The sequence below is a fragment of the Noviherbaspirillum humi genome (genome assembly GCF_900188095.1).
GTDB lineage: Bacteria > Pseudomonadota > Gammaproteobacteria > Burkholderiales > Burkholderiaceae_D > Noviherbaspirillum > Noviherbaspirillum humi.
This window is the reverse complement of record NZ_FZOT01000014.1, coordinates 115,344-156,320: the sequence shown is the minus strand read 5'-3', so window position 1 is coordinate 156,320 and position 40,977 is coordinate 115,344. Positions and strand designations below refer to the sequence as shown.

Here is a 40,977-nt window from a genome sequence, read left to right as displayed (position 1 = left end):
GCCAGGGGCGCTGCGACGCTTGCTTCGATGGATTCGACCCGGAGACATTGGCGATGGTATGCATGGCGGTTCCGTATTGCGGATGAAGTGACGATCAGAAAGCCCAGGTGATGGCCAGGTAAGGATTGAAGCGCCGGGATTTGAAGCCTTGCGGCCGGTAGAGCGGCGTGCCGAGCGCCGCATCGAACTGCAGTTGCTGCCAGCGTCCGCGCACACCAAAAGCGGCGCCGGCGAGGCGGTCGCCGACGAGGTTGGCGGTGTTCGTCCCCCAGACGCGGCCGACGTCCACCGCGGCGAAGGCCACGCTGTCCAGGCCATCTGCCAGACGCAGCGGCGTGGACCACTCGTTGCGCAGGGTATAGCCGCTTTCGGCCAGCAGCACGGCCTCGCCGTCGAAGCCGCGCACGCTGTACTGGCTGCCGATGGCGAACTGGTCGACGGACAGCGTCAGGTCGCGCGTATGCTGCACGCGCAGCGCGGTGGTGTGCAGCATCGGCCGTCCTGCGAGCGTGAACGGCAGGCTGAGGCCGGCGGAGGCGACGGTGATCGTCGGCCGCACCGTCAACCCGCCCTCGGCTGCGGTAGGCAGATCATCCTGGGCGCCGCGCCAGGACACGCCGCGGCGATAGCCCAGTTCCAGGTCGATGCTGGCGTCGCCGAGCAACTGCTTGTGGGTGAGGCCGGTTTCCAGCGTGGTGGTGCGGCGCCGCTGCACCACCAGTTCCACATCGTCGAGGAAGCTGCTGGCACGCCGCGTGCCCAGCGACGCATAGAGACCGGACTTGGCGCTGCTGGTGCGCAGCAGGATACGATGCCAGCGCAGGTCCGTGTTGTCGCTGCTGCCGCTGGAGAGAAAACGCGCCGTCGTGCCCTGCACGATCTGGGCGAAGCGGCTATGGCTGCGGCCGAGCGTGAACGTGTTGTAGCCCCAGGGAATGCTGTACTGCAGGCTCAGGTTCTGGCTGCGATGGTCGGTGCGCAGCCGTTCCAGGTTGCTGCTGGCCGAGAGCGACAGGATGTCGTTCAGGCCGAGCGGATTGTCGAGCGAGGCATAGGATGAAAGCTGCGGCCTGCCGAGCGCTGGCGTGCCGGCATTGTCGAGGGTGACGCCGCCGCGAAAGCGCTCCCGCAAGCTGCCCGGCTGGCGCAGGATGCGCAGGCGGCTGGTGTCGGGTTCTTCGCCGGGTTCGAGTTCGGTGGCCACCGCCTGGCTGGGCAGGCGTTTCATCTGCTCCACGCCCTGCTCCAGGTCGCGCACATTGAGGATGTCGCCACCGCTCACCGGAAAGGCGTTGCGCCAGGTGCCCCAGGAATCGTCGGGCGCCTTGGGGTTGGCTGCCTGGTTCAGGCTGATGCCGGCGATGCGGCCGACATGCAGGCGTATCGTGAGGATGCCTTCCTTCAGGTTTTGCTGCGGCAGGCTGACGCGGGAAGTGACGTAGCCCTGCTCGATCAGCCTGGCGTCCAGCGCGGAAGCGATCTGCCGCAGGCCCGCCGCGCCGGCGCACTGGCGCAGGTAAGGGAGCGCCGCATCGGCCAGCCAGGCGAACCGGGTGGCATCCGGACCGGTCAACTCGACGCCCTGAATCGGGAAGCAGGGCGATTCTTCCGGCAGCTTGTCGGAGATTGTGGTTGGCCTGGCTGGTTGCAGCAGGTCCGCATCCGGCTTCAAATGCTGCTGCTGTTCGCGGGCGCGCTCCTCTTGCCGGCGCAAGCCTTCCTGCGCGATGTCGGCGGGCGATGCCGGCACGGTTTGGGCATGGATAGGCAGTGCGCAGAATGCCAGCAGCGATGCACTCACCACACCGCCGATGAGGCGACGGGCGGACATTAAATGATGCGGATCTCGCGGGCAAAGCGCTGCCCGGCAAATAATGAATTGCCTGAAAAATGTCAGCACGATTTTTTCTGAAATAGCGCCCGAGACTTAACTACGCAAAGCGGCGACGAGCGCGATGAATAAGCGGACGATTGATGGAACCTGAAAAGTCGCTGGCATCGGTCGATTCGCGACTAGTACTCTTCAAAAGTCCTCCCGCAGCAGAATTAACTATTTATAAATATTAACCTTTTGTTAATTTCTTACTGAAGGATTACCTGCAAGTGGTGTCGCGTTTTTGCAGCGTAATTAGCGGTTGAATCGTAATGGGAGATAAACGTCAATGTATTCGCATGAAGCATCCAATTCATCGCTTTAGTCATGCACCCCTGCTTTAGCTGGTTGCGTTCACCTGATAATCCCACTTCCCTGCGTGAAGCCGCATCACCAAAACAAAACGGGCGCAGCGTGATAGCGCTGCGCCCGTTCTTCATGCGGCATTGAATCGCCGCGGTTTCAACTATTAAATCAGGAATTCTCGAACTTGATGTTCTGCCGCTTCACAATCGCCTTCGCCTTATCCAGTTCGTATTTGATTTCCGCCGCATGCTGGGCCGGCGTGTTGCCCACCGGCTCGGCGCCGTTCTGCTTCATCTTGTCGCGGATGTCCGGCATGTTGAGCACCTTGACCGCCGCCGCGTTGATCTTCTTGACGATGTCGTCCGGCGTCTTGGCCGGCGCGACCAGGCCGTACCAGGCCGGGTCGTTCACCTGCGGCAGGCCGAGTTCGGCGAAGGTCGGGATGTTTGGCAAGCCCTCCACCCGCTTCGGCGCGGCGACGGCGATGGCGCGGATCTTCCCGCTCTGGATATGGCCCATGGAGGAAGGCAGGTTGTCGAACATCATTTCGATCTGGCCGCCGAGCAGGTCGATGATGGCCGGGCCGGAACCGCGGTAGGGGATGTGGGTGATGAAGGTGCCGGTCGAAACCTTGAACTGCTCGCCCATCATGTGCAGCACGCTGCAGACACCGGAGGAGGCGTAGCTGAACTTGCCGGGGTTCTTCTTCACGACATCGATGAACTGCTTGTAGTCCTGTGCCGGGAATTTCAGGCTGACGGTCAGCACGTTCGGCGTGCGGGCGAGATTGGTGATCGGCGCGAAGTCGGTCTGCGGGTTGTAGTTGAGGTTGGGATTGCAGGCGGCGTTCACCGCGTGAGTCGAAATCGTGGAGACGCCGAGGGTATAGCCGTCCGGTTCCGCCTTGGCGACCACGGCGGCGCCAACGCTGCCGCCCCCGCCGCTGCGGTTCTCCACGATAACGGGCTGGCCCAGCTCCTTGCCGAGGCGGTCGGCGACGATGCGGCCAACGATATCGGTAGTGCCGCCCGGCGCAAACGGGATGATCAAGCGGATCGGCTTGCTGGGGAAGTTATCCGCATGTGCGTTGAAGGCAAGGGCCAATGCGCCGGCCAGTAACAGTTTTGCAATTTTCATTATCGTTCTCTTGTGTTGTCCATCTGGTCTCAATTCGCCTTGATCAAGGCAAGGCAATACGATAACGCATTGCCGCATAATAGGCTTGCGCAACACCATGCAGGACGGATGCAGACAGGACGCCAAGGCTGCCACTGAAGAAAGCATTTGCGGCGCTGCTGAACCGAAGGAAAGCCGGATGGCGTCCGGAAACGGCCTACTTCAATCGAAGAGGTACCGGATTCCTTAGGACAAGCAACTACGAAAGCATATGGCGCAAGGCTGCAGCATCGGCCGCGGAGGCTTTTGACGCTTAGCCCGCTTTTCATATCATCAGCATGCTGTTAATATGTGTACCTCCATTACTTCCAGAGCGATGCCCCTTGCGGTCATCATAGCCGTTTCCCTTAGCCCATAACCCGAAACGACACCACCATGAAAAACTTGAACGTGATCATCGCAGGCGCCGGACTCGGCGGCCTCACTGCCGCCGCCTGCCTCATGAAGCGGGGATTCAAGGTCCACATCTATGAACAGGCCGCCGCCCTCGGCGAGGTCGGTGCCGGCGTGCAATCCAGCGCCAATGCCGTCAATGTGCTGTACGACCTTGGCCTGCGGGATGAACTGGAACAGGTGGCGGTGCGCCCCAAGGCCTTCGAATTCCGGCGCTTCGACACGGCGGAACTGCTGCACCGCATTCCGCTCGGCGAGAACCACGAGCAAGCCTTCGGCGCGCCCTACTATCACATTCACCGCGCCGACCTGCACGACATCCTGGCGCGCAAGGTGCTGGCGATGGACCCGAACTGCATCACGCTGAACGCCCGGGTGGAAAGCTTCGAAGAGAACGCCGACGGCGTCACGCTCAACCTCGCCGATGGCCGCAAGGCGCATGGCGATGTGCTGATCGGCGCGGACGGCATCAAGTCCGCCATCCGCGCCCAGATCCTGGGGCCGACGCCCGCCACCTATACCGGCGACATCGCCTGGCGCGCCACCATCCCGACCGAGCGTCTGCCGGCCGGCATCATGGATGTGGTGTCCACCGTCTGGTGCGGACCGAAGAAGCACGCGACGATCTATTATCTGCGCGCCGGCAAGTTGGTGAATTTCGTCGGCCTGGTCGAATATCCGAATCAGACCGAAGTCGAATCCTGGACCCAGAAGCGGCCCTGGGAGGAATTGAAGGCAGACTATGCCGGCTGGCATCCGACCATCCAGACCATCATCGATGCCATCGACAAGGACAGCTGCTACCGCTGGGCGCTGAACAACCGGGAGCCGGTCTCCAACTGGAGCACCAGCCGCGCGACGCTGATGGGCGATGCTGCCCATCCGACGCTGCCCTACATGGCCTCGGGCGCCGCGATGGCGATCGAGGATGGCGCGGTGCTGTCCCGGGCGCTGGAGATGAGCGACTCGGTGCCCGACGCGCTGCAGCTCTATCAGCGCAACCGGCTCGATCGCACCGCCCGCATCGTGCGCGGGTCCACCGACAGCCGGGCGCTCTATCGCATCGAGGATGAGGAAGAAATGCGGCGCGCCTTCAAGGAGCAGAACCTGACGAAATCGCGCTCGGAGTGGCTGTATTCCTACAATCCGATCACGGTGCCGCTGGTTTGATTCTGGTGCCGGCAGCTTGATGCGGCGGGAAGCGCTTCCCGCCCGATCGAAGGTAGAGTCAGGCGGCTTCCGACAAGCCGCTTTCGCCGATCGCCTCATGGGCGTCGACCAGAGTCTTGACCATGGTCAGGAAGGCTTCCCGCTGCGGAGCGGGAAGCGGCTCCAGCACGCTTTCGCGGGCCTTTATCGCATGCGGGATGAGCTGATCGAGCAGCTTCTCGCCTTCCTCGGTCAGCGTCAGCAGGCGCACCCGGCGATCGCTCGGGGAGGCGTTGCGCCGGATCAGTCCGCGGCGTTCCAGCCGGTCGATGACGCCGCCGATGGTGGAGGTGTCGAAGCGCACCATCTGCGCCAGGGTGCGCTGATCGATCTCGGGATGCTCGCGGGCGGTCATCATCACGCCGAACTGGATGGGCGTCACGCCAAAGTCGGCGGTGTGCTCCATGAACAGGGCCGCGGCGATCTGGTGCAGGCGGCGGATATAGAAGCCGGATTGCCCCTCGAGAAACGAGGTTTCGGGGTCGGCAGCGGCGCTGGAGGATTTCGCTTTCATGGGCCGGATTCTAGCACTTCACACATTATAAGCATGCTGTTAATATGCACGCCTTAGTTTTTCCTGACAAGGGCGCGGCAGGTCGGCCCCTGCTTCGCTTTCCCGTCGAGGCCGTCCTGCGATAGGGCTACGGCCCGTTCAGTTTTTCATCCACCCACGGAGACCACGCATGTCGATTCCATTCACCAGGCGCCGCACGGTTCTGCTGCTTGCGGGCTTGCTGGCATCCGCCGCTTCTCTTCCCGGCGCCGCCCTCGCGCAGGGCAGCTACCCCGCCAAACCGATCACCATCATCGTGCCGTTCACGCCAGGCACCGGCATCGACGTGCTGGCGCGAGCCATCGGCCCGAAGCTGTCGCAGCGCCTCGGGCAGCCGGTCATCGTCGACAACCGGCCGGGCGCCAGCGGCAATATCGGTTCCGGCTTCGTCGCCAATGCGGCGCCCGACGGCTACACCCTGTTGATGACGGTGAACACGCTGGTCATGAACGCCACGCTGTACAAGAGCGTGCCCTACGATCCGGTGAAGAGCTTCGTGCCGATCGCGCCGACCGCCGTCGGCGCCCTCACCTTCGCCGTCAACCCGGATTTCCCGGCGAAGACGCTGAAAGAGGCGATCAAGCAGATCAAGGACCATCCGGGCAAATTCAGCTACTCCTCGCCCGGCAACGGCACGCCGCAGCATCTGGCGATGGAGCTGTTCAAGCTCAACACCGGCACCGATCTGCTGCATGTGCCTTATAAAGGTTCCGCCGGCGCCATCACCGATCTGATCGGCGGCCAGGTGCAGGCGATGATCCTGCCGGTGCATTCGGCGCTGACGCATGCCAAGAGCGGCAAGCTGCGCATGCTGGCGGTGGCGCAGGACAAGCGGGTGCCGAGCGCGCCGGACGTGCCGACCTTCGCCGAGCAAGGCGTGCAGAACTCCAACGTCGACCTGTGGTACGGCCTGATGGCGCCCGCCGGCACGCCTGCCGACATCGTCAACAGGCTCAACGGCGAGATCAACCAGATCCTCGCCATGCCGGAGATGCGCGAGACGCTGGACAAGCAGGGCATGGTGCCGACGCCGGGCAAGCCGGAAGTGCTGGGCAACCTGGTGAAGCAGGATTACGTGCGCTGGGCGGATGTGATCAAGCGGGCGAAGATCACCGCTGACTGACGCAGCCACGGAGCAGGCAATTGTGCTGCGCCACCGTTGGCGTACCGCCGGAAGGAGCCGTCACGCAAGTGGCGGCTCCTTTTCGCTTTCATGAATGGCTTGCTGCCGGCGGAGCAGCGCCTTTCGCGAAGCAAGCAGACGGCGCAGGGAAACAAGGCATTTCGACAAGCGCCCCGGATGTCGCCGGTGGTCAACCCGGATCGCTATCGCACAGCGCGCGTATCTCCTGCGGCACAGGGACCGCCCGGATACGGGCCGGATCCGCCGGATGCCGGGTGGCGAACACCCGCACATCGCGCCCTTCCGCCAGCAGCTGGCCGTCGCGCCGCAGTTCATGCTTCATGACGAAGCCCTTTTCGCGCCATTCCTCGATCCAGGTATGCACCTCGAGATCGTCGCCATAGCTGGTGGGGCGGTGATATCTGGCGCCGGTTTCCACCACCGGCGTGCCGATGATGCCGTGGGTCTTTTCATACTCCCGCCACGGCGCCACGCCGCAGTTCTCGAAATAGTGGCGCGAGGCGGCATCGAACCAGCGGAAGAAATTCGGATAGAAGGCGATCTGCGCCGGATCGCAGTCGCCGAATTCGACGTGGATGCGATGGATGCTTTTTCGTGTCATGGATATCCTTGGCGTCGGGCAGTGGCGTTGCCGGCTGGCCGCGACGAAAACATGTGGGTGTATGCCGAAGCGATTGTACGGGGAAGCGCCGCGTCATGAAGCCGACGGCCCGAGGGAAACTGGATCGAATGCGCCGACACGGTTCACCCGTTGCCACGCATCGCACTCAACGCGATGCATCCCGCCGCGCCAGTCCGAGATAGGTCTCGATCACCTTCGGATCTTCCGCCAGTTCGCGCGCCGGTCCCTGCAGCACCACATCGCCGGTCTCCAGCACATAGGCATGATCGGCCGCCTGCAGCGCGGCGCGGGCATTCTGCTCCACCAGCAGGATGCCGACGCCGGTCTGCTTCAGGCCGACGATGATGCGGAAGATTTCCTTCACGATCAGCGGCGCCAGGCCCAGGCTGGGCTCGTCCAGCAGCAGCAATTTCGGCCTGGCCATCAGCGCCCGTCCCAGCGCCAGCATCTGGCGCTCGCCGCCCGACAGCGTGCCGGCCGCCTGCCTGCGCCGCTCCCGCAAGCGGGGAAACAGCGCATATACCTGGTTCATCTGCTCCGCAGGGCTGCCATCGCCCGCGCGGCGACGGACATAGCCGCCCAGCAGAAGGTTGTCTTCCACGCTCATGCTGGCGAACAGCTCGCGCCGCTCCGGCACCAGCGACATGCCCTGCGCCACCCGGCTTTCGATGGCGGCAGCGCTGACGTCGATGCAGTCCAGCCGAACCGTGCCGCGCACCTGGCCGCTGCCGTCCAGCGCCCCGGCGATGGCATTGAGCATGGTGGACTTGCCGGCGCCGTTCGGACCGATGACGGTGACGATCTGCCCCGGCGCCACCGACAGGCTGGCGCCATGCAGGGCTTCCACCTTGCCGTAGGCCACATGCAGGTCGTCGACTTCAAGAATGGGGTTGGCGGACATCACGTGTAAACGAGCCTTTTCGGTAAATGGCACCGGGCGTGTCGGCCCGAGAGCTTCGTTTCGCTGCATCACAGTCCTTGTTCCGACCGGTCTCGATTCAACCTATGTTGCCCGATTGCTGCCGAAAGATAAATCCGGCCTGACAGCGCAAATGATCACTTGCCATCCGGTGGTTTCCGGTATCAAGTCCGTGTCAAGCAATTGGAGATCTAGGCACCGGGCGACGTTCAGCGGGTAATGTGAAAGGGTTCGTAAGGCAGGCTTTCAATATCCAACCCTGCTGCCACTTCGTTGATCAGAGATTGATACTCCGGACGCCAACACGGAAAGACCTCTTTCTCCACCGGGCACCAGAAACCGATACTCCAGCTCTTCAAGAAAGCGGTGTAATACATGTGGCCGTTCGATGTTATCTGCCTGTCGCACCCTGGACATGCCATTGACAGTCCAAGCAAGCGATCGCTGGTGGCCATTTTTCTTCTGCCCGATTCCATCGTCATCTGGTCATGCCTCTCAAGTCACATGCGCCGGCTCGTCCGGCAGGCTGTCGAACTCCAATCCATTCGATACCTCGTCGATCAAGGGCTGGTACTCCGGACGCCAACATGAGGACACTTCTTTTTCGACCGGACACCAGAAACCGATGTACCAATCGTGTGTTACAAAATCAAAATACATTTGTCCGTTTGACTGTATCTGCCTGCCGCATTCCGGGCACTCCCTAGTCAGCCCAAGGAGGCGATCACTGGTCGCCATTTTTCGATTTCTTGCCATATTCGTATAGCTCCGTTAGCACAACGGTTACGCAAAGACGCGCTTTAATCATCGAGCTACCAGAAATATCAAGGTCTGCCGAAGTTGTCCAGAGACTTTATCTTTCGCAATTGGCGGCGAGTTATCGGCTAGGGCAATATCGAGTATGTTAACTCGACGTTCAGCTGGCAATGCCGCCCAGGTACGCCTCCAGCACCGCCTCATTCCGCTGCACATCTTGCGGCAAGCCTTCGGCGATCTTGGTGCCGAATTCCATCACCACCAGCCTGTCGGTCAAGTTCATCACGAAGTCCATGTCATGCTCCACCAGCAGGATGCTGACGCCCTCCCCCTTCAACCGCCGGAGCAGGTCGGCCAGCGCCTGCTTTTCCTGGTAGCGCAGGCCGGCGGCCGGTTCGTCCAGGAGCAGCAGCACCGGGTCGCAGCACAGGGCCCGGGCGATCTCCAGGATGCGCTGCTGTCCCAGCGCCAGGCTGCCGGCTTCTTCATGCATGAGCCGCCCCAGGCCGACGCGCTCCAGCTGCCGCCGCGCTTCCTGCAGTAGCATGCGTTCTTCCGCGCGGTTCAGCCCCGCCAGGCTGCTCGGGATGCCGCGCCGGCCGCGCAGGTGCGCGCCGATGGCCACGTTCTCCAGCACGCTCATCGCCGGCAGCAGCTGCACATGCTGGAAGCTGCGGGCGATGCCGAGGCTGGCGATGCGGCGCGAGGCCAGGCCGTCGATGCGCCTCATGCCGTCGCCGGCGCGGAAACGGATCTCGCCGCCGGTGAGCGGCACCACACCGGTGACGAGGTTGAACATGGTCGACTTGCCGGCGCCGTTGGGGCCGATCAATCCGACGATCTCGCCGGCCTGCAGCTCGAAGCTGACATCGTTCACCGCCACCAGGCCGCCGAACTGCTTGCGCGCCTTCTCCACCCGCAGCAGCGGCTCGCCGGCGGGTGGACGCGCACGCTGCGGCAGCGCCGGCGCGTTCTCCGGCATGACGGTGTCCTTGCGGCGCGGCAGGCGGCGCTGCAGATAGGGCCACAGTCCTTCTCGCGCGCGCTGCAGCAAGACCACCAGCATGATGCCGAAGACGATGACCTCGTAATTGCCATTGCCGCCGAACAGCAGCGGCAGGACGGCCTGCAGCTGATCCTTCAGGACGGTGAGCAGCGCCGCGCCGAGGATGGCGCCCCACAGGTAGCCGGCGCCGCCGACCACCGCCATGAACAGATACTCGATGCCCGCGTTCAGGCCGAAGGGGGACGGATTCACCGCCCGCTGCAGATGCGCATACAGCCAGCCCGAAAGCCCCGCCAGCAGCGCCGCGATGACGAAGATGGCGATCTTCATCCAGGCGGTGTCGACGCCCATCGCCTCGGCCATCATGCCGCGTCCCTTCAGCGCGCGGATAGCGCGGCCGGAACGGGAGTCGAGCAGGTTGCCCAGGCAAAGCACCGCGCCGAGCACGCAGGCCCAAATGAGGAAGTACATCGACCGCCCGCTGACGAGCGGCAGGCCGAACAGGCCGATTACCGGCACCCCGGTGATGCCGTCGTACTTGTTGAGGAATTCCAGATTCCCGAACAGGAAGAAGAGCGACAACCCCCAGGCGATGGTGCCGAGCGGCAGGTAGTGCCCGGACAGGCGCATGGTGATGAGGCCGATGAGGAAGGCCGCCAGCGCGGTGATGGCGAGGCCGGCCGCCAGCCCGATCCAGGGCGAGGCGCCGTAGGCGGTGGAGAGATAGGCGGTGGCATAGGCGCCGAGGCCGACGAAGGCGGCCTGGCCGAAGGAAGTCAGCCCGGCCACGCCGGTCAGCAGCACCAGCCCGAGCGCGACAAGCGAATACAGCCCGATGTAGTTGGCCAGCGTGATCCAGTAAGGCGGCAGGGGCAGCATGCCGATCAATAACAGGATTGCGGTGAATGCCAGCAATCCGGCGGCGCGCGCCCTCATTCCTCGTCCTCCACATGCGGGCTGGCGATTGAACGCCACAGCAGCACCGGGATGATGAGGGTGAAGACGATGGCTTCCTTGAAGGCGCTGGCCCAGAAGGAGGAGAAGGCTTCCAGCAAGCCGACCAGCAGCGCACCGACCGCCGCCAGGGGGTAGCTGGCCAGGCCGCCGATGATGGCGGCGACGAAGCCCTTCAGGCCGATCAGGAAGCCGCTGTCGTAGTAGATGGTGGTCAGCGGCGCGATCAGCACGCCGCATAGCCCGCCCAGCGCCGAGGCGAAGGTGAACGCCAGCCGCCCGGCGCTGGCGGTGCCGATGCCGACCAGCTGGGCGCCGAGCCGGTTGACGGCGGTGGCGCGCAGCGCCTTGCCGGACAGGGTGCGGTCGAAATAAAAGTACAGCGCCGCGATCATCATTAGCGCGGTGGCGAGCACCGCAATGCTTTGCCCGGTGATGGCCAGCGCGCCCAGCGCGAAGCGGGCATCCGAGAAAGGCGCCGTGCGCGATCCTTCGGCGCCGAACAGAACCAGGCCGATGCCGAGCATGGCGAAATGGGTGCCGACCGACACGATGAGCAGCACCAGCACGCTGGCTTCGGCCAGCGGCTGGAAGGCGACGCGGTACAGCATCGGCCCGAGTGGCGTGACGATGGCCAGCGTGAGCGCCATTTGCAGCAGCATCGGCGCCTTCTGCAGATCGACGCTCCAAGCGGCCGCCAGCAGCGCGAGCGGGAAGAAAATGAACTTGCCGAGCGCCATGGCGAACGACCGTCCGGAGGGCCGCCGGGCATCACGCCTGGCGGAATTCGCCAGGCCGAAGGTTTCCTGCAGAAAGGCGATCACACCCACGCCCAGCAGCAGAAGTGCCGCTGCCGGAAATTTCCCGGCCTGCATCGCCGCCAGGGTCAAGGCGCTGTAGGAAACGAATTCGCCCAGCGGGATGAAAATGACCCGCGTTACTGAAAACACCAGTACTAGGCCCAGCGCCAGCAGCGCGTACACCGCGCCGCTGGTGATGCCATCCTGCACCAGGATGGCGAAGATCGACGCATCCATGCTTCAGCTCCGTGCCGCGCTTTGCGGGAAGATGTGATTCCTTTCAACGGCACGGATTGCTGCTCGGGTACTCAAGTCATGACTCCTGATTCTTTTCGTTATGGTCCGGCATGCAGCAGTCATTGCAGCAGTCATTGCAGCAGGATGACGGCGGGATCGGGCGGATCGGCATACAGCCGCTCCACCAGCGCGGCCCGATGCCTGAGCACGGCAGCCTGGTTGATGTAGCCTTTGTCGGTGATTTCGCCCGCGTCCACCGAGGCGGGCTCGGCCATCAGCAGCGCCCGGGTGGCATAGGTCGAGGTGCCGGTGCCGTGCTCCCGCAGCTGCTCCATGCCTTCGCGCAGGCGTGCCAGCACCGCCGGATGCGCCAGTGCCTGCGCCGCCGGCGCGTCCTCGGTTAATTCCGCCAGCTTGCGGCAGGCCGGCAGATTGGCGAACACCAGCATGCCGACATCGTTGCGGTCGTGGCCGGCGATGGCGATGTCCTGCGCTACCGGCGCCATCAGTTCGATCGCCTTCACCCGCATGGCGCCGACGCTCACCCAAGTGCCGCTGCTGAGCTTGAAGTCTTCCGCCACCCTGCCGTCGAACAGCAGGCCGAGCTCCGGCTGCTGCGGATCGACGAAGCGCACCGCATCCCCGATCAGGTAGAAGCCTTCCTCGTCGAAAGCCTTGGCGCTGAGCGACGGCTGGCGGAAATAACCGGGCGTGACATTCGGCCCCTTCACCCGCACTTCCAGCTTCTCGCCGTTGGGCACCAGCTTGAGCGTGACACCGGGAATCGGCAGGCCGATCACGCCGGAGCGGCTGGCTTGGTAGTTGCAATCGCTCGCCAGCGGCGCGGTCTCGGTCGAACCCCAGGCCGTCACCATCGGTACCGCATGGCCCAGCTCCTGTATCGACAGCTCGATCAGCGCATCCCAGAGGTGCTGCGGCAAGGCCGCGGCGGCGTAGAAAATCACCTGGATGCGGGAGAAGAACTTGCGCCGCAGCTGCGCGTCGACGCGCAGCGCCGGCACCAGCATGTCGAAGCCGCGCGGCACGTTGAGATAGAGCGTGGGCGCGACCTCGCGCAGGTTGGCGATGCTCGCCTCGAACAGGCCGGGCATCGGCTTGCCGCCGTCGATGTAAAGCGTGCCGCCATTGGCCAGCACCATGTTGAAGTTATGGTTGCCGCCGAAGGTGTGATTCCACGGCAGCCAGTCGAGCAGCACCGGCGGCGTCTGGCGCAGGAAAGGCCAGAGCTGCAGCTTGGCTTGCTGGTTGGAGCAGAGCATGCGCTGGGTATTCAGCACGCCCTTGGGTTCGCTGGTGGAGCCCGAGGTGAAGAGGATCTTCGCGATGGTATCCGGGCCGACGGCGGAAAAGGCCTGCGCCACCGCTTCCTCGTCCGGCGATGCGAGCAGGCTGGAAAAGCGCAGTGCGCCGGCCGGCAGGCGGCTGCAGCCATCGGACACCACCAGCGGCGCCTGGTGCAGGCCGCTGATCGCCTCCAGTGCCGCGCTGTAGCGCGCCGGGTCCAACACATAGAGCATGCTCGGCTCCAGGCGCTGGATCAACCCCTTCAGCTTCGCATGGTCCCGGGACATCAGCGAGTAGGCCGGCGAAATGGCCGAGTAAGGCTGGCCGATATGCATGCACGCCAGCATCAGCAGCGCATGCTCGATGCTGTTGTCGGAGAGGACCACTACCGGCCGCTGCCGATCGAGATCGCTTTCCAGCAGCCAGGTGGCGATGCGCACCACCTTCTGCAGCGCCTGCGCGTAGCTGACACCCTGCCACTGGCCGCCGATGCCGCGCTCCTGCAGGAAAGGCCTGTCCGGCGTCTCGCGCGCCCACCGCTCCAGGTATTCGCCCATGCAGCGCGCATACGGTTCCAGCGGCGTGCGCGGCTCCAGCATGAAGCTGCCATCGGCGCGGCGGGTGAGCTGCACCCCTGGCGCCGCGAACAGCGCGGCATCCCGGATCATGTCTCCCATGATGGCCTCACATTCGCTTGGCTTACTTGGACTGGATCAGCTTCCAGTCGCCGTTCTCGACCCGCACCAGCACGCGGGCGCGCGCATCATGGCCCGAATGATCGTCCGGCTTCATGTTGAACACGCCGTGCGCCCCGACCACTTCCTTGCTGCCTTCCAGGGCATCGCGCAGCGCCTGGCGGAATTCCGGCGTGCCCGGCTTGGCCTTTTGCATGGCAGCAGGCGCCGCAGCGGCCAGCAGGCGATAGGCGTCGTACATGTGGGCGCCGAAGGAAGACAACGATCCGGCGCCATACTTTTCCTCGTATTGTTTCGCGTACTCGGTGGCCACTTTCTTCGACGGATGGCTGTCCGGCAGCTGGTTCGCGACCACGATCGGCCCGGCCGGCAGGATGGTGCCCTCCACCGCCTTGCCGCCGACGCGGATGTACTCCTTGGTGGCGGTGCCATGGGTCTGGTAGATCTGCTTCTTGTAGCCGCGCTCCACCAGGGACAGCTGCGGCAGCGCCGACGGCGTGCCGGAAGCGGCGACCAGGATGGCATCCGGGTTGGCCGACACCAGCTTCAATGCCTGGCCGGTCACGCTGGTATCGGTGCGGTTGAAGCGCTCCACCGCGCTGATCTTGATGCCGTTGGCCTCCGCCGCCTTGGTCATCTCGCGCAGCCAGTTCTCGCCATAGGCATCGGTATAGCCGATGAAGCCCAGGGTCTTCACATTGTGCGCCTTCATGTGCTCGGCCAGCGCCGAGGCCATCACCGAGTTGTGCTGCGGCGCCCGGAACACCCAGGTATTCTTCGGCCCGACGATATCGAGCGGCGACATGGAAATCTGCGGAGTCTTCGTCTCGTTGGCGACCTCGGCGATGGCCAGCCCCGGCGGCGTGGCGGACGAGCCGATGATCACATCGACATGGTTTTCGGACACCAGCTTGCGGGCATTCTTGGTGGCCTGGGTCGCATCGGTGGCGTCGTCCAGGATGATGTAGTTCACCTTCTCGCCATTGATGGTGGTGGGAAGAAGCGCCGCCGTGTTCTTCTCGGGGATGCCCAGCGCGGCGGCCGGCCCGGTCGCCGACAGGGAAATGCCGACGTTGATGTCAGCCAGCGCGGAATTGGAGAAGGCGCCGAGCGCGCAGAGCGCGGCCACGGCCGCGAGCTTGAATCCGAAGGTCATGGTTGTCTCCTGCCTCAGTGACTGCTCTGTTGGATGAATTGCCGCTTGTTAATGTTGGCGTGCGGCGTCGCTGACTTGCGAAATGAACTATACGCAAGTTTGGGAGGGGGTGCAATTTGTGACCATCAGACGGTGCGCAGTAGAAGCTGGGTTCGGAGGCTCAACGGACGACCAACCCATGCAACAGATTCGTCGGTCGCGGACACTCGCCAGGTTTGTCGCATCGAATCACCGCGCCCGTTTCAATTCTTGGAGCGCCGCATTGAATTGATCATACAAACGATGGTAAGCGGCATTGAGGTTACTCAAGGCTGCTTGGCTTGGAGTTTGACTTAGCCAGAGGTGAAAAAAGCGCTTCCAGTAGCAGCCGGACGCCGATGGTCTACTGCAAATAATTCAAGGCACTCGCGTAGTCATCCAAGAAGTAATAAGCCTCGCCTATTGCGACAATCAACCACATTGCAGCCTCCAAATCCTCGATGGGTTTTGGTGCGAGGCTGAATGCAGCACGGTATTTTTCTATTGCTCCCTAAACCCTCCGGCGTCTACCAAGTCGCCGCCTTTCCCGGATAGCCAGTCGATTTGAGCACTAATTGCTTCATCCGGATCCATATATGCCCGTCGACTTCCTATAAACACCTAACGAAAGACCAATTCAGGTTAGCCTTACTAAAGCAGCTTGCAAAAGTCAAAATGCCCTTCCCCAATTTGGGTCTGCATGGTGAACCAGAAATGTGAACCGCCCAAACTTCTTGATGTTTTAAGCAGCTAAGGAAATAGTTTTCTTCACACGGTAGCAATATCGCCTTCTGTTCAACGTTGAATCGAAAGAAGTTGCCCAATGAGTTTCAATTCGCTTCATGTCAAAAACATTTCTGTGGGAAGCATGTCGGCGATACGTCGCCCGATTCACAATGCGCACAGCATATAATCTTCTTCGTTGTCACTATCTACAACTGCGCAAACTTTAATCACGAGCATCCGATAACCCGTTCACCACTTCGGAGAGAAATATGGCAATGGACGAAATCGACTACGAAATCTTCGGCAGCGACATGCAGTATGTCGAAGTGGAGCTGGATCCGGGCGAGGCTGCGGTGGGTGAGGCCGGCATGATGATGTACATGCAGCAGGGTATCGAGCTGGACACGGTGTTCGGCGATGGTTCGCAGCAAGGCGGCGTCTTCGGCAAGCTGCTGGGCGCGGGCAAGCGGCTGTTGACCGGCGAGTCGCTGTTCACCACGGTGTTCCACAACGAGGGGCGGGGCAAGGCGCGGGTGGCGTTCGCGGCGCCCTATCCCGGCAAGATCGTGCCGGTGCATCTTGCCGAAATGGGCGGCACGCTGATCTGCCAGAAGGACGCTTTTCTTTGCGCGGCCAAGGGCGTGTCGCTCGGAATCGCGTTCCAGCGCCGCCTGGGCGCCGGCCTGTTCGGCGGCGAAGGCTTCATCATGCAGAAGCTGGATGGCGATGGCTGGGCCTTCATCCATGCCGGCGGCACGCTGGTGGAGAAGACGCTGGCGCCGGGTGAAGTGCTGCGCGTCGATACCGGCTGCGTGGTCGCCTTTCAACCGACCGTAGATTTCGACATCGCCTACGTCGGCAAGATCAAATCCGCCATTTTTAGCGGCGAGGGATTGTTCTTCGCCACGCTGCGCGGGCCGGGCAAGGTCTGGCTGCAGTCGCTGCCGCTGTCGCGCCTGGCCGGACGTCTGATGATGGCGGTGCCGGCATCGAAAGGTTCCAGCAACGCCGGCTTGCTGGGCGGCGCTTCGCTCGGCGGCCTGTTCGGCGGCGACGACGATTGATGGGCTTCTCCGCTCAGGCGCACGGCCGCCTGTTTGGGCCCGGACTGGCGGGCGGCGGCGAGGCGGTATCCGCGCATTGGCATGGGTCCTCGCTGGTGGTGGAAGGGAACGGCCGCTAGTTCACCGCCGCCGAACTGCGCGTGGAGGCGGCGGGCTTCAATTTTCGGCAGGACCGGCTTTCCTGGACAGAGGGCGAGCATGAATACGCATTCTTTCTCGACGAGGACGGCAGCCATGCAGCCTTTCTGGAGCAAGCCCCGCCATCGATTCGCGCCGCGCTGGTTTCCGCCCGCGGCAGACGCAACGTCACCGAGCGACGGTTTCGCGCCGCCGTCGGGATTTATGCGCTGATCACGACCTTGCCGCTGCTCCTGCTGCTGGCTTTCGTGTTGAACGTCGGCATTCTGGCGGAGTGGCTGGCCGACAGGATTCCGGTCGAGCAGGAGGCGAGGATCGGCCAGATGGTGCTGGCGCAGACCCGCGCGCGGACCAGGCTGATTGAGCGTGGTCCGGCACTGGATGCGGTGAAGCTTATCGGCGAAAGACTGACGGCCGGTTCGCGCTACCGTTACCAGTGGTTCGTCGCCCAGGATAGCGAAGTGAATGCCTTCGCCGCGCCGGGCGGCGTGGTGGTCGTGAATGCCGGGTTGATCGCGAAAGCAGCGCGGCCGGAGGAACTCGCCGGCGTGCTGGCGCATGAGGTGTCCCATGTCGAACGGCGTCACAGCATGCAGGGGCTGGTGAAGAAGGCCGGCCTGAGTTTGCTGCTGTCGCTGGCGTTGGGCGATTTCGGCGGGTCGTCAATCGCGGGACTGGCCTCAACCCTCACCGAACTGAAATTTTCCCGGGATGCCGAAGCTGAAGCCGACAGCGAAGGCGTGAAACGCCTGGCGTCGGCCGGCATCGATCCGAAAGGCATGTCGGATTTCTTCGCCAAACTGGCCAAGGATGAAAACGGCAAGGGCCCGGCCTTGCTTGCGACCCATCCCGCACCGGCCGAGCGCATGGCCCGCATACAGCGGCAAATCACCACCCTGCCGGCAACGACGCCTGCGCCGTTGCCGCTCGATTGGCGCGGCGTGCAGGCGTCGCTGGAAAGCCGTTGAGGAACCCGGAAGCCTAACGGATTTCCAAGCATGGCCATTGGAGGAGAACGACCATGCAAAGCTTCCGCAAGGAACTCTGGTTCAATGTCCCGGCGCGACGCGCCTTCATCAACATCACGCCGCAGGTGGAAGATGCGTTGGCGGAAAGCGGCATCCGCGAAGGGCTGGTGCTGGTGAACGCGATGCATATCTCGGCTTCGGTATTCATCAATGACGACGAGCCGGGCCTGCATCACGATTATGACGTGTGGCTGGAAAAGCTTGCCCCCCATGCACCGCTCAGCCAGTACCGCCACAACGATACCGGCGAGGACAATGCCGATGCGCACATGAAGCGCCAGGTCATGGGTCGCGAGGTGGTGGTTGCCGTCACCGAAGGGCGCCTGGACTTCGGTCCTTGGGAACAGATTTTCTATGGCGAGTTCGACGGCATGCGGCGCAAGCGGGTCCTGGTGAAGATCATCGGCGAATAACCGTTTCAGCAAAAGCTTTTACCGCGAACAGCGAACGTCTCTGTGCACGTGGTCAGGACAAACACGGTGTCGACGAACGAGTCATGCATGCCTTTACAGCTGCGTGCCAGTGCGCTTATACAAGGCCTGCCATCGTTTCCAAACCCGATGATCATGCATGGAGCAAGACATTGATTGGGTTTGGACATGATGCCTGGAATTCTACAAAAACAGATTTGTGATAAGCCGGAGATTCGGCTTGCCGAAGCTTTCCGTTAATGAGGCAGCATTGACTTATTCGGCCCATGGCCAGGCGTTCCTTTATGCGGAATCATGTCCCGACTTTGTTCCGGCATGTTAGGCTCGCTCGGTACGCTTGCCATTGGCCGGACGCACGGCACGCGCAAAACAGAAGAAGACCAACCAACAGTGAGATGGAGGAGTCGCGATGCTGAAGCTGCAGTGGAAGACGCTGTGCCTGCCCGTTCTGGCGGGATTGGTTATCACCACCGCCCACGCCCAGGTCAAGGAAAGGACCATTGAGGAAATCAAGGCGGAGTCGATCGCCCGCGCAGAACGCGGCGCCTATCCGCTCGGCGGACTCGACCCGTCCGACGTAAAGGAGGCGCTATCCCTGATCCAGAGCCGCGACCGCGACGAATGGGCACGAGGCTGGAGCACGGTCGCGGAGCGCTACATGGCGCAGGCGGCCAAGGCCGCGACGCCGCAAGAAGCCGCGAATGCCTACAAGCGCGCCTGGCGGCTCTACTATTTCGCGCAATGGCCGGTACCCTCTTCCGACGGCAAGAAGGTCGCCTATGCGAATGCGCTCGATGCCTACGCCAAGTATGCGCAAACCCTGGATCCGCCGCTGGAAGTCGTGAAGATTCCGTTCGAGGGCAAGGAGATCGTCGGCTACCTGCGCCTGCCCAAGAACGCCAAGGAACCGGTTCCCATGGCGTTGGCCATCAGCGGCCTGGACAGCCGCAAGGAGACCGTCGCGGAGACCTACGGCGAAATTCTGAAGCATGGCATCGGCTTCTTCGCCGTCGATGGACCGGGCACCGGCCAGGCGCCGCTCAAGGTCAGCCCGACCGCCGACCGCATGTTCAGCGCAGTGCTGGATTACCTGGAAAAGCGACAGGAAGTCGACAAGGCCCGCATCTTTACCCACGGCGTAAGCTTTGGCGGCTACTGGACGACCAAGCTTTCCATCGTCGAACAGAAGCGCCTGCTCGGCGCGGTCGTGCAGTCGCCGCCGGTCGACGTGTTCTTCACCGAGAAATTCCTGCGCGAAGGCACGCTCGGCAACCGCGAATACCTGTTCGACCTGGCGCCCGCCTTCGTCAACGTATTTGAAGGCGCGGAAAACATCGACGACCTCGCGCGCCTGCTGCCCAATATGTCGCTGGTCAAGCTGGGCCTGCTCGACAAGCCGAGCGCCCCGACGCTCATCGTCACCGGCGCGAAGGACACGCAAGTGCCGATGGCGGAAGTCGACCTGCTGCTGCGCAGCGGCACATCGCCCAAGGAGGCGTGGATCAACCCGGTCGGCGGACATCTCGGCCGGGAGCCGAAGGGATGGACCGATCCGGTGATTTATTCGAAGGTGATTTTGCCGTGGGAGTTGAGGTTGGTGGAGCAGTCTAGGGCGAAGTAGGTTGTACGTCTTGAAATAGTGCTGCCGCTAGTCCATACGATGTGGTGGCGGTACTGAAAATCTTAATACTCAAAAAAATATTTATGAGACAGAAAAGGCATCGTTTGCTTCAATGAGTAAAAGCTCTTGGGTCGGAAGAGGATTTTCGATCCTCATCCACAATGGCCCTCTAATTGGCCGCTCAGTGATTAAAAGGTTTGCGTGTAGATAGGAAACTATCGTCTGCGATTCTCAAAGCGAAGAAACCGTGATCAAGAAAAGGCCGTACTGGAATAGATTGTGCTTATTGATTAAAGAACGCCGCTTCGCAAGTATATTTTCATACAAGACAATTAATTTCGGAGCATTCCATGCCAATTACTTTTTGTCTGCCTCTTCAATTGCCATCACTGAATAGTAATGAAGTCACTCATCCATTAATTGGACTCAACAATGCTTCGGAGAGCTTGAAGAGTACTCCTTCACAATCAATTAATCCAGCATTGGCGGCATCAAGGTTGGGATGTTCCATACCCATGGGAACGTTGAAAATTAATGGCGAAGAATATGCCAAGTTCGTCACTAGAAGTGGAAAGGACGCATGTTTCATTTCGCTGTCCGATCCAAGGCATCAGTACCTCATCCGCTCCTACGAAGATTTTCAGAATCCATTTCGAGATACAGGTTTAACAGAGGGCCAATACGCTCCAATAGCGATCGCGGCCTCGTCATATGGATATCGTCATTTTGATCGATTTATGTTTCCCAATTCGAAGGGAACAACTCTTTACGGCGTTTTTAGAACAGCTAATGGCAAGGAGAAGGAAGTACTAATTGAGTAAATGCGCAGCCACTTTTCTTCTCTGGCAGACTTCCTTTTTGTCGAAGTCGGAATCACGCTTAGTTTGCAATGGCTAATTGGCGAGTTTGTCTCTGGCCCAGCATATCAAGTGATGTTTTGCAATGACACCACTTTCGTGGGGGTGGTTAAGACTAGGATTCGCAAATGTGCTACGCAGTTTTGACGCCCTTACCGAAATAGACCAGCTTCTTTGTAGAGGACTGGCGAATGAGCCCGATTATGCTTTCTGTTAGTGCTGAAATCTGTTTATTGGTACGGAAAGTGCTTGGTTCATTTGTGTCCACCGCTTGTATAGCGTGACGTTGAACACTGGAAAATTCAATTTCGGAGAACCTCATGACTCAAGTATCGTCCCAACAGCCCAACGGAAATTGCGTCAATACAAATAGAAATAACTACCCAACGGTCAATCTCAGCAACCAGCCGCCTACGTTGGCGAATGACGCTCCAGCTGATTTGCTTGTTGAATCATTGGCAGCATATCGGTTGGGGTGTACGCGCCCCAATGGCAAAATTAAGATTAATGGTGAAGAATATGCAAAGTTCGTAACGAAAAACGGGAAACACGCGTGTTTCATCTCACTTTCTAATAGTAAGCATCAATATCTAGTTCGGTCTTATGAAAATTTCCAAAACTCGTTTAAAGGCAAACCCGTGAGCGAAGAACAATATGCTCGCATTGCGCTTCTGGCGTCTTCGAATGGGTATAGACACTTCGAAAAAATTATTACTGCAACTATAGGTTCTGAACGACACAGCTACGGAATCTTCAAAACCAAAAGCGGGGAAGCGATGAAAATCCTCGTTGACTAAATTGGCCTAGTACACATTTTGAAAATTAAAACGTCTTTCAATTTGTCGAAAAACTGTAAACTCGGTTACAGACCCAACTTTGGCGTGCAACAGCTCATTAATGAGATTGTAGCTGGCTAATAAATCCTCAAGAAGTGTCTTGCACTTAAGACACTTCTTGAGCGATGAACTAAGCTTGGCTAGACGGCCACTGCGCTGAGCGGTTTCGTTGGCCCGCAACGAACCATCCTACAGCGTCATTCAATTCATGGAAGTTTGCCGGTTTAAGCTTTCAACTCCTTAAGCCCGGTCGGCGAAACTCCCGTCACCCCAGCTTGAACACATTCACCAAGCCGCGCAGCGCCGCGGCCTGTTCTTCCATCGCTCGGGCGGCGGACGCGGCCTGTTCCACCAGTGACGCATTCTGCTGCGTCGCCTGGTCGATCTGCGCGATGGCGTGATTGACTTGTTCGATGCCGGCGGTCTGTTCGCCGCTGGCGGAGGCGATGTCACCCATCAGGCTGGTGACGCGGCCGATGCGGGTGACGATTTCCTCCATCGTGGTGCCGGCATCGGCAACCAGTTGGGTGCCGGCATCGACCTTGTGCACCGAGTCGTCGATCAGTTCCTTGATCTCCTTGGCGGCGGAGGCGGAGCGCTGCGCCAGGCTGCGCACTTCGGAGGCCACCACTGCGAAACCCCTGCCCTGCTCCCCGGCACGCGCCGCTTCCACGGCCGCGTTCAGCGCCAGGATGTTGGTCTGGAAGGCGATGCCGTCGATCACGCCGATGATGTCCACGATCTTGCGGGAGGCTGCATTGATTGCCTCCATGGTATGCACCACTTCGGCGACGACCGCGCCGCCCTGCTGCGCCGACTCGGACGCGGATTGCGCCAGCTGGTTGGCCTGGCGGGCGTTGTCGGCGTTCTGCTTCACGGTGGAAGCCAGTTCTTCGGCTGACGAGGCGGTTTCCTCCAGGGTGCCGGCCTGCTGTTCGGTGCGGGCCGAGAGATCCTGGTTGCCCTGCGCGATTTCGGTGGAGGCGGCTGCGATCTGGTCGGTGCCCTCGCGCACCTGGTTCACCACCTGCGCCAGTCCGTGGCTGATGCCATTCATGGCCTTGAGGAGCGCGCCGATTTCATCCTGGCGGCTCGTTTCCAGGCGCACGGTGAGGTCGCCGGTGGCGAGTTTTTCCGCCGCGGCCTGGGCCCGGCCGAGCGGCTTGGTCACCATCGCATGGATGAGGGCGAACAGCGCGGCGGTGAGCGCCACCAGGACCAGTGCGGCCATCAGCGCATAGCGGTTGCGTGCCGCACGCGCTTCCTGCGTGAGTTCGTCTGCATGGGCGCTGCCCACGATGAGCCAGTTCCAGGCGGGATAGGTATCGAAGACGGCGATCTTTTGCCCCGCCTTGGCGCCGTCCTTGCCTTCGCCGGCGGCGAGGTAGCGGAGTTCGCCCTGCTTTTGCGACAGCATGTCCTTGATGATTTCACGCCCGGCTTCATCCTTCAGGTCGATGGCGTTCTTGCCTTCGCGAGAAGGATGCACCAGAAGATCGCCCTGGCTGGCTCCCGGCTTGGCATTGACGACATAGAAATGTCCGCTGTCGCCGATCTTCACCGACTTGATCTTCGCTTTCAGGGCATCCATGTCGGACGAGATGTCGCCGCCGACGTAGAGCGCGCCGACGACGCGATTCTCGGCATCCTTCACCGGGAAGTATTCGGCGATATAAGGCTTGCCGAACAAGCTGATGATGCCGCGGTAGAGATCGCCGGACAGCAGCTTGGCATAGGCAGGGCTGGCGTGGTCGAGAATGGTGCCGACGGCGCGCTCGCCGTTTTCCTTTTTCACCGAGGTGGAAATGCGGATGAACTCCTCGCCCTTCTTTACGAACACGGTGGCGGTGATGCCGGTGAGCGCGGTGTAGCGGTCCAGCAGTTCATAACGCAGGTTCAGCTCGTTGGCGCCGTTCTTCAGGATCGGCACTTCCTTGTCGCCGACCTTGACGCTGCGCTCGGCATCGAGCGAGAAACGCTCGGGGAAGGAGGCAGCGAAGATCCGCGAGAAGCGCTCCACGTCATGCATGGCGGAGCGATTGAACATGTCGACCATGTTGGCAATGCCGGCAGCTTGCTCCTTGAGGCTGGCGACGGCGTATTTTTCCAGCAGCGTTGAATAGGCGGCGGTGAGCAGCAGGATGAAGGACACGAAGACGGTGCCGACGACGAGGAAGGCGGACAGTGTGACCTTGTGCCCGAGGCGCAGGGTTCCGAGGCGGGTAGAGATGGACATGGCGTTGGCTGGTTGGTTGTCTCTGAGTGCTGGCGTGTTTGCGCTCTGCAGGCCGCTTGCTGATTGCCATCAAACCTTTGCCGTACCGCTTTTCCAGGCAGGTGTATGGCATGCCCGTTCATCTTGAACAGGCCTGCCATTCTTTATAGAAATATTGCGTTAAGTCAAATTTTCCATAATTTGGATGTTGCGTAAGCCCAATTATCGATACTAAAGCTATAAATTTACGTAATTCAATAAATAGAAACTATCAATCTTTACGCACTCTTGAAGAAACGCCAGCACGAGCGCGGTTCGCGGCAGATAAAACGAAGGAAAGCATTCATGAACCAAGTCGGCTCATCCCGCCGCAGCCGTCCAGACCGGCCTCATCCCGCTTTGATTGCGGCGCGCTTCGGCAGCCTTGCGGCTCCCTTCAGGACGTCCTGACCTGGTCCCGGCGTGGAATACGCGCCGGCCGCGCATCCAATACTTCCCGCACCTTCCTTGCCAGCTGTTCGCGCCGATAGGGCTTGCTCAACAGGTGCACGCCCGGATCGAGCCGGCCGGCGTGCACGATGGCGTTCTGCGTATAACCTGAGGTGAACAGCACGCCGGCCTCCGGCAGGAGCTTCCGCGCCTCGCTCACCATCTCCGTGCTGCGCACCGGCCCCGGCATCACGACGTCGGTGAAGATCAGGTCGACCCGGGTACCGGCCTGCAGCATGGCGAGCGCGCTAGCGCCGTCATGGGCTTGCAGCACCTGGTAGCCCAGTTCGCGCAGCGTGGCCACCACCGTGGCCTGCACATGGGGATCGTCCTCGACCACCAGGATGGATTCGCTGCCGCCGGCGATCGCATCGTCCGCGGGAGGGCGCGGCAGCGCCTCCTCGCGCTCGAAGGCGCGCGGCAGGTAGAGGCGCACCGTGGTGCCGTGGCCGACCTCGCTGTACAGGCGGATGTGACCGCCGCTCTGCTTGACGAAGCCGTACGCCATGCTCAGGCCGAGGCCGGTGCCCTGTCCTTCCGGCTTGGTGGTGAAGAAGGGTTCGAAGGCATGTTCCAGCACTTCGCGCGGCATGCCGCTGCCGGTATCGGAGACGGCCAGCATCACATACTGGCCGGGGCTGACATCGGGCAGGCTGCGCACGTAGTCATCATCGAGTTCGACATTGCCGGCCTCAATGGTGATGCAGCCTTGTCCTTCGGGCATGGCGTCGCGGGCATTGATGGCGAGGTTGAGGATCACGTTTTCGAGCTGGCTCGGGTCAACCATGGCGTTCCACACGCGGGCGCTCTGCACCGTCTCAACCGCGATCTCCGCACCGACGGCGCGCTGCAGCAGTTCGTCCATGTCGGCCAGCAGCCGGCGCAGGTTCACCGCCCGCGGCTGCAGAGGCTGGCGCCGGGCGAAGGCCAGCAGGCGGGAAGACAGGCTGGCGCCGCGCTCCACCGCCTCCATCATGCTGGCCAGGCGTTTCTCGCGATGCGCTTCGCCGACGCCGTGCATCAGCAGCTGGATGTTGCCGGAGATGATCTGCAGCACGTTGTTGAAGTCATGGGCGACGCCGCCGGTCAGCTTGCCCACCGCTTCCATGCGCTGCGCGCTCTGCAGGCGGGCGCGGGCTTCCTCCAGCGCCTGCTGCCGCTGCGCCTCCCGCCGTTCGGTTTCGCGCAGTTCGGACAGGTCGCGGATGAAGGCATTCGCCAGGTCGCCGCTTTCGCCGTGCAGCACCGCAATGCCCATTTCCACCGGCACCTGCCTGCCGGTGCGGTCCTGGGCGGTCAGTTCGATGCGGCGCTTGCTGACGGGCTCGGCGGCTTGCGCCGGCACGCCGGCGAATCCAGCCTGAAAAACCGTGCGCTGGTCGGCGGGGATGATCAAGTCGTCCAGGCGCCGGCCGATGGCCTCGGCGGCGCTCCAGCCGAAAGTGCGTTCCGCCTGCAGGTTCCAGTCGGTAACCTTGCCCTCGGCATCGACGGCGACGAAGGCATCATGGGAGTTTTCCAGGATCACGCGGATGCGCTGCTGTTCGGCGGCGATCCTCTCGTTCGAAGCGCGCAGCGCCTGCGTCATGCGCGTGGCCAGCGCCACCGCTCGGCCGCGGCCGCTCGACAAAGCCCATACCAGCGCCGACAGCAGCAGGCTGGTGACGAGGCCGCCGCCGCCGATGAGCCATGGCGTGTCGCTGCGCATGCGGGCTTCGAAGGCCGGCGTGGACCGCATGTCGAGCGTCCACGGACGGTCGGCGATGACGAGATGGCGAACGGCGCTCAGCACATGCGGTTGTGCCTGGGCACCGCAGCCATACAGGCAGCTTTCCTCCTGAACCACGTCGCCGTCGTAGAGGCTGATGGCCAGATCGCCCGAGCGCTCGCCGCCGAGGCCGGCGAGAAAATCGTTGATGCGAAACGGCGCATAGACCCAGCCCAGCAGCGCCTCGCGCCTTTGTTCCAGGCTGGCGGGCACGCCGCCGCCGCGATACAGCGGCAGGTACATCAACACGCCCGGCTGGCTGCTGTTGGGGTCTTCCTGCACCAGGATCACCTTGCCGGACAGGGCCGGGGCGCCGGAATCCCGTGCCTGCTCCATCGCCGTCCGGCGCACCGCTTCGCTGAACATGTCGAAGCCGAAGGCGCGCTGGTTCATGCGGTTGAAGGGCTCGATCCGGGTGATGGCGGTATAGCGCTCGCGCGGCATGATCGGCCACAGCCGGTAGCTTGGAAAGCCCTCGGCGCGGATGGCTTCGTTATGCGCTTCGAGCCCGCCAGGCGCCACCACTTCGGCGACGCCGATGGCCTGGATGCCGGGAAAGTGCCTGCCGAGGTCAAGGTTGTCGACATAGACATGGAACTGCTCGCGGCCGGCACGGGGCATGCTGTTCAGAAAGCCGCGCGCACCGCGCAGGATCTGTTCGTAGGTCCCCATGCGCTGGCCGATCTGGTTGCTGATCTCGCGAACCTGGGATTCGAATTCCAATGCCGTGGCCCGGTCGGCGGAAGCGCGGGCGTTGTACCACAGCCCGAAGGTTGCCAGCAGGCAGAACAGCAGGGTGGTGACGGCAAACAGCGGCGGCAGAAAGGCGCGCTGCGTTCGCGCCCCGGATTTCTCCGCTGGCGCAGGAGGGGAGGATGTGAAGTGAGATGGATGCATCGATGAAACGGCTTTGCTGGCCTGCCTGCCGCGCCGGAGCGGCCTTTACTTCGACCATGCACAGAACATGACGTCCCGGGGCGGTGTCGTTTCAGCCGCTAACCGGATAGGCAGCCGGGAGCCTACCAAGTTCCGGCCCCGGTCGCAGCGAACCATTTTCATTGATTGACGAAAATCAATCGTCGCCGGGCGCCCTATCCTGCCCATCCAGGTTGAACAGACTCACGGCTTCCAGGTCCAGCACCTGCTTCCCGTTCTGATTGCGCAGCACCCATTGCCAGCGGACGATGCCGAGCGCGGCCTTGGACTTCGATACCCGCGCTTCCTTCACTGTCACCTCCAGCATCAGCTGGTCGCCGGGCCGCACCGGATTGGGCCAGCGTACGTAGTTCAGGCCGGGCGAGCCGAAGGATTCGGAACCGGCCAGCACATGGTCGCACACCAGGCGCATTGCCATGCCGCAGGTCTGCCAGCCGCTGGCGATCAGGCCGCCCCATGGCCCGGCGCCGGCTTTCTCGGGATCGGTATGGAACCATTGCGGGTCGTACTTGCGGGCGAAGTCCACCACCTCCTGCGCATCGGTGGCGATGGGGCCGAGAGTGATGCGGCGGCCTTCGGTGAGTTCGGCGAATTTCATTGGCCCCCTCCGAAGTTCGGCGCCCGCTTTTCCTTCACCGCGGCGAGGCCTTCGCGCGCATCCGGCTGGCTGAAGTTGGCCATCTCCGACAGCAGCGACGCCTCGAAGGCCGGCCAGGCGGCGCGCAGCCAGTGGTTCAGGGCGCGCTTGGTGCCGGCCAGCGCATGGGCGCTGCCAGCAGCGAGGCGCCGGGCGATCGACAATGCCTCTTCCTGCAGAAGCTCCGGCGCCACTACCCGGCTCACCAGGCCGATTCGCTCGGCTTCCTCCCCGGTGATGGTCTCGCACAGCAGCAGGTAGTACTTGGTCTTGGCCATGCCGCACAGCAGCGGCCAGATGACGGCGGCATGGTCGCCGGCGGCCACGCCGAGCTTGGTGTGGCCGTCGATCAGCCTGGCATTGCTGGCGGCGATCGAGATGTCGGCCAGCAGGGCAGCCGCCAGGCCGGCGCCGACCGCCGCGCCGTTGATGGCGGAAACGATCGGCTTGTCGCAATCGATCATGCCCTGCACGATGTCGCGGCCCTCGCGCATGACGCGCATGCGGGCGGCGTCGGAATCCAGCATGTCCTCCACCATCTGCAGGTCGCCGCCGGCGCAGAAGGCGCGGCCCTCGCTGCGGATCAGGATCACCTTCACCTGCGGATGGGCGGCGAGCTGCGGCCAGATCGCCGCCAGGTCGCCATGGCCCCGGGCATCCGTCACCGGCGTGCCGCCGGCGGGCTGGAACACCACATGGGCGATGCCCTCGTCGTCGATCTCGACGCGGAAGTTGTTGCCGCTGACGGGCAAGGATGTCGGCATGGAAGCTCCTCTCTGCTTTTGTTGTGAGTTTTTGTTGTGAATGCCAGTGTAGGGAAATGAAAAGGGCCCTGCATGCAGGGCCCTTTGCCGATTGCGTTGCGTCAGTAGGTCTCGACGTGGAAGCGTCCTTGCTTCACCATCCGTCCATGCAGGTCCTTCCAGTCGATGCCGGCGGACTGGCAGACGTCGTGCAGCGCATCCATCACGCCGGCTTCCATGCCCTTCAGGCCGCAGATATAGACATAGGTGTCGCCGCGCAGCAGCTCCACCACCGCCTGGCCGGCCTGTCGCATCTTGTCCTGCACGTAGGCGCGCGGCTGCTCGGGCACCCGCGAAAAGGCGAGATGGGTATCGATCAGCGACGGCGGCAGCTTGCGCAGCGGGCCGAAGTACGGCAGCTCCTCGGGCTTGCGGGCGCCGAAGAACAGCATCAGCCTGCCTTCCTCCTTTTCGCCTTTCGCCGCCAGCCGGCGCCGATGCTCGGTCATGGCGCGCATCGGCGCGGCGCCGGTGCCGGTGCAGATCATCAGGATGTTGGCGCCCTTGTGGTTCGGCATCAGGTAGTTGCTGCCGAAGGGGCCGGTGACCTGCACCGTGTCGCCCTTCTTCAGGTCGCACAGGTAATTCGAGCAGACGCCCAGCGCCGGCTTGCCCTCATGGTCCTGCACAACCCGCTTCACCGTCAGCGAGAGGTTGTTGTATCCTTCGCGCTCGCCGGTGCGCGGACTGGCCACCGAGTACATGCGCAGGTAGTGCGGCTTGCCGTTCTCGTCCACGCCGGGCGGGATGATGCCGATCGACTGGCCTTCCAGCACGGGGAACACCTGGGTGCCGAAGTCGAGCACGAGGTGGCGGATGTCGCTCTCGGCATCGTCGGCAGTGAGGCGGAAATTACCGGCCACCGTCGCCGTCACCGGGCTCTTCAGGCCGTAGAGATTGACGTAGGGATGGGCCGCCGACCACGGCGGCATCGGCGACGATGCGGTGGTGGCGGCGTTTTCCTGCAGGGTCTCCGCCATTTCCATCGCCGGATCGTCGGCCGGCGCGCTCATCGACGCTTCGCTCGGCAAGTCCTGCTGCGCCGGCAGTTCGTCCCAGCTCAACTGTTCTTCCAGCGAGTAGGCGGCCTGCTTCGGCACCGTGCGCCAGTGGTCGATGGAGCCGGTGGGGCACGGCGAGATGCAGGCGCCGCAGGCGTTGCAGATGTCCGGATTGACGACGTAGTTGCGGCTGTCGTGCGTGATGGCGTCGATCGGGCAAGTCTCTTCGCAGGTGTTGCAGCGAATGCAGACTTCCGGATCGATCAGGTGCTGACGGATCAGTACGACGTGTTCGGGAGCGTTCATGTCGGCCAGAAATTGCGGAACCCGCTAGCCGCGGGTCCCTGGTTGATACGGTGTTACGGACTCGATCTTCGCTGGGCTGAATCAGCTGAAGCGCACGTACTCGAAGTCGATCGGCTGGCGGTTGATCCCCACCGGCGGCGGCGCGATCCAGTTGGCGAACTTGCCCGGCTCGATCACGCGGCCCATCAGCGAGGCGACGTAGGCGCGGTCTTCCTCCGACGGCAGCCAGTTGCGCACGTTGGCTTCCCATTCGGCGTCGCTGATGATGCGGCCTTCCGGCGAGACGCGGATGCCGGCGAAGCTGCCGATGTGGCGGTTGAAGGCCTTGTGCGGCGCCTGCAGGCGGAAGTTGATGCCGGCCTTTTCCATCACCCGGTTCCAGCGCGACACGCCGGCGATGGAATCGCGGATGTAGTCGTCGCGCAGCACTTCGTTGAGCGAGTTCAGCATCGGCACTTCCTTCTCCACCAGCGCGCCATCCTTCACTTCGAGGATGCGGTAGGTGTTGTTCTTCAGCAGATGGTCGTCGTCGCGCTTGGTCTCTTCATAGCGGCCCTTCAGGCCGGCGCTGTAGAAGGTGGCGGCATTGGACGACTGGTCGGCGCCGAACAGGTCGATGGTGACGCTGAAGTGGAAGTTCAGGTAGCGCTGAAGCGTCGGCAGGTCGATCACGCCGAGCTTGCGCACCCGCTCCACGTCGTTCGGATCCTCGATGCCGTTCTGCTTCATCACCTCGCAGGTGCGGGCCAGCACCCGCGCCACGCCGGACTCGCCGACGAACATGTGGTGCGCTTCCTCGGTCAGCATGAAGCGGCAGGTGCGCGACAGCGGATCGAAGCCGGACTCCGACAGCGCCGCCAGCTGGAACTTGCCGTCGCGGTCGGTGAAGTAGGTGAACATGTAGAAGGCGAGCCAGTCGGGCGTCTCTTCGTTGAAGGCTTCCAGGATGCGCGGATTGTCCTGGTCGCCGGAATTGCGCTGCAGCAGGGCTTCCGCTTCCTCGCGGCCGTCGCGGCCGAAATACTTGTGCAGCAGGTAGACCATGGCCCACAGGTGGCGTCCTTCTTCCACGTTCACCTGGAACAGGTTGCGCAGGTCGTACTGCGACGGCGCGGTCAGGCCGAGATGGCGCTGCTGCTCGACCGAGGCCGGCTCGGTGTCGCCCTGGGTGACGATGATGCGGCGCAGGTTGGCGCGGTGCTCGCCCGGCACATCCTGCCAGGCGGCCATGCCCTTGTTCTCGCCGAAGTTGACCTTGCGGCTTTCTTCCGGCTGGGCGAGGAAGATGCCCCAGCGGTAGTCCGGCATCTTGACGTGGCCGAAATGCGCCCAGCCATCCGGGGTGACATTGATCGCGGTGCGAAGGTAGACGTCGTGCGCCATGGCGCCTTCCGGGCCCATGTCCTGCCACCACTGCAGGTAGTTGGGCTGCCAGTGCTCCAGCGCGCGCTGCAGGGTCTTGTCCTCCGACAGGTTGACGTTGTTCGGAATCTTCTCGCTGTAATTGATGCTCACGGTCTTTTCCTTTGCAAAAGGGTTCGTCTGGCGAACGACTGCTGACTATGCTGAATGAATGTTCTTTAAACCCGGTTCATGTCGAACTGCGCCTTGTTGCCGGTGCCGTAGACTTTCAGCGCGCCCGCCTCGCCGACGGCGTTGGGGCGGATGAAGATCCAGTTCTGCCAGGCGGTGAGGCGGCCGAAGATGCGGGTTTCCATGGTTTCCTTGCCGTTGAAGCGCAGGTTGGCTTCCATGCCGGTAAGCGCGTCCGGCGACATCGAGGCGCGCTCTTCCAGCGCGATGCGGATCTCGTCGGCCCAGTCGATGTCGTCCGGGTTCATGGTGACGAGGCCCAGCTTCATCGCCTCGTCGGCATCGACCAGCTGGCCGGCGACGGCGCGCACGGCGGCGATCTCGGTGTCGTTGTCGTAGAAGCGGCGGGCAATGCGCGACTGGCCGGTGACCATCGGATAGGCGCCGAAATTGAGTTCCGACAGCGCGATCTTCGGCGCCTTCTCCGGCTCGTCCGGCAGGGCCAGCATGTAGATGCGGTCGGCGGCGAGCGCGATTTCGAACAGCGTGCCGGCGAAGCAGGAACCCTGGTCGATGATGGCGAACAGCGAGCGTGAAGATACGTCGAGGCGGGCGAAGGTGCGGCGGATGAAGCCGAGGGTTTCGCGCACCAGCCAGTGCTTCTGGTTGGCGGCCAGCACCTTGTCCGCCTCAAGCACCGCCTGAGGATCGCCTTCGGTCTTCAGGATCCAGGTGCCGAGCTCCAGCTCGTTGGTGCGCAGGTGCAGGATGGCATCGTCCAGTTCGCGCGCCATCTGCAGCGGCCACCAGGCGGCGCCGGCGGCTTCGATGCCGGCAATGTCGGCCGGCCGGGCGGCATTCGGCGCCTTCACCGTCAGGGTGACGTTGCGGGTGGCGCGGTCGATGTTGGCGCTGACGAATTCATAGGCGATGCCGTCGGCGCCGATTTCCTTCTTCAGCGGCGAGAGCTGCACGCCTTTCGCATTATCGGGGCGGTCCGACAATTGGGCCAGCGCCAGGGCGCGCTCCCGCACCTTGTCCTTGAACTGGGCCGGCTTGGCCACCTCGTCCACCAGCTTCCAGTCCTTGGCGCGCTGGCCGCGCACGCCTTCGGAGGTGGTGCAGAAGATGTCGGCGTGGTCGTGGCGCACATGGCGCTTGTCGGTCAGGCGGGTCAGGCCGCCGGTGCCGGGCAATACGCCGAGCAGCGGCACTTCCGGCAGGCTGACGGAGGAGGAGCGGTCGTCCACCAGGATGATCTCGTCGCAGGCCGCGGCCAGCTCGTAGCCGCCGCCGGCGCAGGCGCCGTTGACGGCGGCGATGAACTTCAGGCCGGAATGGCGGCTGGAATCTTCCAGGCCGTTGCGGGTTTCATTGGTGAACTTGCAGAAGTTGACCTTCCAGGCATGGGTCGACTTGCCCAGCATGAAGATGTTGGCGCCGGAGCAGAAGATCCGGTCGCGGCCGCTGGTGATGACGACCGACTTCACTTCCGGATGCTCGAAGCGGATGCGCTGCACCGCGTCGTGCAGTTCGATGTCCACGCCGAGGTCGTAGGAATTGAGCTTGAGCTTGTAGCCCTCGCGCAGGCCGCCGTCCTCGTTGACGTTCATGGTCAGGGTGGCGACCGGACCGTCGAAGCTCATGGTCCAGTGCTTGTAGCGCTCGGGGGATGTCTCGTAACTGACTTGTGCTGCGTCGCTCATCGCTCCTCCAGAATGGTGTGCCGAAAGGCCTATAGTCAGACGCACTATATTGCACAATATCTGAGGAGTCAAGCAATAAAGTGCAGCGCATGCACTTTATTTCATGCTCTTGCAGTGGGTTAATGCGGCGCGTACTGCAGTTCGGTGCCGAGCTCCTCCAGCAAGCCGAAGAAGGCGGCCTCCATGGTCATGTCGCTGGTGTCGAAAGTCATGTCGGCCTTGGCGTAGAACTGGGCGCGGCTCTCCAGGATCTGCTTCAAGTCCTGCATCGCCTCGCGGTTGTTCGACATCGGCCGGGTATCGCCCTGCGCCAGCACCCGTCCCATGTGGTCTTCCGGCGAGGCCTTCAGCCACACGGTATAGCAGTGCGACAGCAGCAGGCTGAAGGTGGCCGGGTCGGACACGATGCCGCCGGGCGTGGCGATCACCGCCCTCGGATAGCGCATCACCACGTCTTCCAGCGCCCGGTATTCATGGCGGCGGTAGGCGCTGGGTCCGTACAGCGCATGGATTTCCGCCACGCTGCAGCCGGCCAGGGATTCGATGTGGCGGCTCAGCTCGATGAAGGGCAGCCCCCAGTTGTCGGCCAGCATGCGGCCGAGCGTGGATTTGCCGGCGCCGCGCAGGCCGATCAGGGCCACCCGCTGGCGCCGCGCCAGCTCGCTCGCCGGCGCGCCGAACATGCCGGCCAGCGCGGCGCGCGCCTCTGCCAGGTCGGCCTCCGAGCGGCCGCGCAGGATCTCCCGGATCATCAACCATTCCGGCGACATGGCGGTCTCGTCGCCCACCATTTCCGCCAGGGTGCAGTTGAGCACCGAGGCCAGCTGGCGCAGGAACTGGATGGAGGGATTGCCGACGCCGGTTTCCACGTTGGCCACATGGCGTTCGGAAACATCCGCCAGCCGCGCCAGGTTCTTGCGCGTCATGCCGCGCCGCGAACGCAGCACCTTGATGCGCTCGCCGAGGGCGATCAGGAAGGGGTCCTTGCCGTCGTCGTTCTCGGCAGGCTGGGCACTAGTGGGAATGGAGATCATGAGGCCGGTGGTTGAAGAATGAGTCGTTCGGCGAGCCGCCCAAAGGAATGAAATATAGTTTCCTGCTTTGGATTGACATATGCAAGATAATACATTTAAACTCGGCCCGAAAGCACTATAGTTCGGAACTTGCCGGACACTCTAACAAGATTCCAATCGAGGAGGCAACCGCATGGATGTCACGGGGTTTCAGGAATTGATCGCCGAACTGACGGAAAAGATCAACGGCGAGCCGCTCGACGCCAATCTCGAGGCCCGGCTGAACGATGAATTCGGCCCGGGCTCGCCGCTCTACGAGGCCATCTTCAACGCCTGCATCAAGGGAACGGAGGAAGGCTGGATGTGCAACCGCGAGGCCGCCGGCATCCGCTACGGCCGGGTGCTGAAGGCGAGCGACGCCACCCATGGCTTCAGCGTGGACGTGGTGGACATGGACAACGTCATCGGCCCGCACCATGCCCATCCCAACGGCGAGATCGACATGATCATGCCCCTCACCAAGGATGCGGCCTTCGATTCCCGCCCCGCCGGCTGGTGCGTCTACGGTCCGGGAAGCGCGCATCACCCGACCGTGACCCAGGGCCGGGCGCTGGTGCTATATCTGCTGCCCCAAGGCGCCATCCAGTTCACCCCAGCCGGCGCGAACTGACCCTCTCACCCCGTACCGGCCGCGCGAGAGCCGGAAGCAGAACCGCAGGAGACAACCATGAGCCCACAGCCAGCAGCCGGCGCGCTGCCCGAACGCTTCAACTTCGCCCGCCACCTTCTCGACCTCAACGCCGGCCGCGCCGGCAAGACCGCCTTCATCGACGACCAGGGCAGCCTGACCTACGGCGAGCTGGCGCAGCGCGTGCGCCGCATCGCCGCCGGGCTGCTGGCGCAAGGCTTGCAGCCGGAGAACCGGGTGCTGATGGTGATGCAGGACACGGTGGATTTTCCGGTCGCCTTCCTTGGCGCCCTGTACGCCGGCGTGGTGCCGGTGCCGGTGAACACCTTGCTGCCCGCCGCCGACTATGCCTACATGCTGGAGCACAGCGGCGCCAAGGCGGTGCTGGTATCGATGCCGGTGCTGGCCTGCGTCAGCGAGGCGCTGGCGCAGTCTGAAGCGCAGCCGCTGGTGATCGTCTCCGGCGCCGGCGCCGATTCCCAGGCCGACACCCTCACCTTCGACAGCCTGCTGGAAAGCGAGCCGCTGGCCACCAGCGCCGATACCCATGGCGACGCCTTCGCCTTCTGGCTCTATTCGTCCGGCTCCACCGGCCGCCCCAAGGGCACGGTGCACACCCACGCCAACCTCTACTGGACCGCCGAGCTCTACGGCAAGCCCATCCTCGGCATCCGCGAGGACGACATCGCGTTTTCCGCCGCCAAGCTGTTCTTCGCCTATGGCCTCGGCAACGGCCTGACCTTCCCGCTGTCGGTGGGCGCCACCGTGGTGCTGATGGCGGAGCGGCCGACGCCGCCGGCGGTGTTCGCCCGCCTGACGCGGCACCAGCCCACGGTGTTCTACGGCGTGCCGACCCTGTACGTGGCCATGCTGGCCTCGCCCGAGCTGCCGCCGCGCGACCAGGTGGCGCTGCGCGTCTGCGCCTCCGCCGGCGAAGCCCTGCCGCGCGAGGTGGGCGAGCGTTTCACCGCCCATTTCGGCTGCCACATCCTGGACGGCCTCGGCTCCACCGAGATGCTGCACATCTTCCTCTCCAACCGCCTGGGCGAAGTGCGCTACGGCAGCACCGGCCGGCCGGTACCGGGCTACGAGATCGAGCTGCGCGACGATGGCGGCCGGCCGGTCGGCGCCGGCGAGATCGGCGACCTCTACATCAAGGGGCCGAGCGCCGCCTGGCTGTACTGGAACAACCGCGAGAAGACCCGCGCCACCTTCCAGGGCGACTGGCTCAAGAGCGGCGACAAGTACGTGATGGACGCCGACGGCTACTACACCTACGCCGGCCGCAGCGACGACATGATCAAGGTCAGCGGCCAGTATGTGTCACCGATCGAGGTGGAGTCGGCCCTGATCGAGCATCCGCAGGTGCTGGAATGCGCCGTCGTCGGCCGCGCCGACCAGACCGGCCTGATCAAGACCATCGCCTACGTGGTGCTGAAGGAAAGCCGCGTCGATGCCGACGCCCTGCAGGGCGAGCTGAAGGCCTTCGTCAAGGGCCGGCTCACGCCGCACAAGTATCCGCGCGACATCGTGTTCGTCGATGAACTGCCGAAGACCGCCACCGGCAAGATCCAGCGCTTCAAGCTGCGCGCCCTGGAGACGCAATTCTGATGGCGGGCGAGGAAACCGTCCGCTTCGTCGAGATCGACTGGCGCGGCCGGCCGATCCGGCTCGAATACCAGTGGGTAGGCGAGCGCGAATCCCGCTTCCCGACGGTGGTGTTCCTGCACGAGGGGCTCGGCTCGGTTTCCATGTGGAAGGATTTTCCGGAGCGCTTCTGCCGCGAGCACGGCTTCGCCGGCCTCGTCTTCTCTCGCTACGGCTACGGACGATCGACCCCGCGGCCGGCGGAGGAGCGATGGCCGGTCGGCTTCATGCACGCGCAGGCGCGCGAGGTCTTGCCGGCTTTCTTCGAGGCCATGGGCGTGCAGCGGCCCTGGCTGTTCGGCCACAGCGACGGCGCGTCCATCGCGCTGCTGCACGCCGCCGCCTTTCCGCAATCGGTCAGCGGCGTGGTGGCGGTGGCGCCGCACATCTTGGTCGAGCAGCTGACCGTCGACAGCATCGCGCAGGCGCGCGAGGCCTTTCTCGCCACGGATTTGCGAGCGAAGCTGGGCCGCTACCACGCCGACGCGGATTCCGCCTTCTGGGGCTGGAACCAAATCTGGCTCGATCCGGCGTTCCGGGAGTGGAATATCGAGGGCGAACTGGATAAGATAGCTTGCCCGGTGCTTGCGGTGCAGGGCGAGGAGGACGAATACGGCACGCTGGAGCAGATACGCGGCATCAAGCGAAGGTTGCCGCGCGCCGAACTGCTGGTCCTGCCGCGCTGCGGGCATTCGCCGCATCGCGACCAGCCGCAGGCGCTGATAGAAAAAGCAGGTGGCTTCATGCAGCAGCCGGCCCGGTAGATCCGCTGGCGCCGGCCGAATGAAACAACAACCCTTGAAGGAGACAAGAATGACATCCACGTTCAAACTCGGCTGGGCCGGCCTCGCCGTCGCGGCGATGTGCCTGGCGGGCAATGCCTCGGCGCAGAATGCCCCGATCAAGGTCGGCTTCATGCTGCCCTACACCGGCACCTACGCCAACCTCGGCAACATGATCGAGAACGGCTTCAAGCTGTACGTGGCCGAGCAGGGCGGCAAGCTCGGCGGACGCGAGATCCAGTACTTCAAGGTGGACGACGAATCGGAGCCGTCCAAGGCCACCGACAACATCAACAAGCTGATCAAGCGCGACCAGGTCGACGTGGTGGTCGGCACGGTGCACTCGGGCGTGGCGCTGGCCATGGCGAAGGCGGCCAAGGACAGCAATACCCTGCTCGTGATTCCGAATGCCGGCGCCGACGCCATCACCGGCCCGATGTGCGGCAAGACCATCTTCCGCACCTCCTTCTCCAATTCCCAGCCAGGCGTGGCCATGGGCAAGGTGGCCGCCGAGAAAGGCCACAAGAAGGCGATGACCATCACCTGGAACTACGCCGCCGGCACCGAATCGGTGAAGGGCTTCACCGAAGGCTTCGAGAAAGGCGGCGGCAAGGTCACCCAGAACCTCACCCTGCCCTTCCCCAACGTCGAGTTCCAGGCGCTGCTGACGGAGATCGCGGCACAGAAGCCGGATGCGGTCTACGCCTTCTTCGCCGGCGGCGGCGCCGTGAAGTTCGTGAAGGATTACGTGGCGGCCGGCCTCAACAAGACCATTCCGCTGTACGGCCCCGGCTTCCTCACCGACGGCACGCTGGAGGCGCAGGGCGATTCCGCCCAAGGCCTGCTGACCACCCTGCACTATGCCGACAACCTCGACATCGCCCGCGACAAGCAGTTCCGCCTGGCCTTCGCCAAGGCCTACAAGACCAATGCCGACGTCTATGCGGTGCAGGGCTATGACAGCGCCCAGCTGCTGGCGGCCGGCCTGCAGGCGGCGGGCGGCGACATCAAGAACCGCGACAAGCTGATCCCGGCGATGGAGAAAGCCACCATCGACAGCCCGCGCGGCAAGTTCACCCTGTCTGCGGCGCACAACCCGGTGCAGGACTTCTACCTGCGCCAGGTGAACGGCAAGCTCAATGAGTACAAGGGCGTGGCGGTGAAGGCGCTGGCGGATCCGGGGCGCGGGTGCAAGATGTGAGTAGGAATGGGTCATAAGTGATTTTTTGATTCTTTCAATCCTTCTCCTCTCAACGCTGGGACTCCCTCCCCCTCAGGGGGAGGGTTGGAGTGAGGGTGGGTTTCTTCCGCACCTAAAGAACATCCTTTGATCACACTGGAACCCCATCCCACCCCACGTCAGCGCGGAAACGCGCTGACGGCTTCGCAGGCGGACAGCATGCTGTCCGAATTCCCTGCTACGCCCCTAACCCTCCCCTTGAAGGGGAGGGGACTAATTAGTCAGGCTTTGAGCCTCACCCACGGTTGCGCTTGCAGGCGCAACCGGCTTCGCAGGCGCGGAGCGGTGCTCCGCGAAATCCCTGCTACGCCCCTATCCTCCTCCAGAAGGTGGGGATTAAGCAGCCAACATTAGCCACCATGGAACTCTCCACCTTCCTCGTCCAGTGCCTCAACGCCATCCAGTACGGCCTGCTGCTGTTCCTGGTCGCCTCCGGCCTGACCCTGATCTTCGGCATCATGGGCGTGATCAACCTCGCCCATGGCAGCTTCTACATGATCGGCGCCTACCTCGCCTTCATGCTGGCGCCCTACTTCGGCGACTACTTCCTGGTGCAGATAGCGGCCGGCGTGGTGATCGCCGCCATCCTCGGCTTCCTGCTCGAATGGGTGTTCTTCAGCTTCCTCTACCAGCGCGACCACCTGCAGCAGGTGCTGATGACCTACTCCCTCATCCTGGTGTTCGAGGAGATACGCAGCATCCTGGTCGGCAACGACGTCCACGGCGTCAAGGTGCCGGACTGGCTGGCCGGCGGCTTTTCGCTCGGCGGCATCATGACCTACCCGGTGTACCGGCTGTTCGCCTCCGCCGCCTGCCTAGTGGTGGCGCTGGGCCTGTATTACGTCGTCAACCGCACCCGCCTGGGCATGATGGTGCGCGCCGGCGCCAGCAACCGCGACATGGTGCGCGGCCTGGGCATCAACATCCGCCTGCTGTACCGCTCGGTGTTCGCCGCCGGCGTGGTATTGGCAGCCTTCGCCGGCATGATCGCCGCGCCGATGTCTTCGGTGTATCCGGGCATGGGCGGCCACATCCTCATCATCTGCTTCGTGGTGGTGGTGATCGGCGGCATCGGCTCGATTTCCGGCGCGCTGATCGCCTCGCTGCTGGTGGGCTTCGTCGACACCTTCGGCAAGGTGTTCTTCGCGCAGATGAGCGGCATCGGCATCTACCTGCTGATGGCCGTCATCCTGATCTGGCGTCCGGAAGGACTGGTAAGGAAGGGGTACTGACCATGGCGATTTCCTCTACGAGCGGCGTGGTCGTGGCGCGACCGCCGGTGAGCCGCGTCGACTGGCTGGCGCCGGTGATTGCCGCCATCATCCTGGCCGCCCTGCCCTTCTTCCTGTCCGGCTACATGCAGGACCTGTCGATGAAGATCATGGCCTACGGCATCCTGGCGCTGAGCCTGGAGCTGCTGGTCGGCACCACCGGCCTGGTCAGCCTCGGCCATGCCGCCTTCTTCGGCATCGCCGCCTATGCCACCGTGATGCTGTCGGCGCCGCTCACCTCAACGCCTTCCATCGGCTGGCTGCTGCCGGCTTCCATGGCCTGCGCCGGGCTGTATGCGCTGGTGGTGGGCGCGCTCAGCCTGCGCACCAAGGGCGTGTATTTCATCATGGTGACGCTGGCCTTCGCCCAGATGGCCTACTTTGTCTTCCACGACACCAATTTCGGCGGCGGCAGCGACGGCATCTACCTCAACGCCAAGCCGGAACTGGCGCTGTTCGGCGCCACGCTGATCGACCTCAACGACCGCATGCACCTGTACTACTTCACGCTCGGCAGCCTGGTCGCCACCTACGCGCTGCTGGCGCTGATCCTGCGCTCGCGCTTCGGCCGTGCGCTGTCAGGCATCCGCGTCAACGAACAGCGCATGCTGGCCACCGGCTTCTCCACCTACGGCTACAAGCTGGCCGCCTTCGTCATCGCCGGCACGCTGGCCGGGCTGGCGGGGTTCGTGGTGGTGGCCAAGGATGGCGTGGTCAATCCGGAGTTCCTGTCCTGGCACGAGTCCGGCGCCATCCTGCTGATGATCATCCTCGGCGGGCTCGGCAGCCTGCGCGGCTCGGTGATCGGCGCCGTTGCCTTCGTGCTGCTGAAGGAGTTCTTCTCGTCCGAAGCCATCCTCGGCCGCCTGGCCGACCACTGGCAGCTGACCCTCGGCCTGACCATGATCCTGTTCGTCGCCCTGCTGCCGGACGGCCTGATCGGCCTCGGCCGCTACCTCACCGGCCGCGGCAGGCGCCGCGAAGGAAAGACGCACTGATGACATCGATGAGCAACGCATCCCGACCCCTGCTGCAGGCGCTGCAGCTGACCCGCCAGTGGGGCGGCCTGAAGGCGGTGAACAATGTCTCGCTCGACCTGCACGTCGGCGAAGTGCATGC

Annotated in this window: 33 protein-coding genes (1 of these 33 cut by a window edge); 15 read left to right on the top strand and 18 right to left on the bottom strand. The window is 63.1% G+C overall.

Going from position 1 to position 40,977, the window contains the following annotated elements; translation table 11 throughout:
* Positions 1 to 94: 94 nt before the first annotated feature.
* Both CHB88_RS18090 and CHB88_RS18085 read right to left on the bottom strand, forming a co-directional pair.
* The gene (locus CHB88_RS18090; protein WP_089400748.1) at positions 95 to 1,831 is read right to left on the bottom strand and encodes a ShlB/FhaC/HecB family hemolysin secretion/activation protein; all 1,737 of its coding nucleotides are present in this window, start codon (positions 1,829 to 1,831) and stop codon (positions 95 to 97) included.
* 516 nt (positions 1,832 to 2,347) lie between these two features.
* Positions 2,348 to 3,316, bottom strand: a complete 969-nt coding sequence (locus tag CHB88_RS18085) for a tripartite tricarboxylate transporter substrate binding protein BugE (RefSeq protein ID WP_089400747.1) — start codon at positions 3,314 to 3,316, stop codon at positions 2,348 to 2,350.
* Between the two features lie 414 nt (positions 3,317 to 3,730).
* Between CHB88_RS18085 and CHB88_RS18080 the strand changes: the two genes are divergently transcribed.
* Positions 3,731 to 4,918 carry an FAD-dependent monooxygenase gene (locus CHB88_RS18080; RefSeq protein ID WP_089400746.1) on the top strand — a complete coding sequence of 396 codons (1,188 nt, stop codon included), beginning with the start codon at positions 3,731 to 3,733 and terminating at the stop codon, positions 4,916 to 4,918.
* 58 nt (positions 4,919 to 4,976) lie between these two features.
* Here the strand turns inward: CHB88_RS18080 and CHB88_RS18075 are convergent, their stop codons facing one another.
* Positions 4,977 to 5,471: a MarR family winged helix-turn-helix transcriptional regulator gene (locus CHB88_RS18075; RefSeq protein WP_089400745.1), complete on the bottom strand. Its 495-nt coding sequence runs from the start codon at positions 5,469 to 5,471 to the stop codon at positions 4,977 to 4,979.
* A 169-nt stretch (positions 5,472 to 5,640) separates the two neighbouring features.
* Here CHB88_RS18075 and CHB88_RS18070 point away from each other — a divergent pair, with 169 nt between their 5' ends.
* Complete coding sequence (locus CHB88_RS18070; protein WP_089400744.1) at positions 5,641 to 6,633, top strand: Bug family tripartite tricarboxylate transporter substrate binding protein; 993 nt, start codon at positions 5,641 to 5,643, stop codon at positions 6,631 to 6,633.
* 190 nt (positions 6,634 to 6,823) lie between these two features.
* Here the strand turns inward: CHB88_RS18070 and CHB88_RS18065 are convergent, their stop codons facing one another.
* From CHB88_RS18065 to CHB88_RS18030, 7 genes are all read right to left on the bottom strand, one after another.
* Positions 6,824 to 7,255, bottom strand: coding sequence for an acyl-CoA thioesterase (locus CHB88_RS18065; protein WP_089400743.1), 432 nt, complete (start codon positions 7,253 to 7,255; stop codon positions 6,824 to 6,826).
* Positions 7,256 to 7,421: 166 nt separating this feature from the next.
* Positions 7,422 to 8,177 (bottom strand): ABC transporter ATP-binding protein, encoded by a 756-nt coding sequence (locus CHB88_RS18060; RefSeq protein ID WP_176442545.1) that lies wholly within the window; start codon positions 8,175 to 8,177, stop codon positions 7,422 to 7,424.
* A 227-nt stretch (positions 8,178 to 8,404) separates the two neighbouring features.
* Positions 8,405 to 8,677 (bottom strand): hypothetical protein, encoded by a 273-nt coding sequence (locus CHB88_RS18055; protein ID WP_089400741.1) that lies wholly within the window; start codon positions 8,675 to 8,677, stop codon positions 8,405 to 8,407.
* Positions 8,678 to 9,111: 434 nt separating this feature from the next.
* Positions 9,112 to 10,893 carry a branched-chain amino acid ABC transporter ATP-binding protein/permease gene (locus CHB88_RS18045; RefSeq protein WP_089400739.1) on the bottom strand — a complete coding sequence of 594 codons (1,782 nt, stop codon included), beginning with the start codon at positions 10,891 to 10,893 and terminating at the stop codon, positions 9,112 to 9,114.
* Entirely contained in the window at positions 10,890 to 11,948 is a 1,059-nt protein-coding gene (locus CHB88_RS18040) for a branched-chain amino acid ABC transporter permease (RefSeq protein ID WP_089400738.1), read from the bottom strand. The genes CHB88_RS18045 and CHB88_RS18040 overlap by 4 nt, the downstream gene beginning before the upstream one ends.
* Positions 11,949 to 12,079: 131 nt before the next feature.
* The gene (locus CHB88_RS18035) at positions 12,080 to 13,930 is read right to left on the bottom strand and encodes a feruloyl-CoA synthase (protein WP_089400737.1); all 1,851 of its coding nucleotides are present in this window, start codon (positions 13,928 to 13,930) and stop codon (positions 12,080 to 12,082) included.
* Between the two features lie 22 nt (positions 13,931 to 13,952).
* Positions 13,953 to 15,104 carry an ABC transporter substrate-binding protein gene (locus tag CHB88_RS18030; RefSeq protein ID WP_089400736.1) on the bottom strand — a complete coding sequence of 384 codons (1,152 nt, stop codon included), beginning with the start codon at positions 15,102 to 15,104 and terminating at the stop codon, positions 13,953 to 13,955.
* A gap of 1,013 nt (positions 15,105 to 16,117) precedes the next feature.
* Between CHB88_RS18030 and CHB88_RS18025 the strand changes: the two genes are divergently transcribed.
* The 6 genes from CHB88_RS18025 (at position 16,118) to CHB88_RS24715 (ending at position 21,784) form a co-directional block, all read left to right on the top strand.
* The gene (locus CHB88_RS18025) at positions 16,118 to 16,912 is read left to right on the top strand and encodes a TIGR00266 family protein (RefSeq protein WP_089400735.1); all 795 of its coding nucleotides are present in this window, start codon (positions 16,118 to 16,120) and stop codon (positions 16,910 to 16,912) included.
* Between the two features lie 140 nt (positions 16,913 to 17,052).
* Positions 17,053 to 18,018: a M48 family metallopeptidase gene (locus CHB88_RS18020; RefSeq protein ID WP_089400734.1), complete on the top strand. Its 966-nt coding sequence runs from the start codon at positions 17,053 to 17,055 to the stop codon at positions 18,016 to 18,018.
* A gap of 53 nt (positions 18,019 to 18,071) precedes the next feature.
* Positions 18,072 to 18,491, top strand: a complete 420-nt coding sequence (locus tag CHB88_RS18015; protein WP_089400733.1) for a secondary thiamine-phosphate synthase enzyme YjbQ — start codon at positions 18,072 to 18,074, stop codon at positions 18,489 to 18,491.
* A 427-nt stretch (positions 18,492 to 18,918) separates the two neighbouring features.
* On the top strand, positions 18,919 to 20,130 hold the full coding sequence (locus CHB88_RS18010; protein ID WP_089400732.1) for an alpha/beta hydrolase family protein: 1,212 nt from the start codon (positions 18,919 to 18,921) through the stop codon (positions 20,128 to 20,130).
* Between the two features lie 350 nt (positions 20,131 to 20,480).
* Positions 20,481 to 20,951: a hypothetical protein gene (locus CHB88_RS24720; protein ID WP_143131355.1), complete on the top strand. Its 471-nt coding sequence runs from the start codon at positions 20,481 to 20,483 to the stop codon at positions 20,949 to 20,951.
* A 356-nt stretch (positions 20,952 to 21,307) separates the two neighbouring features.
* A complete protein-coding gene (locus CHB88_RS24715; RefSeq protein WP_143131354.1) occupies positions 21,308 to 21,784 on the top strand; it encodes a hypothetical protein in 477 nt (158 codons plus the stop codon).
* Between the two features lie 304 nt (positions 21,785 to 22,088).
* Here the strand turns inward: CHB88_RS24715 and CHB88_RS18005 are convergent, their stop codons facing one another.
* The 8 genes from CHB88_RS18005 to CHB88_RS17970 form a co-directional block, all read right to left on the bottom strand.
* A complete protein-coding gene (locus CHB88_RS18005) occupies positions 22,089 to 24,059 on the bottom strand; it encodes a methyl-accepting chemotaxis protein (RefSeq protein ID WP_089400731.1) in 1,971 nt (656 codons plus the stop codon).
* 415 nt (positions 24,060 to 24,474) lie between these two features.
* Entirely contained in the window at positions 24,475 to 27,192 is a 2,718-nt protein-coding gene (locus tag CHB88_RS18000; RefSeq protein WP_089400730.1) for a CHASE domain-containing protein, read from the bottom strand.
* Positions 27,193 to 27,367: 175 nt separating this feature from the next.
* Positions 27,368 to 27,829, bottom strand: coding sequence for a MaoC family dehydratase (locus tag CHB88_RS17995; RefSeq protein ID WP_089400729.1), 462 nt, complete (start codon positions 27,827 to 27,829; stop codon positions 27,368 to 27,370).
* Positions 27,826 to 28,632, bottom strand: coding sequence for an enoyl-CoA hydratase/isomerase family protein (locus tag CHB88_RS17990; protein WP_089400728.1), 807 nt, complete (start codon positions 28,630 to 28,632; stop codon positions 27,826 to 27,828). The genes CHB88_RS17995 and CHB88_RS17990 overlap by 4 nt, the downstream gene beginning before the upstream one ends.
* Positions 28,633 to 28,733: 101 nt before the next feature.
* Entirely contained in the window at positions 28,734 to 29,978 is a 1,245-nt protein-coding gene (gene boxA, locus CHB88_RS17985; RefSeq protein ID WP_089400727.1) for a benzoyl-CoA 2,3-epoxidase subunit BoxA, read from the bottom strand.
* An 81-nt stretch (positions 29,979 to 30,059) separates the two neighbouring features.
* Positions 30,060 to 31,493, bottom strand: coding sequence for a benzoyl-CoA 2,3-epoxidase subunit BoxB (gene boxB / locus CHB88_RS17980; RefSeq protein WP_089400726.1), 1,434 nt, complete (start codon positions 31,491 to 31,493; stop codon positions 30,060 to 30,062).
* A gap of 65 nt (positions 31,494 to 31,558) precedes the next feature.
* Positions 31,559 to 33,217 carry a 2,3-epoxybenzoyl-CoA dihydrolase gene (gene boxC / locus CHB88_RS17975; RefSeq protein ID WP_089400725.1) on the bottom strand — a complete coding sequence of 553 codons (1,659 nt, stop codon included), beginning with the start codon at positions 33,215 to 33,217 and terminating at the stop codon, positions 31,559 to 31,561.
* 119 nt (positions 33,218 to 33,336) lie between these two features.
* The gene (locus tag CHB88_RS17970) at positions 33,337 to 34,251 is read right to left on the bottom strand and encodes a helix-turn-helix transcriptional regulator (RefSeq protein ID WP_089400724.1); all 915 of its coding nucleotides are present in this window, start codon (positions 34,249 to 34,251) and stop codon (positions 33,337 to 33,339) included.
* Between the two features lie 172 nt (positions 34,252 to 34,423).
* Here CHB88_RS17970 and CHB88_RS17965 point away from each other — a divergent pair, with 172 nt between their 5' ends.
* From CHB88_RS17965 to CHB88_RS17935, 7 genes are all read left to right on the top strand, one after another.
* A complete protein-coding gene (locus CHB88_RS17965; RefSeq protein ID WP_089400723.1) occupies positions 34,424 to 34,900 on the top strand; it encodes a DUF4863 family protein in 477 nt (158 codons plus the stop codon).
* Between the two features lie 57 nt (positions 34,901 to 34,957).
* Positions 34,958 to 36,529 (top strand): benzoate-CoA ligase family protein, encoded by a 1,572-nt coding sequence (locus tag CHB88_RS17960; RefSeq protein ID WP_089400722.1) that lies wholly within the window; start codon positions 34,958 to 34,960, stop codon positions 36,527 to 36,529.
* Positions 36,529 to 37,329: an alpha/beta fold hydrolase gene (locus CHB88_RS17955; protein ID WP_089400721.1), complete on the top strand. Its 801-nt coding sequence runs from the start codon at positions 36,529 to 36,531 to the stop codon at positions 37,327 to 37,329. The genes CHB88_RS17960 and CHB88_RS17955 overlap by 1 nt, the downstream gene beginning before the upstream one ends.
* A gap of 49 nt (positions 37,330 to 37,378) precedes the next feature.
* The gene (locus tag CHB88_RS17950) at positions 37,379 to 38,548 is read left to right on the top strand and encodes an ABC transporter substrate-binding protein (RefSeq protein ID WP_089400720.1); all 1,170 of its coding nucleotides are present in this window, start codon (positions 37,379 to 37,381) and stop codon (positions 38,546 to 38,548) included.
* A 398-nt stretch (positions 38,549 to 38,946) separates the two neighbouring features.
* Positions 38,947 to 39,819 (top strand): branched-chain amino acid ABC transporter permease, encoded by an 873-nt coding sequence (locus tag CHB88_RS17945; RefSeq protein ID WP_089400719.1) that lies wholly within the window; start codon positions 38,947 to 38,949, stop codon positions 39,817 to 39,819.
* 2 nt (positions 39,820 to 39,821) lie between these two features.
* Entirely contained in the window at positions 39,822 to 40,856 is a 1,035-nt protein-coding gene (locus tag CHB88_RS17940; protein WP_089400718.1) for a branched-chain amino acid ABC transporter permease, read from the top strand.
* Positions 40,856 to 40,977 carry the beginning of an ABC transporter ATP-binding protein gene (locus CHB88_RS17935; protein ID WP_425436124.1) on the top strand. 652 nt of this gene lie beyond the right edge of the window, so 122 of the gene's 774 nt are visible here — the first part of the coding sequence; the start codon lies at positions 40,856 to 40,858; the stop codon falls past the right edge of the window. Before CHB88_RS17940 ends, CHB88_RS17935 begins: the two co-directional genes overlap by 1 nt.

What these genes read in the sequence shown, in the direction of transcription:
- CHB88_RS18090 (WP_089400748.1), bottom strand. Translation starts at nt 1,831, where the DNA reads ATGTCCGCCCGTCGCCTCATCGGCGGTGTGGTGAGTGCATCGCTGCTG.
- CHB88_RS18085 (WP_089400747.1), bottom strand. Translation starts at nt 3,316, where the DNA reads ATGAAAATTGCAAAACTGTTACTGGCCGGCGCATTGGCCCTTGCCTTC.
- CHB88_RS18080 (WP_089400746.1), top strand. Translation starts at nt 3,731, where the DNA reads ATGAAAAACTTGAACGTGATCATCGCAGGCGCCGGACTCGGCGGCCTC.
- CHB88_RS18075 (WP_089400745.1), bottom strand. Translation starts at nt 5,471, where the DNA reads ATGAAAGCGAAATCCTCCAGCGCCGCTGCCGACCCCGAAACCTCGTTT.
- CHB88_RS18070 (WP_089400744.1), top strand. Translation starts at nt 5,641, where the DNA reads ATGTCGATTCCATTCACCAGGCGCCGCACGGTTCTGCTGCTTGCGGGC.
- CHB88_RS18065 (WP_089400743.1), bottom strand. Translation starts at nt 7,255, where the DNA reads ATGACACGAAAAAGCATCCATCGCATCCACGTCGAATTCGGCGACTGC.
- CHB88_RS18060 (WP_176442545.1), bottom strand. Translation starts at nt 8,177, where the DNA reads ATGTCCGCCAACCCCATTCTTGAAGTCGACGACCTGCATGTGGCCTAC.
- CHB88_RS18055 (WP_089400741.1), bottom strand. Translation starts at nt 8,677, where the DNA reads ATGACGATGGAATCGGGCAGAAGAAAAATGGCCACCAGCGATCGCTTG.
- CHB88_RS18045 (WP_089400739.1), bottom strand. Translation starts at nt 10,893, where the DNA reads ATGAGGGCGCGCGCCGCCGGATTGCTGGCATTCACCGCAATCCTGTTA.
- CHB88_RS18040 (WP_089400738.1), bottom strand. Translation starts at nt 11,948, where the DNA reads ATGGATGCGTCGATCTTCGCCATCCTGGTGCAGGATGGCATCACCAGC.
- CHB88_RS18035 (WP_089400737.1), bottom strand. Translation starts at nt 13,930, where the DNA reads ATGGGAGACATGATCCGGGATGCCGCGCTGTTCGCGGCGCCAGGGGTG.
- CHB88_RS18030 (WP_089400736.1), bottom strand. Translation starts at nt 15,104, where the DNA reads ATGACCTTCGGATTCAAGCTCGCGGCCGTGGCCGCGCTCTGCGCGCTC.
- CHB88_RS18025 (WP_089400735.1), top strand. Translation starts at nt 16,118, where the DNA reads ATGGCAATGGACGAAATCGACTACGAAATCTTCGGCAGCGACATGCAG.
- CHB88_RS18015 (WP_089400733.1), top strand. Translation starts at nt 18,072, where the DNA reads ATGCAAAGCTTCCGCAAGGAACTCTGGTTCAATGTCCCGGCGCGACGC.
- CHB88_RS18010 (WP_089400732.1), top strand. Translation starts at nt 18,919, where the DNA reads ATGCTGAAGCTGCAGTGGAAGACGCTGTGCCTGCCCGTTCTGGCGGGA.
- CHB88_RS24720 (WP_143131355.1), top strand. Translation starts at nt 20,481, where the DNA reads ATGCCAATTACTTTTTGTCTGCCTCTTCAATTGCCATCACTGAATAGT.
- CHB88_RS24715 (WP_143131354.1), top strand. Translation starts at nt 21,308, where the DNA reads ATGACTCAAGTATCGTCCCAACAGCCCAACGGAAATTGCGTCAATACA.
- CHB88_RS18005 (WP_089400731.1), bottom strand. Translation starts at nt 24,059, where the DNA reads ATGTCCATCTCTACCCGCCTCGGAACCCTGCGCCTCGGGCACAAGGTC.
- CHB88_RS18000 (WP_089400730.1), bottom strand. Translation starts at nt 27,192, where the DNA reads ATGCATCCATCTCACTTCACATCCTCCCCTCCTGCGCCAGCGGAGAAA.
- CHB88_RS17995 (WP_089400729.1), bottom strand. Translation starts at nt 27,829, where the DNA reads ATGAAATTCGCCGAACTCACCGAAGGCCGCCGCATCACTCTCGGCCCC.
- CHB88_RS17990 (WP_089400728.1), bottom strand. Translation starts at nt 28,632, where the DNA reads ATGCCGACATCCTTGCCCGTCAGCGGCAACAACTTCCGCGTCGAGATC.
- boxA (WP_089400727.1), bottom strand. Translation starts at nt 29,978, where the DNA reads ATGAACGCTCCCGAACACGTCGTACTGATCCGTCAGCACCTGATCGAT.
- boxC (WP_089400725.1), bottom strand. Translation starts at nt 33,217, where the DNA reads ATGAGCGACGCAGCACAAGTCAGTTACGAGACATCCCCCGAGCGCTAC.
- CHB88_RS17970 (WP_089400724.1), bottom strand. Translation starts at nt 34,251, where the DNA reads ATGATCTCCATTCCCACTAGTGCCCAGCCTGCCGAGAACGACGACGGC.
- CHB88_RS17965 (WP_089400723.1), top strand. Translation starts at nt 34,424, where the DNA reads ATGGATGTCACGGGGTTTCAGGAATTGATCGCCGAACTGACGGAAAAG.
- CHB88_RS17960 (WP_089400722.1), top strand. Translation starts at nt 34,958, where the DNA reads ATGAGCCCACAGCCAGCAGCCGGCGCGCTGCCCGAACGCTTCAACTTC.
- CHB88_RS17955 (WP_089400721.1), top strand. Translation starts at nt 36,529, where the DNA reads ATGGCGGGCGAGGAAACCGTCCGCTTCGTCGAGATCGACTGGCGCGGC.
- CHB88_RS17950 (WP_089400720.1), top strand. Translation starts at nt 37,379, where the DNA reads ATGACATCCACGTTCAAACTCGGCTGGGCCGGCCTCGCCGTCGCGGCG.
- CHB88_RS17945 (WP_089400719.1), top strand. Translation starts at nt 38,947, where the DNA reads ATGGAACTCTCCACCTTCCTCGTCCAGTGCCTCAACGCCATCCAGTAC.
- CHB88_RS17940 (WP_089400718.1), top strand. Translation starts at nt 39,822, where the DNA reads ATGGCGATTTCCTCTACGAGCGGCGTGGTCGTGGCGCGACCGCCGGTG.